The organism is Bradyrhizobium sp. STM 3557, assembly GCF_045571465.1.
Taxonomy (GTDB): domain Bacteria; phylum Pseudomonadota; class Alphaproteobacteria; order Rhizobiales; family Xanthobacteraceae; genus Bradyrhizobium.
Genome location: NZ_CP120697.1, coordinates 3,018,095 through 3,075,284, shown reverse-complemented (window position 1 = coordinate 3,075,284; position 57,190 = coordinate 3,018,095). Strand labels below are relative to the sequence as shown.

53 protein-coding genes (2 of these 53 cut by a window edge) are annotated in these 57,190 nt (G+C 64.2%); 27 read left to right on the top strand and 26 right to left on the bottom strand.

All coding sequences use genetic code 11. The features are described 5' to 3' along the window. The 6 genes from P6U24_RS13900 to P6U24_RS13875 form a co-directional block, all read right to left on the bottom strand. Positions 1 to 163 carry the beginning of an ABC transporter ATP-binding protein gene (locus P6U24_RS13900; RefSeq protein ID WP_407159657.1) on the bottom strand. The gene continues 542 nt to the left of window position 1, outside the view, so the window shows 163 of its 705 coding nt (coding positions 1-163); its start codon is at positions 161 to 163; its stop codon lies off the left edge, out of view. Further along, positions 147 to 878, bottom strand: a complete 732-nt coding sequence (locus P6U24_RS13895; protein ID WP_407159656.1) for an ABC transporter ATP-binding protein — start codon at positions 876 to 878, stop codon at positions 147 to 149. The genes P6U24_RS13900 and P6U24_RS13895 overlap by 17 nt, the downstream gene beginning before the upstream one ends. Beyond that, positions 875 to 1,879 carry a branched-chain amino acid ABC transporter permease gene (locus P6U24_RS13890; protein WP_407159655.1) on the bottom strand — a complete coding sequence of 335 codons (1,005 nt, stop codon included), beginning with the start codon at positions 1,877 to 1,879 and terminating at the stop codon, positions 875 to 877. The genes P6U24_RS13895 and P6U24_RS13890 overlap by 4 nt, the downstream gene beginning before the upstream one ends. Beyond that, the gene (locus tag P6U24_RS13885; RefSeq protein WP_407160455.1) at positions 1,879 to 2,712 is read right to left on the bottom strand and encodes a branched-chain amino acid ABC transporter permease; all 834 of its coding nucleotides are present in this window, start codon (positions 2,710 to 2,712) and stop codon (positions 1,879 to 1,881) included. The genes P6U24_RS13890 and P6U24_RS13885 overlap by 1 nt, the downstream gene beginning before the upstream one ends. 249 nt (positions 2,713 to 2,961) lie before the next feature. Beyond that, a complete protein-coding gene (locus tag P6U24_RS13880; protein ID WP_407159654.1) occupies positions 2,962 to 4,206 on the bottom strand; it encodes an ABC transporter substrate-binding protein in 1,245 nt (414 codons plus the stop codon). 89 nt (positions 4,207 to 4,295) lie between these two features. Then, positions 4,296 to 5,114, bottom strand: coding sequence for a putative hydro-lyase (locus P6U24_RS13875; RefSeq protein WP_407159653.1), 819 nt, complete (start codon positions 5,112 to 5,114; stop codon positions 4,296 to 4,298). A gap of 117 nt (positions 5,115 to 5,231) precedes the next feature. On the opposite strand from P6U24_RS13875, the gene P6U24_RS13870 reads away from it, so the two are divergent. From P6U24_RS13870 to P6U24_RS13860, 3 genes are all read left to right on the top strand, one after another. After that, entirely contained in the window at positions 5,232 to 6,191 is a 960-nt protein-coding gene (locus P6U24_RS13870; RefSeq protein ID WP_407159652.1) for a LysR family transcriptional regulator, read from the top strand. Beyond that, on the top strand, positions 6,188 to 7,438 hold the full coding sequence (locus tag P6U24_RS13865; protein WP_407159651.1) for a Zn-dependent hydrolase: 1,251 nt from the start codon (positions 6,188 to 6,190) through the stop codon (positions 7,436 to 7,438). The genes P6U24_RS13870 and P6U24_RS13865 overlap by 4 nt, the downstream gene beginning before the upstream one ends. Before the next feature lie 222 nt (positions 7,439 to 7,660). Then, the gene (locus P6U24_RS13860) at positions 7,661 to 8,572 is read left to right on the top strand and encodes an NAD(P)-dependent oxidoreductase (RefSeq protein WP_407159650.1); all 912 of its coding nucleotides are present in this window, start codon (positions 7,661 to 7,663) and stop codon (positions 8,570 to 8,572) included. Positions 8,573 to 8,859: 287 nt separating this feature from the next. Here P6U24_RS13860 and P6U24_RS13855 read toward each other — a convergent pair whose 3' ends face one another. Further along, entirely contained in the window at positions 8,860 to 9,936 is a 1,077-nt protein-coding gene (locus P6U24_RS13855) for a tartrate dehydrogenase (RefSeq protein ID WP_407159649.1), read from the bottom strand. Positions 9,937 to 10,100: 164 nt separating this feature from the next. On the opposite strand from P6U24_RS13855, the gene P6U24_RS13850 reads away from it, so the two are divergent. Together P6U24_RS13850 and P6U24_RS13845 are read left to right on the top strand one after the other, a co-directional pair. After that, positions 10,101 to 10,877: an SDR family oxidoreductase gene (locus P6U24_RS13850; protein ID WP_407159648.1), complete on the top strand. Its 777-nt coding sequence runs from the start codon at positions 10,101 to 10,103 to the stop codon at positions 10,875 to 10,877. Between the two features lie 103 nt (positions 10,878 to 10,980). Beyond that, a complete protein-coding gene (locus P6U24_RS13845; protein ID WP_407159647.1) occupies positions 10,981 to 12,402 on the top strand; it encodes an amidase in 1,422 nt (473 codons plus the stop codon). A 132-nt stretch (positions 12,403 to 12,534) separates the two neighbouring features. On the opposite strand, the gene P6U24_RS13840 is transcribed toward P6U24_RS13845, so the two are convergent. After that, positions 12,535 to 13,155, bottom strand: coding sequence for a TetR/AcrR family transcriptional regulator (locus P6U24_RS13840; protein ID WP_407159646.1), 621 nt, complete (start codon positions 13,153 to 13,155; stop codon positions 12,535 to 12,537). Between the two features lie 158 nt (positions 13,156 to 13,313). Between P6U24_RS13840 and P6U24_RS13835 the strand changes: the two genes are divergently transcribed. From P6U24_RS13835 to P6U24_RS13810, 6 genes are all read left to right on the top strand, one after another. Next, the gene (locus P6U24_RS13835; protein ID WP_407159645.1) at positions 13,314 to 13,520 is read left to right on the top strand and encodes a ferredoxin; all 207 of its coding nucleotides are present in this window, start codon (positions 13,314 to 13,316) and stop codon (positions 13,518 to 13,520) included. Positions 13,521 to 13,575: 55 nt separating this feature from the next. After that, positions 13,576 to 14,787 (top strand): cytochrome P450, encoded by a 1,212-nt coding sequence (locus P6U24_RS13830; protein ID WP_407159644.1) that lies wholly within the window; start codon positions 13,576 to 13,578, stop codon positions 14,785 to 14,787. Between the two features lie 65 nt (positions 14,788 to 14,852). Beyond that, positions 14,853 to 16,175 carry an MFS transporter gene (locus tag P6U24_RS13825; protein ID WP_407159643.1) on the top strand — a complete coding sequence of 441 codons (1,323 nt, stop codon included), beginning with the start codon at positions 14,853 to 14,855 and terminating at the stop codon, positions 16,173 to 16,175. Between the two features lie 12 nt (positions 16,176 to 16,187). Further along, positions 16,188 to 16,850: a sulfite oxidase-like oxidoreductase gene (locus P6U24_RS13820; protein ID WP_407159642.1), complete on the top strand. Its 663-nt coding sequence runs from the start codon at positions 16,188 to 16,190 to the stop codon at positions 16,848 to 16,850. After that, on the top strand, positions 16,847 to 17,233 hold the full coding sequence (locus P6U24_RS13815) for a hypothetical protein (RefSeq protein ID WP_407159641.1): 387 nt from the start codon (positions 16,847 to 16,849) through the stop codon (positions 17,231 to 17,233). The genes P6U24_RS13820 and P6U24_RS13815 overlap by 4 nt, the downstream gene beginning before the upstream one ends. 164 nt (positions 17,234 to 17,397) lie before the next feature. Then, entirely contained in the window at positions 17,398 to 18,618 is a 1,221-nt protein-coding gene (locus P6U24_RS13810) for an alpha/beta fold hydrolase (RefSeq protein ID WP_407159640.1), read from the top strand. Here the strand turns inward: P6U24_RS13810 and P6U24_RS13805 are convergent. Further along, positions 18,615 to 19,664: a YeeE/YedE family protein gene (locus tag P6U24_RS13805; protein ID WP_407160454.1), complete on the bottom strand. Its 1,050-nt coding sequence runs from the start codon at positions 19,662 to 19,664 to the stop codon at positions 18,615 to 18,617. The genes P6U24_RS13810 and P6U24_RS13805 overlap by 4 nt on opposite strands. 262 nt (positions 19,665 to 19,926) lie before the next feature. Between P6U24_RS13805 and paaI the strand changes: the two genes are divergently transcribed. The 3 genes from paaI to iaaH all read left to right on the top strand — a co-directional run bounded on the left by paaI (position 19,927) and on the right by iaaH (position 23,215). Then, positions 19,927 to 20,331: a hydroxyphenylacetyl-CoA thioesterase PaaI gene (paaI, locus tag P6U24_RS13800; protein WP_407160453.1), complete on the top strand. Its 405-nt coding sequence runs from the start codon at positions 19,927 to 19,929 to the stop codon at positions 20,329 to 20,331. 49 nt (positions 20,332 to 20,380) lie between these two features. Beyond that, the gene (gene paaK / locus P6U24_RS13795; protein WP_407159639.1) at positions 20,381 to 21,712 is read left to right on the top strand and encodes a phenylacetate--CoA ligase PaaK; all 1,332 of its coding nucleotides are present in this window, start codon (positions 20,381 to 20,383) and stop codon (positions 21,710 to 21,712) included. A gap of 72 nt (positions 21,713 to 21,784) precedes the next feature. Further along, positions 21,785 to 23,215 (top strand): indoleacetamide hydrolase, encoded by a 1,431-nt coding sequence (iaaH, locus tag P6U24_RS13790; RefSeq protein WP_407159638.1) that lies wholly within the window; start codon positions 21,785 to 21,787, stop codon positions 23,213 to 23,215. A gap of 126 nt (positions 23,216 to 23,341) precedes the next feature. On the opposite strand, the gene paaE is transcribed toward iaaH, so the two are convergent. The 9 genes from paaE to P6U24_RS13745 form a co-directional block, all read right to left on the bottom strand. After that, positions 23,342 to 24,424 (bottom strand): 1,2-phenylacetyl-CoA epoxidase subunit PaaE, encoded by a 1,083-nt coding sequence (gene paaE, locus P6U24_RS13785; protein ID WP_407159637.1) that lies wholly within the window; start codon positions 24,422 to 24,424, stop codon positions 23,342 to 23,344. Positions 24,425 to 24,535: 111 nt separating this feature from the next. Further along, positions 24,536 to 25,045: a 1,2-phenylacetyl-CoA epoxidase subunit PaaD gene (paaD, locus tag P6U24_RS13780; protein WP_407159636.1), complete on the bottom strand. Its 510-nt coding sequence runs from the start codon at positions 25,043 to 25,045 to the stop codon at positions 24,536 to 24,538. After that, entirely contained in the window at positions 25,039 to 25,815 is a 777-nt protein-coding gene (gene paaC, locus P6U24_RS13775; protein ID WP_407159635.1) for a 1,2-phenylacetyl-CoA epoxidase subunit PaaC, read from the bottom strand. The genes paaD and paaC overlap by 7 nt, the downstream gene beginning before the upstream one ends. 129 nt (positions 25,816 to 25,944) lie before the next feature. Continuing rightward, complete coding sequence (gene paaB / locus P6U24_RS13770; RefSeq protein ID WP_407159634.1) at positions 25,945 to 26,232, bottom strand: 1,2-phenylacetyl-CoA epoxidase subunit PaaB; 288 nt, start codon at positions 26,230 to 26,232, stop codon at positions 25,945 to 25,947. 14 nt (positions 26,233 to 26,246) lie between these two features. Next, positions 26,247 to 27,236 (bottom strand): 1,2-phenylacetyl-CoA epoxidase subunit PaaA, encoded by a 990-nt coding sequence (gene paaA / locus P6U24_RS13765; protein ID WP_407159633.1) that lies wholly within the window; start codon positions 27,234 to 27,236, stop codon positions 26,247 to 26,249. Between the two features lie 86 nt (positions 27,237 to 27,322). Continuing rightward, positions 27,323 to 28,189 carry a phenylacetic acid degradation operon negative regulatory protein PaaX gene (gene paaX, locus P6U24_RS13760; protein WP_407159632.1) on the bottom strand — a complete coding sequence of 289 codons (867 nt, stop codon included), beginning with the start codon at positions 28,187 to 28,189 and terminating at the stop codon, positions 27,323 to 27,325. 44 nt (positions 28,190 to 28,233) lie between these two features. After that, positions 28,234 to 29,526: a DUF445 domain-containing protein gene (locus P6U24_RS13755; RefSeq protein ID WP_407159631.1), complete on the bottom strand. Its 1,293-nt coding sequence runs from the start codon at positions 29,524 to 29,526 to the stop codon at positions 28,234 to 28,236. 232 nt (positions 29,527 to 29,758) lie between these two features. Further along, positions 29,759 to 30,229: a phasin family protein gene (locus tag P6U24_RS13750; RefSeq protein ID WP_407159630.1), complete on the bottom strand. Its 471-nt coding sequence runs from the start codon at positions 30,227 to 30,229 to the stop codon at positions 29,759 to 29,761. A 121-nt stretch (positions 30,230 to 30,350) separates the two neighbouring features. After that, entirely contained in the window at positions 30,351 to 30,893 is a 543-nt protein-coding gene (locus P6U24_RS13745) for a hypothetical protein (protein WP_407159629.1), read from the bottom strand. 151 nt (positions 30,894 to 31,044) lie between these two features. Here P6U24_RS13745 and P6U24_RS13740 point away from each other — a divergent pair, with 151 nt between their 5' ends. Further along, positions 31,045 to 31,965 carry an alpha/beta fold hydrolase gene (locus P6U24_RS13740; protein ID WP_407159628.1) on the top strand — a complete coding sequence of 307 codons (921 nt, stop codon included), beginning with the start codon at positions 31,045 to 31,047 and terminating at the stop codon, positions 31,963 to 31,965. 265 nt (positions 31,966 to 32,230) lie between these two features. On the opposite strand, the gene P6U24_RS13735 is transcribed toward P6U24_RS13740, so the two are convergent. Beyond that, positions 32,231 to 33,232: an alpha/beta fold hydrolase gene (locus tag P6U24_RS13735; protein WP_407159627.1), complete on the bottom strand. Its 1,002-nt coding sequence runs from the start codon at positions 33,230 to 33,232 to the stop codon at positions 32,231 to 32,233. A gap of 82 nt (positions 33,233 to 33,314) precedes the next feature. Continuing rightward, complete coding sequence (locus P6U24_RS13730; RefSeq protein ID WP_407159626.1) at positions 33,315 to 33,575, bottom strand: DUF6489 family protein; 261 nt, start codon at positions 33,573 to 33,575, stop codon at positions 33,315 to 33,317. A 498-nt stretch (positions 33,576 to 34,073) separates the two neighbouring features. Between P6U24_RS13730 and P6U24_RS13725 the strand changes: the two genes are divergently transcribed. The 10 genes from P6U24_RS13725 (at position 34,074) to P6U24_RS13680 (ending at position 46,019) form a co-directional block, all read left to right on the top strand. After that, entirely contained in the window at positions 34,074 to 35,672 is a 1,599-nt protein-coding gene (locus P6U24_RS13725; protein ID WP_407159625.1) for an ABC transporter substrate-binding protein, read from the top strand. A 109-nt stretch (positions 35,673 to 35,781) separates the two neighbouring features. Continuing rightward, positions 35,782 to 36,762 carry an ABC transporter permease gene (locus tag P6U24_RS13720; RefSeq protein ID WP_407159624.1) on the top strand — a complete coding sequence of 327 codons (981 nt, stop codon included), beginning with the start codon at positions 35,782 to 35,784 and terminating at the stop codon, positions 36,760 to 36,762. A gap of 5 nt (positions 36,763 to 36,767) precedes the next feature. Further along, positions 36,768 to 37,742, top strand: a complete 975-nt coding sequence (locus P6U24_RS13715) for an ABC transporter permease (RefSeq protein WP_407159623.1) — start codon at positions 36,768 to 36,770, stop codon at positions 37,740 to 37,742. A 12-nt stretch (positions 37,743 to 37,754) separates the two neighbouring features. Next, entirely contained in the window at positions 37,755 to 38,741 is a 987-nt protein-coding gene (locus P6U24_RS13710) for an ABC transporter ATP-binding protein (protein ID WP_407159622.1), read from the top strand. Continuing rightward, positions 38,738 to 39,733 carry an ABC transporter ATP-binding protein gene (locus P6U24_RS13705; protein WP_407159621.1) on the top strand — a complete coding sequence of 332 codons (996 nt, stop codon included), beginning with the start codon at positions 38,738 to 38,740 and terminating at the stop codon, positions 39,731 to 39,733. The genes P6U24_RS13710 and P6U24_RS13705 overlap by 4 nt, the downstream gene beginning before the upstream one ends. A gap of 87 nt (positions 39,734 to 39,820) precedes the next feature. After that, complete coding sequence (locus tag P6U24_RS13700) at positions 39,821 to 41,623, top strand: gamma-glutamyltransferase family protein (protein WP_407159620.1); 1,803 nt, start codon at positions 39,821 to 39,823, stop codon at positions 41,621 to 41,623. Positions 41,624 to 41,633: 10 nt separating this feature from the next. Then, entirely contained in the window at positions 41,634 to 42,344 is a 711-nt protein-coding gene (locus P6U24_RS13695; protein WP_407159619.1) for a DUF1028 domain-containing protein, read from the top strand. 161 nt (positions 42,345 to 42,505) lie between these two features. After that, positions 42,506 to 43,978: an ABC transporter substrate-binding protein gene (locus P6U24_RS13690; RefSeq protein ID WP_407159618.1), complete on the top strand. Its 1,473-nt coding sequence runs from the start codon at positions 42,506 to 42,508 to the stop codon at positions 43,976 to 43,978. A 204-nt stretch (positions 43,979 to 44,182) separates the two neighbouring features. Next, on the top strand, positions 44,183 to 45,124 hold the full coding sequence (locus P6U24_RS13685; protein WP_407159617.1) for an ABC transporter permease: 942 nt from the start codon (positions 44,183 to 44,185) through the stop codon (positions 45,122 to 45,124). Positions 45,125 to 45,188: 64 nt separating this feature from the next. Next, entirely contained in the window at positions 45,189 to 46,019 is an 831-nt protein-coding gene (locus P6U24_RS13680; RefSeq protein ID WP_407160452.1) for an ABC transporter permease, read from the top strand. Between the two features lie 1,206 nt (positions 46,020 to 47,225). Here the strand turns inward: P6U24_RS13680 and P6U24_RS13675 are convergent. From P6U24_RS13675 to P6U24_RS13665, 3 genes are all read right to left on the bottom strand, one after another. Beyond that, a complete protein-coding gene (locus tag P6U24_RS13675) occupies positions 47,226 to 50,324 on the bottom strand; it encodes a MexW/MexI family multidrug efflux RND transporter permease subunit (protein ID WP_407159616.1) in 3,099 nt (1,032 codons plus the stop codon). Between the two features lie 87 nt (positions 50,325 to 50,411). Beyond that, the gene (locus P6U24_RS13670; RefSeq protein ID WP_407159615.1) at positions 50,412 to 51,605 is read right to left on the bottom strand and encodes an efflux RND transporter periplasmic adaptor subunit; all 1,194 of its coding nucleotides are present in this window, start codon (positions 51,603 to 51,605) and stop codon (positions 50,412 to 50,414) included. Position 51,606: 1 nt separating this feature from the next. Further along, entirely contained in the window at positions 51,607 to 52,293 is a 687-nt protein-coding gene (locus tag P6U24_RS13665) for a TetR/AcrR family transcriptional regulator (protein WP_407160451.1), read from the bottom strand. 236 nt (positions 52,294 to 52,529) lie between these two features. On the opposite strand from P6U24_RS13665, the gene P6U24_RS13660 reads away from it, so the two are divergent. After that, entirely contained in the window at positions 52,530 to 53,750 is a 1,221-nt protein-coding gene (locus P6U24_RS13660) for a cytochrome P450 (RefSeq protein ID WP_407159614.1), read from the top strand. 110 nt (positions 53,751 to 53,860) lie between these two features. Here P6U24_RS13660 and P6U24_RS13655 read toward each other — a convergent pair whose 3' ends face one another. Continuing rightward, positions 53,861 to 54,706: a VOC family protein gene (locus P6U24_RS13655; RefSeq protein ID WP_407159613.1), complete on the bottom strand. Its 846-nt coding sequence runs from the start codon at positions 54,704 to 54,706 to the stop codon at positions 53,861 to 53,863. Further along, positions 54,703 to 55,962 (bottom strand): Glu/Leu/Phe/Val family dehydrogenase, encoded by a 1,260-nt coding sequence (locus P6U24_RS13650; protein WP_407159612.1) that lies wholly within the window; start codon positions 55,960 to 55,962, stop codon positions 54,703 to 54,705. The genes P6U24_RS13655 and P6U24_RS13650 overlap by 4 nt, the downstream gene beginning before the upstream one ends. 211 nt (positions 55,963 to 56,173) lie before the next feature. Between P6U24_RS13650 and P6U24_RS13645 the strand changes: the two genes are divergently transcribed. Next, positions 56,174 to 57,067: a sugar kinase gene (locus tag P6U24_RS13645; RefSeq protein WP_407159611.1), complete on the top strand. Its 894-nt coding sequence runs from the start codon at positions 56,174 to 56,176 to the stop codon at positions 57,065 to 57,067. Here the strand turns inward: P6U24_RS13645 and P6U24_RS13640 are convergent, their stop codons facing one another. Next, positions 57,068 to 57,190, bottom strand: partial view of an NAD(P)/FAD-dependent oxidoreductase gene (locus tag P6U24_RS13640; protein WP_407159610.1) — the 3' portion only. Its footprint extends 1,113 nt past the window's final position; 123 of the gene's 1,236 nt are visible here — the last part of the coding sequence; its start codon lies off the right edge, out of view; it ends in the stop codon at positions 57,068 to 57,070.

The following is a 57,190-nucleotide window of genomic DNA, read 5'->3' as shown; positions in this document are numbered from 1 at the left end:
CGCGCGGCCGCTCGGCACCGGCGATCGATTTCAGAAGCGTCGACTTGCCAGCGCCGTTGGCACCGGCGACGCAGACGATCTCGCCCTTCTCGACCTCGATCGAGACGTTCGAGATCGCGACCAGCCCCTGATAGGCTGTCGTGACGTCACGCACCGACAGCATGGCGATCCCCAAGATAGGCAGTGATGACTTTCGGATCGCGCACGACCTCGTTGGGCTTGCCTTCGAGCAGCACCTTGCCGAGATCGAGCACGATGGCGCGATCGACCAGCGGCATCACGATCTCCATGACGTGCTCGACCATCAGCACCGTGATGCCGGTGTCGCGCACGCGCCGCACCAGCTCGACGCCCTTTTGCGATTCGACCGGCGTGAGACCGGTGAGCACCTCGTCGAGCAGCAGCAGCTTCGGCTCGGTCGCGAGTGCGCGCGCCACTTCGAGACGGCGCTTCTCCGACGGCACGAGATCGCTGGCCCGCACATCGGCGCGCGCGTCGAGGCCGCAGAACGCCAGCACCTGATGCGCCTTGCGGCGGGCCTCGCGCATCACGGTGGTGCGCACCAGCGCGCCGACGATGACGTTTTCGATGACAGTCATGCTCTCGAAGCTTTTGACGACCTGGAAGGTACGGCCGATGCCGCGCTGGCAGCGCTCGGCGGCCGGCAGATCGGTGACGTCCTCGCCGTCGAAGATGAGGGTGCCTTCGGTTGGCCGGAACGCTCCGGCGATCAGGTTGAACAGCGTCGACTTGCCGGCGCCGTTGGGACCGATCAGGCCGACGATCTCGCCGCGCCCGACCGCGATCGACACGTTCGAATTGGCGGTCAGCCCAGCGAAGCGCTGCGTGATGTTACGGGTCTCCAGCAGGTTGGTCATGATGCCACCGCCTCCTTGACCACACCGGCGGCTGGCTTCGGCTTGCGCGCGAACAGGCTGACCAGGCCCTGCGGCCGCGCCAGCGAGATCGCAATGATCAGGCCGCCATAGACGATCAAGTCGACACCCCGGCCCGAGCCGCCGATATAGGAGCGCGTCAGCTCGGTCAGCGGGATCAGGATCACGGCGCCGAGCATCGGCCCCCACAGCGTACCGATGCCACCTAGCACCGCGGGCAAAGCCATCAGCAGCGAGAACTGGAAACCCATCACGCTTTCGGGATCGATGTAGGAGACGAACTGCGCGTAGAAGGCGCCGCCGATCGCGACCAGGAACGCCGACACGGCGGCGGCGCCCATCTTGGAATTAAACACGACCACGCCAAGGCTCTCGGCGGCGATCGGATTGTCCTTCACCGCGCGCCACCAATAGCCCCATTTCGAATCTTCCAGCCACCAGGTCACGAACCAGGCGATGCCGGCGAGCACCAGCGCGAAATAGAAGTAAGGCAGTTTGCTGCGCGTGAACTGGAAGGTGAGCCAGCTGTCGCGGCGCACCGGAATGTCGATGCCGAGCGCGGCGCCCGCCCAATCCCAGTTCTGGAACAGCACCAGCGCGATCTCGGCGATCACGATGGTCGCAATGACGAAATAGTGCCCGCCGAGCCGGAAGCAGGGATAGCCGAGCGCCATGGCGATGGCGGCCGATATCAATCCGCCGGCGAGCATGCCGAACCAGGGCAGCACGCCGAACTTGGTATAGAGCAGCGCGGTGGTGTAGGCGCCAAGCCCGAAATACAGCGCGTGGCCAAGCGAGATCTGGCCGCAATAGCCGGACAGGATGTTCCAGCTCTGCGACAGAGCGGCATACATCAGGGTGAGCACCATGATGTTCTGGACGTAGACATCCTTGACGAACAGCGGCACCAGCGCTGCGACCACAGTGATGCAGGCCGCGACGATCAGATCGCGGCGGCGACGAGATGCGAAAGCCTTGTCCATCAGATCGACCCGAACAGGCCGCGCGGCCGGATGAAGACGATAAGCAGATACACCCCGTAGATGCCGACCGTCTTCAACGAAGCCGGCAGCACCAGCGTGGTGACGGCTTCGACCAGGCCGACGATGATGCCGCCGGCGAAGGCGCCGAACACGCTGCCGAAGCCGCCCAGCGCCACCGTCACATAGGCGATGGTTGCAAACGACGCGCCGACGTCAGGGAAGACATAGAAGAAGATCGCCATCACGGCGCCGGCGAGCCCGACCAGCGCGGCACCGAGGCCCCAGCCGAGCGCGAACACCCGGTTCTTGTCGATGCCGACAAGCGCCACCGCACCGGCATCCTCGCGCGTCGCCTCCAGCGCCCGGCCGAAATCGGTGCGATTGATGAAGAAATAGAGGCCGCCAAAAGCTGCGATCGCGATCAGCGCGCCGACCAGTTGCGGCTCCGGCAGATAGATGCCGCCGACCGCGATGGTCTTGCCGCCGAGCCAGGAGGTGGTGATGCTGCGATAATCAGGCGTGAAGAAATATTGCGCGAGGCCCCGCATCAGCACGGCAAGTCCGAAGGTGGAGAAGATCTGCACCATGCCGGTGTTGGCCTTGGCCCTGACAGCGAAGCGCACGATGAACAAGTAGACCACGGCGCCAAATATGAACAACGCGGCGGCCACGATCGGAGCTGACAGCAGCGGGTCCAGCGCGAAATAGGCGAACAGGAAGAAGGTCGCGTACATCGCGATCATCAGGAACTCGCCGTGGGCGAAATTCACCACGTCCATCAGCCCGAAGATGAGCGCGAGCCCCGCGGCGATCAGGCCGTAGAGCAGACCCATCAACAGGCCGCTGGCGAGACTTTGGATGATGGTCTCGGCTGTCACTGGTGTCGCTCCACACTCGATGTCGTCCCGGTCAGGCGCGCATTGCGCGCCAAGAACGCCGCGACCCATAACCACGAATGTGTCGGTCGAGCAGGACAACAGCCAATCATCGCAAAAAATTCCTGCCTGTGTTTATGGGTCCCGGGTCGCGCTTCGCTTGCCCGGGACGACGTGGGAAGTTGCTTCAACAATCTGCCCGGCTGCCTACTTCATCGGCCAGCTGGCCTGGGCGACCGCGGCCTGCTCCGGGAAGATCGTGACGAACTTCTTGCCGACATATTGCAGCAGCACCGGGTCGGCATCGTTGTTCTGTCCGGTCTCGTCGAACTTCACGCGCTTCCAGGGCATGATGGTCTGCTCGCCCGGCATGTCGGTCGCAACGAGGGCATCGCGGATCTTCTCGCCGTCGGTCGACTTGGCGCGGTTGATGGCGTCGGCCATGACGATCAGGCCCATGAACTGGCGCGACGAGTAGTCGTTGAAGTCCTTGCCCGACTTCGCCTTGAACATGGCGTTGATCTTTTCGACCATCGGCCGTTTCTGGGCGAGGTCGAGCGAGAACGAGCCGCGCGAGATCACGCCTTCGAGCTTGTCGCCCACGGCATCATAGAGCGCCTGCTCGGAGAAGCCTGCGTCCTGCGCCACGATGGCGTTCGGCTTGTAACCGAGCTCGGCCATGGTCTTGACCAGGAGGATGCCGTCGGTGGTGTAGCTCGAGGGCATCAGCACATCGGCATTGGCCGCCTTGAGCTGCTGCACCTCGGCCGACAGCGATGGCGAATTGGCGCGATACTTGATGTCGGCGACCACCTTGTAGCCGCGCTCCTTGGCGAATTTGAGCTGCGCGTTGGCGGAATCGGTGCCAAAGATGGTGTCCTCGTGGAACAGCGCCAGGGTCTCGATCTTGGTGCCCTTCTTCTTCATCGCGTCGAAGAAGTCGAACATCGCCTGCGAGAACATGATGTCGTGCGGCGCGGCGCGGAAATAGAACTTCAGCCCCTTCTGGTTCAGGCTCGGGGACGAATTGTCTGCTGAGAGATACGGAACCTGGTAGCGCTCGCAGGTCTGGCTCGCAGTGACGGCCACCGCACTCTGATAGGAGCCGATCACGGCACAGACCTTCTCCTGCGTGATCAGGCGCTCGGTCTCGGCACGGCCCTTCTGCGGATCGGCCTGGTGGTCGGCGAAAATCAGCTTGACCTTGGCCCCGCCGAGTCCTGGCAGGCCCTCCTCGCGCGCGAGCGGCAGATCGAAATCATACTTGCCGTTGATGATCTCGGCCGCGACCTCGAAGGCGCGCTGGGCATCGACGCCGATCTGTGCGCTCGCACCCGAGAACGGATAGATTACCCCGATCTTCACCTCGGAGGTTTGCGCACGGGCCGCGATCGGCCCGAGCGCGGCGGCAGCGGTCGCTCCCAGCAAGACATTTCGGCGCGTGATGCTCATTGCAAGATCCTCTATCAAACGGCGGACATCGATGAAGCGGTTGATGTCGCGGGTAAAGCCTCAAGAAGCGGCAGAGGCTGCTCATAAAATCAGAGCACGGCAAGATCCTTGTTCTTCAGATCCGTCACCAGCATCAACCCCGGCGCGTGCGTGATCGCGAACGGCAACTTCGCCGCTGCAATCACCGCCTGCGGCGTGACGCCGCACGCCCAGAACACGGGGATCTCATCGTCCTCAACCGGGACAGGATCTCCGTAGTCCGGCTTGTTGATGTCCTTGATGCCGATCAGATGCGGATGGCCAAGATGCACCGGTGCACCGTGCACCGCCGGAAAGCGCGTCGTGATCTGCACCGCGCGGATCGCCTGCGCCGGCTTGAACGGGCGCATCGACACCACCATCGGTCCCGCAAATGGTCCCGACGGCTGGCAGGCGATATTGGTGCGATACATCGGCACGCGCACCTTGCGCTCGATGTGGCGGATCGGCAGGCCGTCGGCCATCAACGCCTCCTCGAACGAGAACGAGCAGCCAAGCACGAAGGTCACGAGATCGTCGCGCCAATGCGACAACAGGTGGGTCGGCTCCTCCATGATCTCGCCGTCGCGCCAGACGCGGTAACGCGGCACGTCGGTGCGGATGTCGAGGTCGGCGCCGAGCGCCGGGATATGGGGGCTGCCGGCGTCCGACATGCCGATGATCGGGCACGGCTTCGGATTGAGCTGGCAGAACCGGTGGAAAGCACCGGCATATTTCTCTGGCAGGATGGCGAGATTGCCCTGGACAAAACCGTTGGCCAGGCCGGCGGTGCTCCAACCCTTCCCGGCGCGATAGTCCAGGCGGGCCTGAAGACTTGGAAGAAGCCCGACATCGCTGCCGCTATGCTGCACTGCCGTCGAAACAGTCATTTGCCCCGTCTGCCCAATATCTCGACAAACCTACTCAAGCTCAGGCATGCTATAAAGTCTAATCTTCCTTTTTAATCGGGATCGATAAATCCGATTGATCAGATGGGAGAGGCAACATTGGATTTCAGATCGATCGAGACGTTCCTTTGGGTTGTGAAGCTCGGCAGCTTCCGCGGCGCGGCGCAGCGCCTCAACACCACCCAGCCCGCCATCTCCCAGCGCATCGCACAGCTCGAACGTGAGCTCGGCGTGAAGCTGCTCAATCGCGATCATCGCATGGCCTCGCCGACGCCGAGCGGGCGGCAAATGCTGGTCTATGCCGAGAAGCTGATCGGGCTGCGTACCGAGATGATGGCGGAGGTCGGCGATCGCTCGGCGATGCGAGGTGTGCTCCGGCTCGGGGTCGCCGAGACCATCGTGCACACCTGGCTGCCGCGGCTGATCAAGCGCGTCAACGACCTCTATCCCAATCTGTCGCTGGAGATCGAGGTCGACGTAACGCCGAACCTGCATGCGCGCCTGCTGGCGCAGGAGATCGAGCTCGCCTTCGCGCTCGGGCCGCCCTCGGCGTCCAGCGTGCGCAACCGCGTGCTGTGCGACTATCCGATCAGCTTCGTCGCCAGCCCCACGCTCGGGCTCGGCGGCGGGCCGGTGACCGTGGAGCAGATCGCGAGATTTCCGATCATCACTTTCCCGCGTAAGACTCAACCTTACGAGCGTGTGCGCGCGCTGTTCAACCGTCCCGATCTGCCGCCGATCCGGCTGCATGCCAGCGCTTCGCTCGCCACCGTGATCCACATGGCGATCGAGGGCCTGGGCGTTGCGGTCATTCCCGCCGCGATCGTCGAGAACGAGCTCGCGAGCGGCCGGTTGCAGGAATTGAAGACCAATCTGCCGATCCCGCCGCTGACCTTCAGCGCGAGTTGGCTGGCGTCTCCGGAGATGGTCGCAATCGAACGTGTCGCTGAGCTCGCAGCCAGAACCGCGCAGACATCCGGCCATTCCAGTGCGTCGGTTGACGCCGCGCCGCCGGCAAGCCATGCAGACGATGCCGGATACGAGGAAGTGAAAGCATGAGCCGAGCCATCTCCAATCTGCAGATCGATTCCGCCCGTCTCTGGGGCGCCATTCACGAGACCGCAAAATTCGGCGCAACGGCCAAGGGCGGCGTGCGGCGCTTGACCCTGAGCCAGGAAGACAAGCAGGTGCGCGACTGGTTTCGCCGGGCGTGCGAGGACGCCGGCCTCGAGGTGCATGTCGATGCGCTCGGCTCGATGTTCGGCTTGCGCAAGGGGCGCGACATGTCGAAGCTCCCGGTCGGGATCGGCTCGCATCTCGATACCCAGCCGACCGGCGGCAAGTATGACGGCATCCTGGGCACGCTCGGCGCGCTGGAGGTGATCCGCACGCTCAACGATGCAGGGATCGAGACCGATGCGCCGATCTGCATCGCCAACTGGACCAATGAGGAAGGCTCGCGCTTCGCGCCGGCGATGATGGCCTCGGCCGCTTACGTCGGCGACTTCACCGTCGAAGACATCCTGTCGCGCAAGGATGCCGATGGCGTCACCGTTGCCGAGGCCCTGGATTCGATCGGCTATCGCGGCGCGACCAAGGTCGGCACGCAGAAGTTTTCCAGCTTCATCGAGCTGCATATCGAACAGGGACCGATCCTGGAGGCCGAAGGCAAGACCATCGGCGTGGTCGATTCCGGCCAGGGCGTGCTGTGGTATGACGGCAAGATCATCGGTTTCGAGAGCCATGCCGGCTCGACACCGATGCCGCTGCGGCGCGACGCGCTGCTGACGCTGTCGGAGATCGCGCTCGCTTTGGAAAAGATCGCGCTCAAGCTCGGGCCGAACGCGGTGGCGACCATGGGCGAGGCCGTGATCAAGAATCCCTCCCGCAACGTCATCCCTGGCGAGATCGGCTTCACGATGGATTGCCGCAGCTCGGACGCTGCAATCATGGACGCGATCGATCGCGAGCTGCGCGCCGCCGCGGCCGAGATCGCCGCCAAGCGCAAGGTCGAGGTCACGCTGGATCTGGTCTGGCGCAAGCCGCCGACGCATTTCGATCCGAAGCTGGTCGATGCGGTCGAGAACGCGGCGTCGGCGCTGGGCTATTCGCATCGCCGCATCACCTCCGGCGCCGGCCATGATGCCTGCAATCTCAACACCATCATGCCCGCCGCCATGGTGTTCGTGCCGTGCAAGGACGGCATCAGCCACAACGAGCTGGAGGACGCGACGCAGGTCGACTGCGCCGCGGGCGCCAACGTGTTGATGCACACCGTGCTGGCGCTCGCCGGCGTCGCGTCTTGATCTACGGCTCGCTCTAACTCGACCATGTCATCAGAGATCAATCACCAGTATGGATAGCGCGGGCACGCTCTGCTCCCCTCCCCCTTTGCGGGGAGGGTCGGGGGTGGGGGTCCACAATGACGGTCTCGCTTGGAGTCCCCCCAACCCTCCCCCGCAAGGGGGGAGGGAGCGCACCGTCGTTGCTGTCGCCGCTTAATATTAATCACAATAGGAGAACGCCCAGTGCGCGGAGTATTCATCGACGCCAACGAGTCGCTGGCCGAGATTTTCGAGCGGCAGCGCAAGGCCGACGACATTGCGGTCAAGGTCAACCTCGACCCCAACATCAGGCCGCAGGACTGGCCGGCGATTCTGGGCGGCGCTGAGATCGGCATCGTCGATCACACCGCGCTGCCGACGGATGTCGCGCGGCAATGCAAGGGGCTGAAGCATGTGGTGTTCCTCGGCACCGGCGCGCGCAGCTACATGAACCCCGAAGAACTCGCCGAGCTCGGCATTTCGGTGCACCTGATCAAGGGCTATGGCGACACTGCAGTCGCGGAAGCCGCCATCGCGCTGATGTGGGCGGCTGCGCGCGCCCTCGCGCAGATGGACCGCGAGATGCGCGTCGGCAATTGGCTGCGCGAGGACGGCATGCAGCTCACCGGCAAGACGCTCGGCCTGATCGGCTTCGGCGGCATCGCCGCGGAAGTGGCGCGCATCGCCTCGGGCAGCGGCATGAAGGTGATCGCCTGGAACCGGTCGCCGAAATCGCATCCGGGCGTGGAGTTCGTCGACCTCGATACGCTGCTAGCGCAGAGCCACGTCGTCTCGCTGCATCTTCTGCTCAACGACGAGACCCGCGGCTTCATCGGCCGCGAGCGCATCGCGCAGATGCGACCGGGCGTGATCTTCGTCAACACCGCGCGCGCCGCCATCGTCGACGAGGAGGCGATGATCGAGGCCCTGAAGAGCGGCCACATCCGCCATGCTGGGCTCGACGTCTTCAACACGGAGCCGCTACCCAGAGATCATGTGCTGACGACAATTCCGAACGTGACCCTGTCGGCGCACTCGGCGTTTCGCACCCCGGAGGCGAGCGAGAATTTGATCTTCGCGGCCTGGGAGCATTGCCGCCGCGTGGCGCGGAGCTAATTGACTCACTCGTTCGTCATTGCAAGCGAAGCGAAGCAATCCAGAGCTACGCAAGGTCTCTGGATTGCTTCGTCGCTGCGCTCCTCGCAATGACGAGGCCAGAGTTCTCGGATAGCGTAGGGTAGCTTGCTCTCTCCTGTCGTCCCGGACAAGCGAAGCGCAGATCCGGGACCCATACCGCGTGATCTATCGATCGCGCGATCTGGCAGCCACCTTCCGCAACAATAAGACCCTGTGGTTATGGGCCCCTGCGTTCGCAGGGGCGACACCGCACGAGTAGCGACCGCTCACTCCACCATCTCTGCCACCGCCTTGCCGCAAGCCGTCGTGTCCGCATTGCCGCCGAGATCGCGGGTGCGCAAAGTGCGCTCGGCCAGCGTGCGCTCGATCGCGCCGACGATCGCCTGCGCCGCAGTCTTCTCGCCAAGATGCTCCAGCATCATCGCGCCCGACCAGATCATGCCGATCGGGTTCGCGATGCCCTGCCCTGCGATGTCGGGCGCCGAGCCGTGCACCGGCTCGAACACCGAAGGGAAATTGCGTTCCGGATTGATATTGCCTGACGGCGCGATGCCGATGGTGCCGGTGCAGGCCGGGCCAAGATCGGACAGGATGTCGCCGAACAGGTTCGAGCCGACTACGACGTCGAACCAGTCCGGATGCAACACGAAATTCGCAGTGAGAATGTCGATGTGGTACTTGTCCCACGTCACGCCGGGATAGTTCTTCGCCATCGCCTCGACGCGCTCGTCCCAATAGGGCATCGTGATCGAGATGCCGTTGGACTTGGTCGCCGAGGTCAGGTGCTTCTTCGGCCTGGACTGCGCCAGCTCAAAAGCAAACTTGAGGATACGGTCGACGCCGGTGCGCGTCATCACCGTCTGCTGGGTGACGAATTCGCGATCCGTGCCCGGGAACATGCGGCCGCCCACCGACGAATATTCGCCCTCGGTATTCTCGCGCACCACCCAGAAATCGATATCGCCGGGCTTGCGGTTCGCCAGCGGCGACGGCACACCGGGCATCAGGCGAACGGGACGCAGATTGACATACTGATCGAACTCGCGGCGGAATTTGATCAACGAGCCCCACAGCGAGACGTGATCCGGAATCCTGGCCGGCCAGCCGACCGCGCCGAAATAGATCGCATCGTGCTTGCCGATCTGCTCCTTCCAATCGTCCGGCATCATCTGGCCGTGCTTCTCGTAATAGTCGTAAGACGAGAAGTCGAAATGATCGAACTGCACCGCGACGCCATGCTTCTTGGCGGCTGTCTCGATGACGCGCAAACCTTCCGGCATGACCTCTTTGCCAATGCCGTCGCCGGGAATGACTGCGATCCGATAGGTTTTTTTTGCGCTCATCGACAGGGTCCTTGGTCGTTGGGCCGGATCTCGCGCCGGCCGTCATTGATCGCTCTGCAATGGACCAAACCAGCCGCGAGCGCAACGCTGCAATGCGGTGTTGACCGGCCGCATGGCAGCCTTAACTATTTGCGGCCCTCCCTCTTCTTCATGTGAGCATTCCCATGGATCTGCATCTCTCCGGCAAACGCGTCCTCATCACCGGCGCCTCGAAGGGCATCGGCGCAGCCGCGGCCGAAGCCTTCGCCGAGGAAGGCTGCCATCTTCTGCTGGCCGCGCGCAGCGGCGAGGCGCTGACAGCGCTGGCCGAGCGGCTGCGCACGCAGCACCAGATCGACGCGACCGCGCATGTGGTCGATCTGCGCAAGGCCGACGATGTCGCGCGGCTGGCAAAGGATGCCACCGAGATCGACATTCTCGTCAACAATGCGGGCGACATTCCCGGCGGCTCGATCGACAAGATCGACGAGGCCACATGGCGGCACGCCTGGGAGCTGAAGGTGTTCGGCTACATCAACCTCACGCGCCTGGTCTATGCGCAAATGAAGGCGCGCGGCCACGGCGTCATCATCAACGACATCGGCGCTGCTGGCGAGAAGTTGGACGCCAATTACATCTGCGGCAGCGCCGGCAACGCGGCGCTGATGGCCTTCACCCGCGCGCTCGGCGGCAAGAGCCTCGCCGACAACATCCGCGTGGTCGGGATCAATCCGGGCCCGGTCGGCACCGATCGACACGTCACGCTGCTCAAGACCCGTGCCAGGCATCAGTTCGGCGACGAAGGCCGCTACATGGAGTTTCAGAAAAGCCTGCCACTCGGCCGTCCCGCGCATCCGCGCGAGATCGGCGACCTCATGGCGTTCCTCGCCTCCGACCGCGCCGGCTATACCTCCGGCGTCATCTACACGGTCGATGGCGGCATCAGCGCGGGATGGGGTTGATGCGCAGATTTGGCAACGCGGTCATCCGATCCCGGCGCTTTCCAGCGCCGCCGCAAAATGGTCTACAAGGCCGCAAAGCAATCTGGATCGGGAGACGAGTATCTTGGCTGACCTTGGACTGGTGCGTGAAACCGCCTGCGCTGTTGTCGACAAGCTGAAATCAGGCGAGGTCACGCCGCTCGATCTCCTCGATGCGCTGGAAGCACGCATCGAGGCGGTGGACGACGAGGTCAACGCGCTGCCGACCCTATGCTTCGAGCGCGCCCGGGACCACGCCAAGGCGCTGATGCAAAAGCCGGCCAGCGAGCGCGGCCTGCTTGCCGGCCTGCCCGTCCCGATCAAGGATCTCACTGATGTGGCCGGCGTCCTCACGACCCAGGGCTCGCCGATCTACAAGGACCGGGTTCCCGACAAGTCCGATCTTCTGGTGACGCATCTTGAGGCCAATGGCGGCGTGATCTACGCCAAATCCAACACGCCGGAATTCGGCGCCGGCGCCAATACCTTTAACGAAGTGTTCGGTGCCACCCGCAACCCCTATGACACGTCGCGCTCGGCAGCTGGCTCCTCGGGCGGCGCGGCCGTGGCGCTTGCGACCGGCACCGCCTGGCTTGCTCATGGCTCGGACCTCGGCGGCTCCTTGCGCAATCCGGCGAGTTTCTGCGGCATCGTCGGTCTGCGTCCCAGCGTCGGCCGTGTCGCGGCCACGCCGAAATTTGCCGTCGATAACACCACCAGCGTGCAGGGCCCGATGGCGCGCAATGTCGCCGACCTTGCGCTGCTGCTGGATGCGATGAGTGGCGACTACGCTGCCGATCCGCGCTCGCTGCCGGCGCCCGCCACCTCGTTCCTGTCGGCAGCCCGCTCGGGCGCCGGGCCGAAGCGAGTAGCCTACTCGCCCGATTTCGGCATCACGCCGGTCGATCCTGAAATAGCCGCGATCACGCGCAAGGCGGCGCAGCGCTTTGAGGAAGCCGGGGCCATCGTCGAGGAGGCGCATCCGGACCTCAGCGAGGCCCATGAATGCTTCCACGTGCTGCGCGCGCTGTCCTTCGCCATGTCGAAGACCGAGTTGTTGCGCACCAGGCGCGACCTGCTCAAGCCCGAAGTGATCTGGAACATCGAGGAAGGCCTGAAGCTCTCCGTCGACCAGATTGCCCGAGCGCAGGCACAGCGGCTCGCCATGACCGAGCGCATGCTGCAGTTCTTCAAGACCTACGACCTGCTGCTGTCGCCAGCGACAATCGTGGCGCCGTTCCCGGTCGAGAACAGATATGTCGCCGAATGCAACGGCAAGACCTTCGGCAACTACATCGAGTGGCTGGCGATCGCCTATGCGACCACGCTGACCTGTACGCCGGCACTGTCGCTGCCCTGCGGCTTCACGGCATCGGGCCTGCCGGTCGGCCTGCAGATCGTGGCGCCGCCGCGCGCCGAAGCGCGGTTACTGGCGGGCGCCAAGGTCCTGGAGGAGATCCTCGGCGTGCCGACCGGACCGATCGAACCGCGGCCACCGAGGGGGTGACTTCGGCACCCGCCGTACGCAATACCGTCATTGCGAGCGAAGCGAAGCAATCTAGTTCTTCGCAGTCCAACGAGAAGGACTGGATTGCTTCGTCGCCTTCGGCTCCTCGCAATGACGAGGCGGACGTGCACATTATAACCTCGCGTCCTTCGCGTTCTGCAAGCTCAGCAGCGTCTGCGCGACCATATCCTCGACCAGCTCTTCGCGGGTGACATTGATGCTCTTGCCCGTGAGCAGGCCCTGCTGGGCCAGCATGACGACGCCGTGCAGCGAGGCCCAGATCTGCAGCGCATGCCGTTCGCGCAAGAGGTCGCGCGGCCCCTCCAGCGCATCGAGCACCAGCGCAAACGTCTCCTGCGCCGCAACATGCAGCTCGCTGTCCTTATCCGCGCAGGCCATGGTCTGGGAAGCAAACATCAGCCGATAGATGCCGCTGCGCTCCAGCCCGAACACCAGCGCCGCCTGCGCCAGCCGCGACAGCTTCGATCGCTTAGACGGCTTGGCCAGCGCCTCTCGCAAGATCGTGTTGAACTGCCGGAACGCTTCCGCCGTGACTGCGACGAGCAGCCCCTCGCGGTCGGCGAAATGCCGATAAGGCGCAGGCTGCGACACGCCGAGCGTCTTCGCCAGGGCCTTGATGCTGATCGCCTCCGGGCCGCCCTGCTCAGCCTCGGCGAGCGCGGCCTGGATCAACGCGTCGCGAAGATCACCATGATGATAGGAACGACGTGGCTTGCGGGCTGGGTGCGACATGTGATCCGAGGTGTGATCTTTCCGGCTTGACAATACCAGTTACGCGCAATGTAATATCATATAACTTACAGCCGGCACGCCGCGCTGCAACGAGTTGATTTTTGGGAAACGCGATCCAGGCGCCTGCCGTTCGGCTGGCCGTGAGGGATTTTTGATCCATGCCGCAGCTCAAGATCCACGTCGATCCCGACAAATGCCAGGGGCACGCCCGCTGCAAGGCATTGGCGAGCGAGCTGTTCGAGCTCGATGCCTATGGCAATGCGCATGAGAGCGGCGAAGGTGTGGTGCCGCCCGGCCTCGAGGACAAGGCCTATCTGGCACGCGCCAACTGCCCGGAATTCGCAATCGAAGTCACCGAGGAATAGCGCGACCGTTCGCCATCGGTTGAGCCCACGCGACACCAGTTCGAGGAAGCCGCCAATGTCCGAAGACGCCAGCCCCCTGCCCCAGCATCCGCCGGTCACCGACTGGATCAACGATTTCGACCACACCGATCCGAAATGGACGGCAAATCCGTTCCCGATCTGGGACGAGATGCGCAAGGCGAGCCCGGTGGTCCACACCAATCGCTTCCTCGGCTGCTACATGCCGACAACTTATGAGGCCGTGCGCGCGATCGCCAACGATACCGAGCACTTCTCCTCGCGCCGTGTGCTGGTTCGCGACGAGCGGCCGGAAATCAAGAACAACGCCGCCCCGCCGATCACCTCCGATCCGCCCGTGCACAAGCCGGCCAAGCAACTGTTGCTGCCACCGTTCACGCCGGATGCGGTCGCCAAGCTCGAGCCGCGCATGCGCGCCATCTGCAACGAGCTGATCGACGAATTCATCGATGAGGGACGATGCGATGCGGCCGCGCGCTATACCAAGCACGTCCCGGTGCGCACCATCGCGCATATGCTGGGCATTCCCGAGAAGGACGGCGATCTCTTTATCAAATGGATCCATGCCATTCTCGAGCTCGGCATCAAGAACGAAAACGCCCTGCTGCAGGCTGTCGAGGAGATGACGGATTACTTCTCCGCAGAGATCGAGAAACGCAAGACCGAACCGACCGACGACCTGATCTCCTATCTGATGAACGCGAAGCTGCCGAACGGCGCGCCATTGGAGGATTCGCACGTCACGGGCTCGCTCCGGCTGCTGCTGATTGCCGGCATCGACACCACCTGGAGCGCGATCGGCGCCTCGCTCTGGCACCTGGCGACAACACCTGACGATCGCAGGCGCCTGGTCGCCGAGCCCGGCTTGATGCCGATCGCGATCGAGGAGCTGCTAAGGGCCTATTCGCCGGTGACGATGGCGCGCGAGGTGGTGAAAGAGACAATGGTCAGCGGCTGCCCGGTCAAGCCGGGCAACATGGTGCTGCTGTCGTTCCCGACGGCCAACCGCGATCCGGCAGTATTCCCGGATGCCCACAAGGTCGTGCTCGACCGCAAGGAAAACCGCCACGCGGCATTCGGACTCGGCATCCATCGTTGCGTCGGCTCGAATCTCGCGCGGATGGAGATGACGGTCGCGATCGAGGAATGGCTGAAGCGAATTCCCGAGTTCCGGCTCGATCCGGAGGGTGAGGTAACCTGGTCACAGGGAACGGTGCGCGGACCGCGGCAACTGCCGATGCTGTTCTGAGGTTTTGACAATTCGGTCTCCTGCCGTAGAAGGGAATTTGGAAACGTCCCTTTCGGAGACCAGACATGACCGACCAGGCGCTGAGGCCTGCTGAATCTGCTACGACCTTTGTCGACGTCGAGCGCCGCATCAAGGCCATCCTGATCGGCTCCGCCGGCAACCTGGTCGAGTGGTACGACTTCTACGCCTACACGGCCTTCGCGCTGTATTTCGCGCCTGCGTTCTTCCCGGCCTCCGATCCGGTCGTGCAGCAGCTCAACGCCGCCGTGCTGTTCGCGGCCACCTTCCTGATGCGCCCCTTGGGCGGCTGGCTGTTCGGCTACCTCGCCGACCATTTCGGCCGCAAGCTGTCGCTGACGGTCTCGGTGCTATGCATGTGCTTCGGCTCGCTGATCATTGCGGTGACGCCGACCTATGCCACGATCGGGTTTGCGGCGCCCGCGATCCTGGCACTGGCCCGCGTGATCGAAGGCCTCAGCCTTGGCGGCGAATATGGCGCCAGCGCCACCTATCTCAGCGAGGTCGCCGATGCCAAGCACCGCGGCTTCTATTCCAGCTTCCAATATGTCACGCTGATCGGCGGCCAGCTCACCGCGATCATCGTACTGCTGCTGCTGCAGAAGGTGTTCCTGACGCCGGAGGAACTGAAGGCCTGGGGCTGGCGCATCCCGTTCGTGATCGGCGCGCTGCTTGCGATCTTCACCGCCGTCATGCGGCGCGGCCTGCACGAGACCGAAGCGTTCGAGGAAGCCAAGAAGGTCGTCAAGCCGACCGGCTCGATCCTCGAGCTCCTGAAATATCCGCGCGAGCTTTTGCTCGTGATCGGCCTGACCGCCGGCGGCACCGCGGCGTTCTATACCTTCACCACCTACATGCAGACCTTCGTCAACCAGTCGGTCGGCCTGACCGCGGACCAGACCACCACGGTGATCTTCGGCTCGCTGGTGTTCGCGACCATCCTGCAGCCGCTCTACGGCGCGCTGTCCGACCGGATCGGCCGCAAGCCGCTGCTGATCTTCTTCGGGGTGGCCGGCACGCTGGCGACGATTCCGATCCTGACGCTGCTCAAGGACACCAAGTCGCCCTTCATTGCCTTCCTGCTGATCTGCGCGGCCTGGATCTTCGTCGCCGGCTACACCTCCATCAACGCGGTGGTGAAGGCAGAGCTGTTCCCGACCAACGTCCGTGCGCTCGGCGTCGGCGTGCCCTATGCGCTGACGGTCTCGATCTTCGGCGGCACGGCGCCGGCGATCGCCCTATACTTCAAGACGATGGGCCACGAGAGCTGGTTCTATTACTATCTGTCGGGCATGATTTTCCTGTCGCTGCTGATCTACGCGACCATGCGCGATACCAAGCACGCATCGGCGATGCATCGCCACCAGTGATGGAGACCTGATATGGCCGGTGAGGACCAGCCGCCCCCTGAGAGCAAGCTGACGCGCAGCAAGGCGCGTTGGGCACGCGAGGGCAAGTTCCTCACTGGCAAGGCCGTGCGGCCCGAAGAGCAGCGCCTGCCCCCGGGCCAGCACCTGACGAAGGAGTGGCCGGTGCTCGATCTCGGGCTGACGCCGGAGATCTCGCGCGAGCGCTGGCGGCTCGACGTCTATGGCGCGGTGGAAAATCCGCTGTACTGGGACTTCAAGACATACCTCGCGCAGGAGCAGCGCCAGTTCGTCTCCGACATCCATTGCGTGACCACCTGGTCGCGCTACGACAACCAATGGGAGGGGCTTGCGACGCGCGACCTGCTTGCCGCCTGCCGTCCGCGCGACGAAGCCGATTTTGTCGTGTTGCATTCCTATGATGGCTACACCACCAACCTTGCGCTGGAAGATTTCGCAGCAGCCGACGCGCTGCTCGCCCATAGCTGGTCCGGCCAGCCGCTGACGCAGGAGCATGGCGGCCCGGTGCGGCTCGTGGTGCCGCATCTCTACTTCTGGAAGAGCGCGAAATGGCTCAAGGGAATCGAGTTTCTCGATACCGACAAGCCCGGCTATTGGGAGGTGCGCGGCTATCATAATCGCGGTGATCCCTTCGCCGAGCAGCGCTATTCGGATTGAGCGCGCCGGAGACACCGATGGAATTCACCTCGGAGACGGGCAAGATACCGAAAGGCTACGGCTATCTTCTCAAGCCATCCGTGATCCTCACTGCACTGACCGCGGCAAGTCTCGGGGGCATTCACATCCATCTCGTTCGCAGCCACGGCAGGCGTCTGTTCGATGCGCGGTATTGGCCGCCAAACGGCGAGGTGCCTTACGAACGTCTCCACATCAAGGTGGGAACGGCGCACGAACGGGACCTGCCCGAGCTGCGTCGGCGAGCGAAATCCGAAGGCCTGCCGGCTCTAGTTCAATGGATTTCCGATATTGTCGCCCAGGACCTGCGATCGGTGATCCGGCGCGGTGACCAGGAGATCCAGCTTTTGCCTCCTCGAGACTGACGATTACTTTGTCGGGAGCGCGAACGTTCGCAAAGCTCCCGGCCGTGCACGCCGCGAGGCCATCATATCTGCGTGTATGCCATATCTGCTGATCACAACGTGAAACGATGCCGTGTCATCATCCCGAATGGCGGTAGAAGACGCAACAATTGGGGGAGCCGCGAATGCCGACCGAACGTTTCCAGTTTGAATCCGCAGGTGCCCACCAGCTCGCCGCCGCGCTCGACCTGCCCGATGGTGCGCCGCGCGCCTATGCACTGTTTGCGCATTGCTTCTCCTGCGGCAAGGACGTTCATGCCTCGCGGCGCATCGCCATGGCATTGGCCGCGCAGGGCATCGCGGTGCTGCGCTTCGACTTCACCGGCCTTGGCTCCAGCGAAGGCGATTTCGCCAACACCACCTTCTCCTCCAACGTCGCCGATCTCGTGCGCGCCGCTGCGCACTTGCGCAAGACGCGCGCCGCGCCGGCGCTGCTGATCGGCCACAGTCTCGGCGGTGCCGCCGTGCTCGCCGCGGCTGCCGAGATCCCCGAGGCCAAGGCGGTGGTCACCATTGCCGCTCCATCCGATCCGTCTCACATCACCGGCCAGTTCAGCGACCGGATCGCGGATATCCGCGCCAACGGCACGGCCGCGGTCTCACTCGCCGGCCGTCCGTTCCGGATCAGCAGCGCCCTGCTCGACGACGTCGCCGAAGTCAGGCTGATGGACAAGATCACCCACCTGCATAAGGCGCTGCTGATCATGCATTCGCCTGTCGACGACACCGTCGGGATCGACAACGCCACCCGCATCTTTGTCGCCGCCAGGCATCCCAAGAGCTTCGTCTCGCTCGATCATGCCGACCATCTGGTGACCGACAGGAAGGACGCCGGCTACGTCGCAGGCGTGATCGCAGCCTGGGCCAGCCGCTATGTCGATGCCGCCGCGCCGCAGCCGGCCGCGTCGAACGCCGCGCCGCGCGAGGTCGTGGTGCGCGAGACCCGCGCCGGCAAATTCCAGCAGACGGTGGCGATCGAACCGCATCATCTGATCGCTGACGAACCGCTCGCGGCCGGCGGCGACGACACCGGCCCCGGGCCTTACGATTTCCTGCTCGCCGGCTTAGGGGCCTGCACGTCAATGACGATGCGGCTCTATGCCGACCGCAAGGCGCTGCCGCTCGATCGGGTCACCGTGACGCTCCGCCACAGGAAGATCCATGCGGAAGACTGCGCCGAATGCGAGACCAAGGTCGGCATGATCGACCAGATGGAACGGGTGATCGCGATGGAAGGCACGCTCGACGAGGGTCAGCGCGCCAAGCTGATGGAGATTGCGGACAAATGTCCGGTGCACCGGACCCTAACGTCTGAAATCCGCATCGTGACGCGACGGGCGGACTAAACAGGACGGGCTGGCTCGGCCACCAGCGGCTGAACCCGCAGCGCACCGCCGCGCAGGCCAAGTGCGGTGCCGGCCAGGATACCTGCAACGGCGACGAACGACGTCAGCGCCAGCGTCGACATGCCGGTCAGCCCCTGCCCGATCGAGCAGCCGAACGCCATCACGCCGCCGGCGCCCATTAGCGCCGCGCCGGCCGCCGAACGCAGCATGTGGCGGGGCGAGCGGAAGCCTTCCAGCTTGAAGCGGCCGGTCGCAAGCGCCATCACGAGGCTGCCCACGAATATACCGGCCACGGTGGCAATACCGAAATTGAGGGTGAGTCCGGTCGACAGCATCGCATATTGCAGCGTGTCGGCGATCGGCGCGATGAAGGTCAGCGAGGTCACCGCGACAGGATTGAAATCATCATTGCCGAGATAGCCGGTCGCGAACCAGCCGGCTGCGACCAGCAGCCCCATCACAAGGCCGGCCGCGATCTGGCCGGGCGCACGGCGGAACGGCTGGTGTGCGAAGGCAAAGCCGACCAGCGCGCCGCCGACCACAATCGCAGGCAACAAGCGAGCGGGCGTTCCATGCAGCCCGCCGCTCGACAGGAGCGCGGGCAGCGAGGTCGCGGTCGCGCTGGTCTGCGATGTCTGAACCAGCGCGATACGCAGCGGCGCGATCAGCCCCTTCAGCGTCATCTCGGCGACAATGCCGAGCACGATGACGACAACGAAGGAGCGCAGATTGCCACGGCCGAGCAGCACCAGCGCGCGCGAGCCGCAGCCATTCGAGAGCACCTGACCGTAACCGAATAGCGCTCCGCCCAGGAACATCACCGGCACCGAGAACGTGGCCTGCAGGTAGATCGACTTGCCGAGATCGACCGCCCCCTGTGCGGCCAGCAATTGCGTTGCAACAATGGCCGTGCCGATCGCCAGAGCGTAGCTGCGCACCAGCCGGCTGTCGCCTTCGGCCCACCAGCCGCGCAGCGAACTCATCATGCAGAAGCCGCTCAGCAGCCCGACCGCGCCATAGACGAGGCCGATCAGGAGTCCGGCCAGAATGGCGAGCGTGGCGGCTTCAGGCACAGCAAAATCCTTTCCGGTCGGCTGATGCAAAGATCGGGCTGGTGCGCGCCGTCATCGCTTTCGCTTGACGGGCGCGGAATCTTTGCCACGATGTCCAGCTAACTAGTTCAGAATGCTTGTTCCAACAAGCAGCATCGTCGGGAGAGAACGCCGTGGCTTCACAACCGGGAACGGCGCGGTGAGCGCCGGGACCCATCTCGCGCCGGACGCGCTGGCGCGTGCCTGTGCCGAGGCGATGTGGCAGGAGGACCGCGCCAGCCAGGGGCTCGGCATGGAGATCGTCGCGATCGGCCCGGGCCACGCGCGGCTTGCGATGACCATCCAGCCGCACATGGTCAACGGCCATGGCATCGCTCATGGCGGCTTCATCTTCACGCTCGCCGATTCAGCCTTCGCCTTCGCCTGCAACTCGCACAACGAGCGCACCGTCGCGGCGCAGGGCAACATCACCTTCATCCGTCCTGGCAAGCTCGGCGACCGGCTGGTCGCCGATGCCCGTGAGGTCTCCCGCAGCGGCCGCTCCGGCATCTACGACGTGCGCGTCAGCGCAGGCGACAGCGTGATCGCCGAGTTTCGCGGCCATTCGCGCAGCATCGGCGGCACCCTGGTGCCGCCGGAAGACATCGACGACTCGACGTAAGCGAGGCCGATCGCGATGAGGCCGAGCGAACCGCAGGAGGACACACGCCATGGCTCTGACCAAGCTGCAATCCGGGTCCGATCTCTATCGGCCCGAGATGGACGATGTCGAGCGGGCCTCGCGCGATGAGATCGTGGCGCTGCAAACCAAGCGGCTCGCCTGGTCACTCAAGCATGCCTATGACAACGTCGCGCACTATCACCGCGCGTTCGACGCGCACGGCGTGCATCCCTCCGAATTCCGCGAGCTCTCCGACCTCGCCCGGTTTCCGTTCACCTCGAAGACTGATCTGCGCGAGCACTACCCCTTTGGCATGTTCGCCGTGCCCCGCGAGCAGCTGGTGCGCGTTCATGCCTCCTCGGGCACCACCGGCAAGCCGATCGTGGTCGGCTACACCCGCGCCGACATCGCGACCTGGTCGCAGGTGATGGCGCGCTCGATCCGTGCTGCCGGCGGCCGCAGCGGCATGATCATCCACAATGCCTATGGCTATGGCCTGTTCACTGGAGGTCTCGGCGTGCATTACGGCGCCGAGGAGCTCGGCTGCACCGTGGTGCCGATCTCCGGCGGCATGACCGAACGGCAGGTGCAGCTGATCAACGATTTCCGGCCCGACATCATCACGGTGACGCCGAGCTACATGCTGGCGATCCTCGACGAGTTCAAGCGGCAGAAGCTCGATCCCCGGCAAAGCTCGCTCAAGCTCGGCATCTTCGGCGCCGAGCCCTGGACCAACGCAATGCGCGCCGAGATCGAAGACGCCTTCGACATGGATGCGACCGACATCTATGGCCTCTCCGAGGTGATCGGCCCCGGCGTCGCGCAGGAATGCCTGGAAACCAAGGACGGGCTGCACATCTGGGAGGATCATTTCTATCCGGAGGTGATCGATCCCGACACCGGTGCGGTGCTGCCCGACGGTGAGATCGGTGAGCTCGTCTTCACATCGCTGACCAAGGAAGCCTTTCCGGTCGTGCGCTATCGCACTCGCGACCTGACGCGGCTGCTGCCCGGCACCGCGCGACCAGGCATGCGGCGGATGGAGAAAGTGACGGGCCGCTCCGACGACATGATCATCCTGCGCGGGGTCAATTTGTTTCCGACCCAGATCGAGGAGATCCTGCTCGCGACCGAGTGGTGCGGCGGCCATTTCATACTTGAGCTGACCCGCGAGGGCCGCATGGACGAGCTGACGATCTTCGCCGAGGCGCGGCCGGAGAGCTGGGACGGCAGCGGGCTTGCCGATCACGCTGATCGCATCTCGACCCATATCAAGAACACCATCGGCATTACCGCCAAGGTGCAGGTGGTCGCGCCGGATACACTGGAGCGCTCGCTCGGCAAAGCCAAGCGCCTACGCGACAAGCGCTCGAAGGATTGAAGACGGGGCGCTCCTCAAGACACCGTCGGCTGCATAGGATCGGCTGATCAGTCCGTCTTACCGGAGATAGTTATGGTCGACTTCACTTCCGCCTCTGCCGCCGAGATCGTTGCAGCCATCCGAGACAAGAAGATCACCGCCGTCAGCGCCGCACGCGCGGCCCTGGACCGCGCGGAGCAATTGAAGGAGCTCAACGCGCTTGTTATCATCGACCATGAGGGCGCGCTCACCACCGCGGCCAAGGTCGATGCCGGCGAGATCACCGGGCCGCTGGCCGGCCTGCCCGTCGTCATCAAGGACAACATCAACACCGCCGATCTGCCGACCTCGGCCGGCACGCCCGCCCTGCGGCACGCGCGTCCGAAACGCAACGCGCCCTCGCTGCAGAAGCTGCTCGATGCCGGCGTGGTCATGATCGGGAAGGCCAACATGCACGAGCTGGCCTTCGGCATCACCAGCACAAATCTTGCGCCCTTCGCCGGCCCAGTGCGCAATCCCTACGATCCGAGCCGCATTCCCGGCGGCTCCTCGGGCGGCACATCGGCCGCGATCGCGGCGCGCATCGTCACCTGCGGGCTCGGGTCCGACACCGGCGGCTCGACCCGGATACCGGCCGCCCTGACCGGCACGGTGGGCCTGCGGCCTTCGGTCGGCAATGGCGGCACGGAACGCCGATACGACGACGAGGGCCAGGTGGTTCCGATCAGCCGCACCCGCGACACCGTGGGACCGATGGGGCGCACCGTAGCCGATGTCGCCCTGCTCGACTACGTCATCACGGGAAGCGCCATGGCGCAGCCGGAGACGCTGCGCGGCAAGCGTCTCGGCGTCCCGGCATCATTCTGGAGCGGCCTCGACCGCGAGGTCGAAACGGTCATGCATACCGCATGCGACAAGCTCAGGAATGCCGGCGTCGAGTTGGTCGAGGCCGATATTCCTGATGTGTTTGAGCAGAACAAGAAGGTCTCATTCGTGGTCGCGCTGCACGAGCCGATCGAGGACATTCCCGCCTATCTCGCCGCCTCGGGCATCGAGGGCATCACGCTGGCCGAGATCGCAGCGATGATCGCGAGCCCCGATGTCGCTGGCCTATTCGGCGCGATCATGACGGACGCTTTCGGCGCCGCCTATCCCGACGTGATGCGCGTGCAGCGACCGGCGCTGCAGAAGCTATACGCGGACTATTTCCACGAGCACCGCCTTGACGGCATTCTGTTTCCGACCACGATCGCGCCTGCCCCGCTGATCGATCTGGAGAAGGGCTCGGGCGAGATGTCGATCGACGGCGGCGCGCCGGTGCCTGTCTTCGACACCATCATCCGCAACACCGATCCTGGCAGCAATGCAGGGCTTCCGGGCCTGTCGCTCTATGCTGGGATGACGGCAAGCGGATTGCCGGTGGGCTTGGAGATCGACGGCCCGGTCGGCAGCGACACGAAGTTATTAGGCCTCGGGCTTGCGATCGAGGCGATCCTGGGAACGGCGCCGGCACCGAAGCTGTGATGGCGCGCCAACCGTGCTTCCCCTGATGCTGAGGGGCGCCGCAGGCGCGTCTCGAACCATGGGGCCACAGTCCGGGCCTCATCCGTCGAGACGCCGCTGCGCGGCTCCTCAGGATGAGGGGATAGCTCACATCTGATCGTAATCGACCACGACTCTCGCAGTCGTCGGCTTCGCTTGGCACGTCAGCACGAAGCCCGCCTTCAACTCCCACGGCTCCAGCGAATAGTTCAGCTCCATCTCGGCTGCGCCTTCGACCAGCTTCGCGCGGCAAGTCGAGCACATGCCGCCCTTGCAGGCAAAGGGCAGATCGATGCCGGCGCGCAGGGCGGCATCCAGGATCGCCTCGCCGTCGGCGACCGGCACCTCGCGCCGCTTGCCGTCGATGATCAACGCCGCGGTTGCCTTGGGCGGCGCCGATGCGGGTACGATCGCCTTCGGCCGCGGCCTGCCGCCGAACTCCGACACAAAGCGCTCGACATGGATGCGATCGGCGGCAATGCCGAGTTCACGGCAGGTGGCTTCGACATCCTCGCTCATCCCTGCGGGTCCGCAGATGAAGACGTGATCGACCGCTGAGGCCGGCACCAGCGAGCGCAGCAGCACCCTCACCTTCTCGCCATCCAGCCGGCCGTGCAGGATCGGAATGTCCTGTTCCTCGCCGGAGATGACGTGGAAGACCGACAGGCGCTCGATGAAGCGGTCCTTCAGCTCTTCGAGTTCGCTTCGGAACAGCATGCCCTCGGCGGTGCGATTGCCGTAAAACAGGAAGAAGCGGCTCATCGGCTCGCGCGCCAGCACGTTTTTCACGATCGACAGGATTGGCGTGATGCCGGAGCCGGCGGCAAATCCGGCATGGATGCGAGCTTGGTCGGGCACCGGGGCAATCCCGAACCGTCCCGTCGGCGTCATCACGTCGAGTTCGTCACCGCGCTTCAATTCGTCCGTGACGAAGCTGGAAAACGCACCGCCGTCGACGCGCTTCACCGCGATGCGGATCTCGTCATCGTCGGGCCCAGAGCAGATCGAATAGGAGCGCCGCACCTCCTCGCCGCCGAGTGTGGTGCGCAGGGTCAGATATTGCCCAGGCACGAAGCGGTAGTCGTCGGCGAGCTCCTCGGGAATCGTAAAGGTTATCGACACCGCATCCGCGGCTTCGCGCCTGATATTGTTCACGGCGAGACGGTGGAAGCGTGGCGTCGACGAGGACATTGGTCTATCCGCTCGTCATTGCGCGCGAAGCGAAGCAATCCAGATCTAGTCCGCAGAGAGATTCTGGATTGCTTCGTCGCTTCGCTTCTCGCAATGACCGATGCATATGAGCTAGTGGCACTTGAAGTAATCGAACGGCTCGCGACAGGCCTTGCAGCGCCACAGCGCCTTGCAGGAAGTCGAGCCGAATTCAGCGAGCTGCTCGGTATCAGCGGAGCCGCATTGCGGGCAATTGACCTGCTCGATGCCGAACAGCGCGCGGCGCGAACCTGCCGCCTGCGGCGGCGCGATGCCATACTCCCTGAGCTTCCGGCGGCCCGTTTCGCTCATCCAGTCGGTCGTCCAGGCCGGCGACAGCACGGTGCGGACGGTCGCATTCGGAAAGCCGGCGTGCTCCAGCGCCACCACCACGTTAACCGCGATCATGTCCATGGCCGGACAGCCGGAATAAGTCGGCGTGATCGCGACATCGACGCAGCCGTCATCGCGCAGCACCACCTCACGCAGCACGCCGAGATCGTCGATGGTCAGCACCGGAATCTCCGGATCGGTCACGCTTGCGGCGGCATCCCACGCGCGCTGCCAGAGGTCGCGATTCCCACTGAGCGCAGCCGCTACCATGATGCACCCGGAAAGCTGCGCTGCATGTATTGCAGTTCGCTCAGGAGGTGGCCGAGATGCTCGCTGTGGCGGCCATCGCGGCCGCCCTGCTGCATCCAGTCATTCTCAGGCAAGGTGAGCGTCGCCTCGCGCAGCACGTCCGTGAGCGTGACCAGCCATTCCGGCATCAGCAGCAGCGGATCGACGGCGATGCCGGCGTCGATCAAGTCGCGCTCGCTCTCATCGACCGCGAACATCTCGCCGGTGAAGGCCCAGAGATCATCGATCGCGGCTTGCGCGCGTGCGTGGCTCTCCTTGGTGCCGTCACCGAGCCGGATGATCCATTCGCTGGCATGACGCAGATGATAGGCGCTTTCCTTCTCCGACTTGGCCGCGATCGCGGCCAACGTCGCGTCGCGCGAGCTCATCATGCCGCGCCAGTAGAGATCGGCAAAGGCCGAGTAGAACAGCTGCCGCACCATGGTCTGCGCGAAGTCGCCATTGGGCCGCTCGACCAGCAGCAGATTGCGGTACTGCCTGACGTCGCGCAGATAAGCGAGCTTGTCCTCGTCGTTGCCCCCGCCTTCCACCTCGGCGGCGTAGGTGTAGAGCGCGCGCGCCTGCCCGATCAGGTCAAGCGCGATATTGGACAGCGCCATGTCCTCTTCCAGCATGGGCGCATGGCCACACCATTCCGACAGCCGATGCCCGAGGATCAGCGCATCATCGGCCCGGCGCAAGGTGTAGAGCACCAGCGGAGTTTCGGTGACGGTGATCGAGGGTGTGGCCATGTTCGTTCATACCTGACAAGGAAGGCTATTTCTTCCGTCATTGCGAGCGAAGCGAAGCAATCCAGACTGCCTCACGGAAACGATTCTGGATTGCTTCGTTGCCTACGGCTCCTCGCAATGACGAGGGAACTACATATGCCCGACTTCGTCGGGCACCTCGTAGAACGTCGGATGCCGGTAGATCTTCGACTCCGCCGGCTCGAACAGCATGCCCTTGTCAGCGGGATCGGATGCGGTGATCGCGCTCGACGGCACCACCCAGATCGACAAGCCCTCGCCGCGGCGGGTGTAGACGTCGCGCGCCGCCTGCAAGGCCATGGTGGCATCCGCCGCGTGCAGCGAGCCGCAATGCTTGTGCGCGAGCCCGTTGCGGCTGCGGATGAAGACCTCCCAGAGCGGCGTGTTGGGCGTGGCCATGGCGACCTCCCCTCTTATTCGGCTGCCTGCGCCATCTGGCGCGACTTGCGTTTCGCGGCGAAGGCGGCCGCGGCCTCGCGCACCCAGGCGCCATCGGCATGCGCCTTGCGGCGCGCCGCCAGCCGGTCGCGATTGCATGGGCCGTTGCCGGCCAGCACCTGCTTGAACTCGCTCCAGTCGATCGGGCCATGGATCCAATGGCCATCCGGATCCTGCCTCATCGCGGGATCGGGAATGGTCAGCCCGAGATACTGCGCCTGCGGCACCGTGGCATCGATGAATTTCTGCCGCAGCTCATCATTGGAGAAACGCTTGATCTTCCACTTCGTCGAGGTGTCGCTGTGCTGGCTCGCACTGTCCGGCGGACCGAACATCATCAGCACCGGCCACCACCAGCGGTTCAACGCATCCTGTGCCATCGCCTTCTGCTCAGCCGTGCCGCGCGACAGCGTCAGCATGATCTCGTAGCCCTGGCGCTGGTGGAAGGATTCCTCCTTGCACACGCGGATCATGGCGCGCGCATAGGGCCCATAGGAGCAGCGGCACAGCGGGATCTGGTTCATGATCGCGGCGCCGTCGACCAGCCAGCCGATCACGCCGATGTCGGCCCAGGTCAGGGTCGGGTAGTTGAAGATCGACGAGTACTTGGCCTTGCCGGCCAGCATCGCATCGACGAGCTCCTCGCGCGAGGCGCCGAGCGTCTCCGCGGCGGCGTAGAGATAGAGCCCATGGCCGCACTCGTCCTGCACCTTGGCGAGCAGCGCCGCCTTGCGGCGTAGGCTCGGCGCGCGGGTGATCCAATTGCCCTCGGGCAACATGCCGACGATCTCGGAATGGGCGTGCTGAGAGATCTGCCGGACCAGCGTCTTGCGATAGGCTGATGGCATCCAGTCGTTGGGCTCGATGCGCTCCTCGGCATCGATGCGCGCCTGGAAATGCCCGGCGCGACCAGCGTCCTCAACGAGAGTGCCCTCCTCGGGCGCATTCAGCGCCTGCGTGTACATGCGGCGTCCTCCCCGGACTTGATTGCCGCCAATATATAACAGAATGGAGCTACCGCAATATATTCTTGTAATATATCACGGGGCGGTCAGGTTCCAAAACGGCGCGCCAGCGCCTCTCCGGCCGGCGGCAGCGAGCCGTTCTCGCCCCTCGCGTGCGCGTCCAGCCAGCGTTCCGAGGCCGGCAGCAGCGTCCGGTAGATCGTCCCGCACAGCGCCCGCGCCTCCCGGCCGGGCCAATCCTTCGGCAGCAGTTCGGCCGGCAGCAGCGGATCGCGCAGCACGATGCGGCGGTAGTGATGGATCAGCAGGATGCGCGCGGTGAACGCATCGGCGTCGGACAGCGCCGCGTTCCGGCTGAGCCAGGCCTGCAGCGGCGCAAACGACGCTGTGAACTTCAGATAGGCCTCCGCGGTGCGGTCCAGCGTCCAGCTTTCGGCCAGCAGGCGGCGCGCCATCTCAGGCGCGGCCGAGACGTCGAGCCGGATCGCCCCCGCTGCTTCAACCGGCACCGGCAGGCCGACCGGCGCCACGAACACGCCGGGCAACGGGCTGCCGAAGCCAGCGTTCTTCAGCGCCTCGCGTGCGGCCTCGCGGGCCTCGACGCCGCCGATCAGCAGCAGGTCGAACCGCCCGTTCCACTCCGACGGCGGCGGATCGTAGATGTGGCGGGTGGCGGCAGCGAAGGTCTGCTCGCCCTTCGGCACCAGACGATAGAAGCTGTTGCGGCCGACCTTGCTGCGTGCGAACCAGCCCTCGGCGGTCAGCCGCGAGATCGCCGTGCGCACCACATTGCCGGCGATGTCGAGACCGGCGAAGAACGCCAGCAAGGTGCCAAGCCACACCACGCCACCGCGCGGCACGATGGCATCGCCGAACACGGTGATGATGATCGAGCCGGTGCGCGACGGCTCGTGCTTGAGCTGTTCGATGATGCGGGACAGAGGCTGCGGCATGGCTGACGCATAACCTGTTTTGCCGATTTCGAGAAATCGGCCGTTCAGAGGAGCCGCAGCAGCACTTCGGCGCTGTAGAGCGCGAGACCGGCGAGCCCGCCGATCAGCGTGCCATTGAAGCGGATATATTGCAGGTCGCGGCCGATATTGAGCTCGATCAGCCAGATCAGCTGCGACATGTTCCAAGACTTGACCTGGTCGGAGATGAAGGTGGAGACGCCGCTCTTCTGCTCGGCGACGATGCGGCTCAGCACGGTGACCATGCCGGCATTGATCTCGCCGCGCAGCTCGGCATCAGAGGCAAGCAGCTCGCCCGCTCTGGTCAGCATTCCCGCAAGGCGATTGCGCAGCACCTGGCTTTCGCCGGAGGCGCTGCGTGCGATGAAGCCCTGCACATTCGCCCAGATGTTGTTGAGGAGCCTGCCGAGCTCAGGCCGCGCGAGCAAGTCACGCTTCAGCCCGGCGATCCAGCCGGCCGTCGCAGGATCGCTGCCCAGCCGGTCAACAAGAGTCAGCAGCATGCGATCGAACTCGCCGCGGTAGGGATGCTTGGGATCGCTGCGCACCTCCTCGAAGAAGGCACCGGCGGAGGCGACGATGCGATTCAGCACGAACTTCTCGGCGCGGTAGAGCCTGAGCAAGGTCGGCAGCTCGGCACGGATGCGCTCGCGCAGGATCGCCAGCGTCTCAGGCTCGGTCAGCGTCCGGTGCACGATGCGCAGGAGATCGTCGAGCAGGCCCTTGTGCCGGCCCTGAGCGACGAAGGCATGCAGCGTCGAGGCGGCCAGCGGCGCGAGGTCGACCGCCTGCAGCTGCCCCATGACGCGGCGGCTGATAAAGGCAGCGAGCCCGGAGCTCTCGGTCGCCGACACCGCCTCCGGCAACAGCCGCAGTGCAAAGCTGGCCAGGTCGCCGCTGCGTTTGCGGTCACGCAGCCAGTCGGCCATGAACGAGCCGAAATCGATCTTGCGCAGCTTGGCCTCGACGGGAGCGGCCTCGAGAAAATGCAGCTCGATGAATTCGCCGAGCTTGTCGGCAATGCGCTGCTGGTTGCTCGGGATGATCGCGGTGTGCGGGATCGGCAGGCCCAGCGGATGCCGAAACAGCGCCACCACGGCGTACCAGTCGGCAAGACCGCCGATCGTCGCGGCTTCCGCGAAGGCGGCGACAAAGCCGAACGCCGGATGCTGATGCGACAGCAGCCTTGCGACGACGAATAGCGAGAGCGTGCCTAATAGCACGAGCGTCGCCTGCAGCTTGACACGGCGCAGATCGGCCGCGCGGCTGGCATCGCCGGGCATCTGGAAGGTTGCCTTCGGCAAAGTGGGATCTCGCATGGCCCGGGCATTCGCTCCGTCATTGCGAGGAGCGAAAGCGACGAAGCAATCCAGACTTCCTTGGTGACTCTGGATTGCTTCCGCCTTCGCCTATCGGCTTCGGCGGACACGTCGCTTCGCTCGCAATGACGAAGTCTCAAAGAACAGCTCCACGCTGATCTATTGACTGCAACCTAAAAAGAAAGGCCCGCGAGATGCGGGCCTTGAAGCAAGTCGTCAGCAGGAAACGCGATCAAACGGCCGTGCTGGTCGCCTTGGCGAAATTGTCCTGCACCGTCTTCGCGCCGTCGGCCACGAGCTTGCCGACATATTCGGAAGCCGACTTCGCCCGCGAGATCAGCGCTTCACCACGCGCCCGCGCCAGCTCGCCTTGGATCTGCACGGCCTCGCTGAACGAGGTGGCAGCAGCAAGCCGGCCGATGCCGTCGAAGAACGCCTCGGTGTCCTCGTGGATCGCCTGGCTGATGTTGCGGCCGAGCTTGGCAGCCTCGCTGACGCCGCCGACGACAGCGGTCTCGACGGCGGCGGTGACTTTCTCGGACTCCGCAAAGGCGGTCGCGGTGCGCTCCCTTGCGGTCGAGACGGTCTGCTTGACGAACTCCCGCGCGCTTTCCGGCACATTCGCGGCCTGCAGGCTCTTCAGCGCCTCGGCAACCGGTGCGAAGGCCTGTTTCACGTTGTCGAATAAGGTTTCGGTGGTCATGGGTCTCTCCATCCTCAATTGACTGAGCTATGGGCTCACCCCGTCCGCATTCGGCCCGGGGCTCAACACCTATGCCACGATGAATGATGCAATGCAACATAAATATTGCATCGCAATATAGTCATTTTGGCTTGTCGGCATCCTTGGGAACCGCCGAAGTTCCCTTTCCGGCCGGAACCGGCTGGGACTTGGCCTGCGGAGGACGTTTCGAACGTGACCCGGGCGGCCGCAGGGCCTGCGGCTGGGGCGCCTCCTGCGGCGGCTGGGGCAGCGCCGCTGCCTGCGCCGGTTCGGGCGCCTCCTGGGGCGGCTGTGGTGTCTCCTGAGCCGGCTGGTGTGCCTCCTGGCGGGGCTGGGCCGTCCCGAGCGCCGGCTTCGAATTCGTCACTGCCTCCTGAAGAAGCGCCTTGATGTCGGTCAGCTTGCTCTCGATCGCCTCCAGCCGGTCGGAGATCCCGTTGAGCTGCGCCCGGCTCGGCAGGTTCATCCCCTCAAAGTAGCTTTCCATGAGAGCGGCCAAGCGCTTCTGCACACTGTCGGAGCCGGCTGGGGTCCGGTCAGAAGATCCGCCGGAGAGCTGGCTGCCGAAGGTGCGAAATCCCTTCTGCATCTCCCCGACCATCTGCTGCCACAATGCGATCGCGTCGTCAGCCTTATCCGCCATCGGCATTCTCCCTCGCCGATACCATTCACGAAGACTCACGTCCCGATGATATCACGCAGTCGGCTGGTTTCGGCAGATGCTGTCGATATCATTTCTCGTTGGAAACCATGCGACAGAGGTGCAATCGGCCATGCAAGACCGACCGTTGAATGTGACCGCATCTGCTCATCAGCCGCCGCAACTCGCGCGCGCCAACGGCATCGATATCTGTTACGAGATATTCGGCGATCCCGCGGCCGAGCCGCTGCTCCTGATCATGGGCCTCGGCGCGCAGATGGTGATCTGGGACGATGCGTTCTGCCAGCAGCTGGCGGCGCGCGGCTTCCGCGTCATCCGATTCGATAATCGCGACATCGGCCAGTCCAGCAAGATGCACGGCGGCAAGCGGCTGACGCCGTTCGAGCTGATCAAGCTGCGCTTCTTCCATATCCCGGTAGCCGCGCCCTACCGGCTGATCGACATGGCCAAGGATACGGTCGGGCTGATGGATGCACTCGGCATCCAATCGGCGCATCTGGTCGGCGCCTCCATGGGCGGCATGATCGCCCAGGAGGTCGCGCTTTCATTCCCGCACCGCGTGCGCTCGCTGACCTCGATCATGTCGACCACAGGCAATCCGCGCATTCCGCCGCCGACCCGCGAGATGGCGGCTCTTCTGATGGCGCCGCCGCCGAGGACGAAAGAGGAATATCTCGCGCGGTTCGCGCGGACCTGGAAGATGCTGCGCGCTGGCTCCTTCCCCGAAGACGAGGCGCGCGATCTGGAGCTGGCCGAGCGCTGCTTCGCCCGCGGCATCAATGCCGCAGGCGTGGGGCGGCAGTTGCGTGCAATCCTCGCCTCCGGCAGCCGCAAGGCGCGGCTGCACGCCGTCAAAGCTCCGACGCTGGTCATTCACGGCACCAAAGATCCGCTGGTGCATCCTGCCGGCGGGAAGGATACGGCGGCCTCGATCCCGAATGCCAAACTGCTGATGATCGACGGCATGGGACACGCATTGCCGATCCGAACGTGGCCAGAGATCATCGGCGCGATCGCAGCCCACGCCCATGGCGCCAGCGCGCAGGCGGCTTAGGGGCAATGCGGCTCAAACAAACAAGATGCGTCTACAAATAAGTGGTATCTGTGCACAGAAGGTGCCTCTGCAAAGAAGGTGTCGTCCCGGCCAAGCGAAGCGCGAGCCGGGACCCATAACCACCGATGTTGCTTGTTAGAACAAGCTGGAGCTACAGCGCGTCGCAACCAGAATGTCCTGTGATTATGGGTCCCGGCGTTCGCCGGGACGACACTGAGTCCTGGCTGCGACTTTCGCCTACAAGCTATTCGACCGATAGCGCGCCTCACCCGAACCGGCGCCGTCGCCATTCGATCAGCTTGGCGCTCACCTCTTCCGGCTGTTCCTGCTGGGTCCAGTGGCCGCTGTTGCGCACGAGATATTTCTCGAGATCGGGAACGAGCTTCTCCATGCCATCAGCGGCCGAGGGCGGCAGCACGGCATCGTTCTCCGCCATGATCATCAGCGACGGCACGTGCACGGTATGATCGAGGCCTTCCGAGCGCCGCCAGTTGCGCGTCATGTTGCGATACCAGTTGATGCCGCCGGTGAAGCCCGTTCGCCTGAAGGCGTCGACGAACACCTGCTTCTCCTCCTCCGTCAGGATCGGCGTGCGCGCGTCGCGCCTGCCATCATAGGCCTCGACCATCTGCGGAAATGCCAGATTGAGCTTCGGCGCAGCGCCGATGCCCGCAATCGGCTGCTCAGCCGCTGACGCAGCCGCCGCGGCCCGCGGCAGCGGCTTGCGCATGAAGGCATCGAAGGTGGCTTCGACATGGCTGTTGAAGATCCGGTCCGGCTCGCGGGCGGGATCCTGGAATTGAACGATATACATCATGTCACCGAAGCGCTCACGGAAGATCGCGATCGGATCGATCGGCGCGCGGTCCCTGTGCGGCGTATTGATGCCGACCACGCCGGCGACGCGGCCGGGATGGCGCAGCGGCATCTGCCACACGACGAAGCCGCCCCAGTCGTGACCGACGAAGATCGCCTGGTCGATCTTGAGATGATCCAGCAGGCCGACCAGATCGGCCGTCAACTGCTCGATGGCGTAGGCCTCGACCGGCTCAGGACGCTCGGTGGCGCCATAGCCGCGCTGGTCCGGCGCGATCACCCGGATGCCCGCCTCGCTCAGCGCCTTGATCTGATGCCGCCAGGAGAACGCCAATTCCGGCCAACCATGGCACAGCACCATCGGCGGCCGATCGGAGATCGGTCCTGCCTCGTAGTAGCCCGTCCGGATGCCATTGGTCTGTGCGAACTGCAGCGGCGGCATCTCGATCATGTTCTGCTCCTCCAGCGCGGACACGCGTCACCGCGCAGGCGATGCGCACCGCAGATCTCTGCGTCATGCGTCGCGGCCAAACTCAAGCCGACTTCTTGTCACCGGAGCGGGGGCTACCCAGTCCCGTCATGGTGACGAACAGATCCTGAAACCGCTCGGCCAGCTTGGGGTCGAAGCTGAACCAGCTCTGCAGCAGCGCTTCCGGATTCATCTTGTCGATGTTGCTCGTCATTTGCTGCTGCAGCTTGTCCATGACCGCCATCTGCATCGGGCCGACGTCGGGCAATCCAAAGAATTGTCGCGCCTCCTGCGGCGTGCAATCGATCTCGATATTGACTTTCATGTCCACTCCGCGCCGTTGGTCAAAGCGAGTATGAGCGCGCGAGCCCATCTCGAGCAAGCGAGCCTGATGCGAAAGCGTGCGATTCCTCCGACATGGTCAACCGTCGACAGCTGGCGTACCGAGCCCGGCCAGTTCGGCCAAGGGCATTATAGCGAACAATCGACTACCTAAAGTAGACGAATTCGCGTGCACTGCGAAGTAACAACGGGAGCTAACCATATCGATCCGCCTGGGCACGGCGGGCTTGTCCGCAAGCGGCAATTTCTGGCAACATGCCGTAGTCGGGTGTCCGACAGCCTGCACCACCCGCACCACGCGCGCCCAGACCGGACCGCCTGGCCGGAAACGGCACCAGACTTGCAGCGTGCGCGCGGCATCTGTTGCCGCCTTGGTGCCGGCAGCGGGCACAGCGACATCCACGAACGCCTGACAGGACGCGGCGCACGCTTCGTCCCTATTGCCAAAAATACAAGCGGCCCAAGCGGAGAATTTAATCATATGCGGCCACGCCTGACCTCTCTCATAGCGACCGCCGTCGCGATCCTTGCCTTGGCGGCGACGCCGGCATCGAGCCAGACCCTGCGCTATGCCAATCAGGGGACACTGAAGTCGCTCGATCCCTATACGTTCAAGGAGAGCACGACCATCGCGCATCATGCGCACGTCTACGAAGGCCTGACGGCCCGCGACAAGGATCTCAAGATCATCCCCGCGCTCGCCGAAAGCTGGGAGACTCCCGAGCCGACGCGCTGGCGCTTTCATCTTCGCAAGGGCGTCAAGTTCCACAACGGCGATCCCTTCACCGCCGACGACGTGATCTTCTCCGCCGAGCGCGTGCGAGCCAACGGCTCCAACTTTCTTTCCAACGTTCCGGCAGACGCAAAGTTCATCAAGGTCGACGACTATACGGTCGACGTGAAGCTGGACGCGCCCAATCCCATTCTGATCTCGCAATGGGATACCTGGTTCATCATGGACAAGAAGTGGTGCGAGGAGAACAACTCGGTAGCGCCGACCCCGGTGTCGGCTACCACGCCGAGCTTTGCTGCCTTGCACGAGAACGGCACCGGCCCCTTCACCATCGAAAGCCACCAGCCCGGCGTGAAGACGGTGTTCAAGGTCAACCCGAACTGGTGGCGCAAGCCGGAGCATAACTTAAAGGAAATCGTGTTCACCACCATCGCCTCCGATGCCACCCGCGTTGCGGCGCTGCTCTCGGGCGAGGTCGACGTGATCGAGCCGGTGCCGGTGCAGGATATCGCCCGCATCGATGCCAGCCCGAACGCGCAGGTGCTGAAAGGGCCGGAGCTGCGCACCATCTTCCTCGGCATGGACATGACGCGCGATGAGCTCCTGTACTCCAACGTCAAGGGCAAGAATCCGTTCAAGGACGAGCGCGTCCGCGAGGCGTTCTACAAGGCGATCGACATCGAGCTGATCAAGACCCGCGTCATGCGCGGACTATCGACGCCATCAGCGCTGATGATCGCACCGCAGCTCTATCCGCTGTCGAAGGACTTCACCCGGCCGAAATACGATCCGGACACCGCCAAGAAGCTGTTGACGGAAGCCGGCTACCCTGACGGCTTCGAGGTGACGATGGACTGCCCGAACGATCGCTACGTCAACGACGCCGCGATCTGCCAGGCGGTGGTCGGCATGCTCGCCCGCATCGGCGTCAAGGTGAACCTGCTGGCGCAGCCCAAGGCGCAGTTCTTCGCCAAGGTGCTGAAGCCCGGCGGCTACCAGACCTCGTTCTTCATGCTGGGCTGGACGCCCTCCTCGATGGACTCGCACAACGTGATGCACGACATCATGGGCTGCCGTGACGACGCCAAGGACCCCAGCCGGGGCGAGGCCAATCTCGGCAATTACTGCAACAAGGAGTTCGACGCGATCACCGACAAGGTCCTGGTCGAGACCGATACCGCCAAGCGCGATCAGCTGATCAAGCAGGCCTACGAGATCGCCATCAAGGACTACGGCTACATCCCCCTGCATCAGCAGGCGCTGGCCTGGGGCGTTTCGAAAAAGGTGAAAATCCCGCTGCGTGCGGACAACGCCGTGCTGCTGTTCTGGGCCAATAAGTCCGAATAGCCGATCAAGCAGGAAAGCCCCGAGAGAGCAAGATTGCTTTTCGGGGCTTTTCATTTCAACGACGCGGTGCTACCCGCCGCGCTTCGATGAGGAAGTAAAAAAGGACCAGATGCTCGCCTTCACGCTTCGCCGGGCACTCCAAGCCGTTGGTGTCATGATCGCGGTGGGGATCATCTCCTTCGCCATGTTCCGCTTCGCCGGCGACCCGGTCAGCCAGATCGTCTCGATCGATACATCGGCCGCGGAACGGGCCAATATCCGCAAATCGCTCGGCCTCGACGATCCCGTGATCGTGCAGTTCGGCCGCTATCTCTTTGATGCAGCGCAATTCAAGTTCGGTGTCTCCTACCAGTTCCGCCAGCCGGTCGCCGATCTCTTGAAGGAACGGATGCCCGCAACGCTTGAGCTTGCGGTCGTCGCCACCATCCTGGCCATGGTGTTCGGCATCCTGATGGGGGTCTATTCCGCACTGCGGCGCGATTCGGTTTTCGCCAAGCTGCTGCAGGCCGTGTCGCTGATTGGCATCTCGCTGCCGACCTTCCTGATCGGCATTCTGCTGATCTATCTGTTCTCGGTCACCCTGGGCTGGCTGCCGTCATTCGGCCGCGGCGAGACGATCAAGATCGGCTGGTGGAGCACCGGCCTGTTCACCGCCTCCGGTTTGAAAGCGCTGATCATGCCGGCTATTACGCTCGGCCTGTTCCAGATGACGTTGATCATGCGCCTCGTGCGGGCCGAAATGCTGGAAGTGCTGCGCACCGACTACATCCGCTTCGCACGCGCGAGAGGACTGACCACGCGCGCCATCCATTTCGGTCACGCGCTGCGCAATACGCTGGTCCCTGTCATCACCGTCGCCGGCCTACAGTTTGGCTCGGTAATTGCGTTCGCGATCATCACCGAAACCGTTTTCCAATGGCCCGGCATGGGCCTGTTGTTCGTGCAGGCGGTCCAGAATGTCGATATCCCGATCATGGCGGCCTATCTGCTGATGGTCTCGCTGATCTTCGTCACCATCAATCTCGTGGTTGATATCCTCTACACCGTGGTCGATCCGCGCCTGCGCTCGACCATCAGCCGTCCGGCCTGATCATCATGAGCGACGCCGTCGTCGACCATCCCACCGAAACGGCCGCATCGCCCGGCGAGGCGAAGGGCCGGAGCCTAATGAAGCGCGCGCTGGATAGCGACCTGTTCTATTCGTTCCGACGCTCCAAACTGACCATGGTCGCAACCGCGATCACCATTCTTTTCTTCCTGCTCGCGATCCTTGCTCCGCTGATCGCTCCGCAGAATCCGTTCGACCCGGCGCAACTGCAACTGATGAACTCGCGCATCCCGCCGCTCTGGTATGCGGACGGACAGAGCCCGTTCCTGCTCGGCACCGACGAGCAGGGCCGCGATGTTCTCTCGGCGATTCTCTACGGCCTGCGCATCTCGCTGATGGTTGGCGTGCTCGGCGTGGTCTTCTCCGGCATCCTGGGCATCGCCCTCGGCCTCACGGCCGGCTATTTCGGCGGCGTGGTCGATACCGCCATCATGCGCGTCGCCGACGTGCAGCTTACTTTCCCCGCCATCCTGATCGCTTTGCTCGTCAACGGTGTCGCAAAATCGGCGTTCGGCAATCATCTGGATCCGACGAGCATGCTGGGCGTGCTGGTGTTCGCCATCGGCCTCAGCTTCTGGGTACAATATGCGCGCACGGTGCGCGGCTCCGTACTGGTCGAGAAGAACAAGGACTATGTCGCGGCAGCGCAATTGATCGGCCTGTCCGCGCCAGTCATCATGCTGCGCCACGTTCTGCCAAACACCACGGGCCCGGTGATGGTGATCGCGACTATCAATCTGGCGCTCGCCATCATCACCGAGGCGACGCTGTCGTTCCTGGGCTCGGGCATGCCCCAGACGATGCCCTCGCTGGGCACGCTGATTCAAATCGGCAACAACTATCTGTTCTCCGGCGAATGGTGGATCATCGCCTTCCCAGGATTCGCGCTGGCGGCGCTGATCCTCTCGATCAACCTGCTCGGCGACTGGCTGCGCGACGCGCTCAATCCGAAGCTGCGATGATGGCGTGATGTGATGACTGTACCCGTTCTGTCCGTGCGCAATCTGCAGGTCGAGTTCGCGACAAGGCGCGGCGTCTTGCGCGCCATCGACGGCGTCTCCTTCGACATCGCCAAGGGCGAGGTGTTAGGGGTGGTCGGCGAATCCGGCGCCGGCAAATCCGTGACCGGTCTTGCCGTGATCGGGCTGATCGACCGGCCCGGCCGCATCTCGGGCGGCGAGATCCTGCTCTCCGGCCTGCGCATCGACAATCTGCTGCCGGAAGAGATGCGCAAGCTGCGTGGCAAGCGCATCGGAATGATCTTCCAGGATCCGCTGACCTCGCTCAACCCGCTCTATCGCGTCGGTGACCAGATCGTCGAGACCATCAAGACCCATACCAGCCTCAGCGATCAGCGGGCGCGCAAGCGCGCGATCGATCTGCTCGCCGAAGTCGGCATCCCCGCTCCCGAGAAGCGCATCGACGGCTATCCGCACGAATTCTCCGGCGGCATGCGCCAGCGCGTCGTCATCGCGCTCGCGCTCTGTGCCGAGCCGGAGCTGATCATCGCTGACGAACCGACCACCGCGCTCGACGTCTCCGTGCAGGCGCAAATCATTTCGCTGATCAAGCGGCTCGGCCGCGATCACGGCACGGCTGTCATGCTGGTGACCCACGACATGGGCGTGATCGCCGAAACCTGCGACCGCGTTGCCGTGATGTATGCCGGCCGCGTCGCCGAGATCGGCCCGGTGCAGGAGGTGATCCGCAATCCGCTGCACCCTTATGCCAAGGGCCTGATGGGCGCGATCCCAACGCTCGCAGGCGAGGACAAGCGGCTGGTGCAGATTCCAGGCTCCATGCCGCGACTGTCGGCGATCCCGCCCGGCTGCTCGTTCAATCCGCGCTGCAGCTTTGTCTTCGATCGCTGCAAGATCGAACGACCTGAGCCACTGCGTCAGGGCACGCAGGCGGTCGCCTGCCATCTCTATGACCCTGCGCCTGCGGAGAGCGCGGCATGAGCAATTTCGTCGAAGTGAATAGCCTGCGCCGCGTGTTCGATGTCTCGAAACCCTGGCTCAACCGCGTGCTTGAAGGCGGTCATCTGGAATTTTTGAAAGCCGTCGACGGCGTGAGCTTCGACATCAAGCGCGGCGAGACCTTCGCGCTGGTCGGCGAATCCGGCTCCGGCAAGACCACTGTGGCCCGCATGGTGGTTGGCCTGTTGCCTCCGACCTCGGGCGACGTCGTCATCGACGGCGTGTCGATGACCGATCCGCGCCAGGCCATCGCGCGCCGCAAGCTGCGGCGTCGCATCCAGATGGTGTTCCAGGATCCCTACGCCAGCCTCAATCCGCGCTTCCGCGTCGATGCCATCATCGCCGAGCCGATCCGCGCCTTCCGCCTGATCGATGGCGACCGCCATATCAAGGATCGCGTCGGCGAGCTGCTTACTCTGGTCGGCCTGCATCCCGACGACGGCCAGAAATTTCCACACGAGTTCTCCGGCGGCCAGCGCCAGCGCATCGCCATCGCGCGCGCGCTCGCCTCCGAGGCCGAGTTCATCGTCTGTGACGAGCCGACCTCCGCGCTCGACGTCTCCGTGCAGGCGCAGATCCTCAATTTGATGCGCGACCTGCAGGACCGGCTGGGCCTGACTTATCTCTTCATCAGCCACAATCTCGCTGTCGTCCGCCACATGGCGAGCCGGATCGGCGTGATGTATCTCGGCCGCATCGTCGAGATCGCGGAAGGCCGCCAGCTCTTCAACGATCCACGCATGCCCTACACCAAGATGCTGCTGGGCGCGGTGCCGGACCTCTCGATGTCCGGACGCCAGCGCATCCCGGTCAAGGGCGAGATTCCCAATCCGATCGATCCGCCGCCGGGTTGCAGCTTCAACCCGCGCTGCCCGCTGGCCTTCGATCGCTGCCGCCGCCAGGTGCCGCCTCTGATTGGCGGCGTTGCCTGCCATGCGGTGAACCAGCCTGCGGCTGCAACCGAACTGGCGTAGAATTCGCGCCGATAGCGGCATACCAAATATTGGCATGCCAATTGCGTCATCATCGGCATGCGCAGGCCTGCGCAGAACGGACCGTCCATGAGCTTCGTCAATCCTGATCCCTTCACCACCCGGCCCGAGATCGAAGGCACGTTCGGCGTCGTCACGTCGACGCACTGGATCGCGACCGCGGTCGGCATGTCCATCCTGGAAAAAGGCGGCAATGCCTTCGACGCCGGCGTCGCGACCGCCTTCGTGCTGCAGGTCGTCGAGCCGCATCTCAATGGTCCCGGCGGCGACGTGCCGGTCATCCTGCATGACGTGAGGCGCGGCCGCACGGAGGTGATCTGCGGCCAGGGCGTGGCGCCGGCCCGCGCCACCATCGCGCACTACCGGAGCGAGGGCCTCGACATGGTGCCCGGCACCGGGCTGCTTGCGGCGGTGGTGCCCGGTGCTTTCGAATCCTGGATGCTGCTGCTGCGCGACTACGGCACGCTGCGCCTGCGCGACGTGCTGGAGCCCGCCATCGCCTACGCCCGCGACGGCTATCCGCTGGTCGAGCGCGTCTCGGCCACGATCCAGACCGTGGAGAACCTGTTCCGCACGCATTGGCCGACGTCGGCCGCGCTCTATCTGCCCAATAACGAGGTGCCGAAGCCCGGCACGCTGTTCACCAATCCCAAGCTCGCCGAAACCTACACGCGCATCCTCGACGAGGCCGAGAGCGCCGGGGCGAATCGCGACGCGCAGATCGAGCGCGCGCGCAAGGCCTGGTCGCATGGCTTCGTCGCCGAGGCCATCGACCGCTTCTGCCGCACGCAGGAGGTGATGGACGTCTCGGGTAGGCCGCATCGCGGCGTGCTCACGGCCGACGATATCGCGCGCTGGCAGCCGACGGTGGAGGCGCCGCTCACTTACGACTACGGCCGCTACACGGTCTGCAAAGCCGGCGTCTGGAGCCAGGGCCCGGTGATGCTGCAGCAGCTCGCTCTGCTCAAGGGCTTTACGCTCGACGGCCTCGATCCCACAGGGCCGGATTTCATCCATCTGCAGATCGAATGCGCCAAGCTCGCCTTTGCCGACCGCGAGGCGTTCTATGGCGATCCCGACTTCACCGAGGTGCCGATCCAGACGCTGCTCTCGGATGACTACAACGCGGCGCGCCGCCGGCTGGTCACCGACAAGGCTTCGCTGGAGTTACGTCCCGGCACGATCGAAGGCCTTGGCGCTGCGGTGAAGGTGCGGCGTGCCGACGGCATGCGCGAGGCGGTCGGCGCGATGGGATCGGGCGAGCCGACGGTCGGCCGGTTCGGCGAGACCCGCGGCGACACCGTGCATTTCGACATCATCGATCGCGACGGCAACATGATCTCGTCGACGCCCTCGGGCGGCTGGCTGCAGTCCTCGCCTGTCATTCCCGAGCTCGGCTTCTGCCTCGGCACCCGCGCGCAGATGTTCTGGCTGGAGGAAGGCCATCCGGGCGCGCTTAAGCCCGGCAAGCGGCCGCGCACCACGCTGTCGCCCACCATGGCGCTGCGCGACGGCGAGCCGTATTTGTCGTGGGGCTCGCCGGGCGGCGACCAGCAGGACCAGTGGATCACGCAGTTCTTCCTGCGCCACGTGCATGCGAAGATGAACCTGCAGGAAGCGATCGACGCGCCGGCCTGGCACTCCGAGCATTTCCCGATCTCGTTCTGGCCGCGCACCGCGCGCCCTGGCGTGCTGGTGGTCGAGAATCGCGTGCCGCAGGCGACCGTCGAGGAGCTCCGCCGCCGCGGCCATCTCGTCGAGGTCGGTCCCGACTGGTCGGAGGGCCGGCTCACCGCAGCCTCCAAGGTCGGCCGCCGCCGCCGCGCCGCCGCCAATCCGCGCGGCATGCAAGGCTATGCCGCCGGACGTTGAGAGCGCTCAGATGACTTGGTCGATTATCGCGAAGGACGAAGCCACCGGCCAGATCGGCATTGCGGTAGCGACGCGCTTCTTCGCGGTCGGCGCGCGCGTGCCGTACATCGCGGCCGGCTTCGGCGGCATTGCGACCCAGGCGCTGGTCAATCCCTATTACGGCATCGACGGCCTGGCGCTGCTGCGCGAGGGCAAATCACCGCAGGAGATCGTCGAGACGCTCACGGCGGCCGATCCTGGACGCGAAAGCCGGCAGCTCCACATTCTCGACGCCAGCGGCCGGATATCAGCGCATACCGGCCGCGATTGCATCCCCTGGTGCGGACACGTCGCGGGCAGCGGCTTCTCGATCGCCGGCAACATGCTGTCGGGTGCGCAGGTGCTGGACGAGACCGCAAAGGCCTACGTCGCCAACGCCGCCCTGCCCTTCGCTCAGCGCCTGATTGCAGCGCTCAAGGCCGGCGAGGCGGCCGGCGGCGACAAGCGCGGCAAGCAGTCGGCAGCCCTCCTGATCCACGGCGATGAGGAATGGGCCGCGCTCGATCTGCGCGTCGACGACCATGCCGATCCGCTTGCCGAGCTCGAACGGCTGGAGCGCGTCAGCCGGCTGCATTGGACGACGTTTCGCGCGTTCATGCCGACCCGCGCCAATCCGGCCGGCGTCACCGATCGCGCCATCATCGATGCCGGCATCGCCGCCGCGCTTGCGAGACAGGCGTAGTGCCATTGCGCCAGACCACCGAGATCAGAATGCCCAGCCGCGCGCGGAAGGACCGCCCCATCTCGGGGTTGGTATAATCAATGCATGGGTGCAGGCTGTATTCGCGTGAGGACAATTGGATGATGAGGAATTGGCGCATCGCCGCATGTGCGGCCGCTTTCATGACAGCATTCGGCGCAGCGGCGCAAGGCGCGACCACGCTTCGCATCGGCCTCGCCGAAGACCCCGATGTGCTCGATCCCTCGTTCAGCCGCACCTATGTCGGCCGCATCGTATTCTCGGCCTTCTGTGACAAGCTGTTCGACATCGACGAGAAGCTCAACATCGTGCCGCAGCTCGCGCTGTCCTACGAGACAGCGCCCGACGGCAAGGCGATGACCATCAAGCTCAGGCCGAACGTCAAATTCCACGATGGCGAGCCGCTGGACGCAGAAGCCGCGAAATTCTCGATCGAGCGCCATATGAACGTCACAGGATCGTTCCGCAAATCGGAACTGTCCAGCGTGGATCATGTCGAGGTGGTCGATCCCCTCACCATCAAGCTGGTGCTGAAGACGCCGTTTGCACCGCTGATCGCTCAGCTCACCGATCGCGCCGGCATGATGCTTTCGCCAAAGGCGGTGAAGGAAGCAGGCGACAAGTTCGGCCTGCATCCGGTCTGCGCCGGTCCCTACAAATTCGTCGAGCGCGTGCAGCAGGACCGCATGGTGTTCGAGAAGTTCGCCGACTACTGGAACAAGGATAACGTCTTCATCGACAAGATCATCTACCAGCCGATCATCGATCCGACCGTCCGGCTCGCCAATCTGAAGTCCGGCGGCCTCGACCTCGCCGAGCGCATTCTCGCCACCGACATCAAGGACGTCCGCGCCGACAAGAACCTCGTGCTGTCGACGGTGCCCGAGCTCGGCTATTTCGGCCTCACCATCAACATCAAGAACGACAAGGCCAAGGGTCCGCTCAGCCAGTCCGAGAAGGTGCGACAGGCGCTCGATCTGTCGATCGACCGCGAGGCGCTGAACGAGGTCGTGTTCAACGGCGAGTTCACCGCCGGCAACCAATGGGTCAGCCCAACACATCCCTACTATCAGAAGAGCTTCCCGATCCAGCCGCGCAACGTCGAAAAGGCCAAGGCGCTGTTGAAGGAAGCCGGTGTCGCCCTGCCAGTCAGCGTCGACTACATGGTGCCGAAAGGCACGGAATACGAAGCGGTCGCCCAGGTCGTGCAGTCGATGGCTGCAGAAGCCGGCTTCGATATCAAGATCCGGGTCGTCGAGTTCGCCACCACGTTCAAGGAGGCCCAGGCTGGCAACTTCCAGATCTTCCAGATCAACTGGAGCGGCCGCATCGATCCCGACGCCAACTCCTATGTCTTCCTGCACACCGGCGCGCCACAGAATGATGGCGGCTATTCCAATCCGGACGCCGACAAGCTGATGGAAGAGGCGCGAGCGATCTCCGATCCGGCGCAGCGCAAAGCGATCTACGAGAAGCTGACCAGAATCGTGCTCAACGACGAGCCGATCATCTATATTTTCCACCGCAAGCTGCTGTTCGGGCAGACCAGGAAGCTCGAAGGCTACAAGCCGATGCCCGATGGCCTGGTGCGCGTGGTCGGCTTGAAGCTGAACTGAGCATGACATTGGTCTTGGACTCGGGCTTGAGGCACCCTGCTAGGGCTCCCTCCCCCCTTGTGGGGGAGGGTTGGGGTGGGGGTGCTACGAACGCAGAGTCCAGTGGGGTTACCCCCCTCCCTGTCCCTCCCCCACAAAGGGGGAGGGAACGATGGAAGATGCACCGTCCATCAAATCTAGCACCCGTCGAATAGTGCGCTCACCATGATGACCTTTCTCGCCCGCCGCATCGCGCAGATCGTGCCGACGCTGATTTTCGTATCGCTCCTGATTTTTTCGCTGCAGCATCTTTTGCCCGGCGATCCGGCACTGGTGATGGCCGGCGAGGAACGCGATCCGGCCGCTATCGAGCAGATCAGGAAGCAGTATCGGCTCGACCAGCCGATCCCGGTGCAATACGCCTATTGGGTCAAGGGCGTGCTGTCGGGCGACCTCGGCGAGTCGCTGCGCTCGAAGATGCCGGTGCGGGCGCTGATTGCCGAGAAGCTCCCGGTGACGCTGCAGCTCGCATCCATGGCGATCCTGATCGCCTTCCTGATCGGCATTCCCGCCGGCATCATCTCCGCAGTGAAGCAGGATACGCCCTGGGACTATGGCGCCAACCTGTTCGCGCTGTGGGGCATCTCGACGCCGAACTTCTGGCTCGGCATCATGCTGATCTTCCTGTTCTCCATCCAGCTCGGCTGGCTGCCGGCGTCCGGCTATGTGCCGCTGACCGAGAACTGGCGCGCCAGCTTTGCTGCCACCATCATGCCCGCCTTCGTGCTCGGCAACGCCATCGCCGCCATCCTGATGCGTCATACGAGAAGCGCGATGCTGCAGGTGCTGCACAGCGACTACATCCGCACCGCGCGCGCCAAGGGCATCTCCGAACGTCAGGTCATTCTCCGTCATGGCTTACGCAACGCGCTGACGCCGGTGATCACTCTGGGCGCACTCGAGCTCGGCACCTTGCTGTCGGGCGCGGTGCTGACCGAACAAGTGTTCTCGATTCCCGGCTTCGGCAAGCTCATCGTCGATGCCGTCTTCAACCGCGATTACGCCGTGGTGCAAGGTGTCGTGCTGGTGACCGCGACCGTCTACATCGCGCTGAACCTGATCGCCGATATCGCCTATATCCTCGTCAATCCGCGCTTGAGGAGCTGATATGGCGGAGACCACGATGACAGCCGCCACGGCCTCGCGCAGCCTCGCTCCGCTCGAGCGCCCGATGCAGCGCGCGCTGCGCCGGGTCGTCAAGCGCAAGGGCGCGATGATCGGGCTCGGCCTGATCACCGCCTTCATCCTGCTCGCCGTCTTTGCGCCCATGGTGGCGCCCTACGATCCCATCGGCACGAGCTGGGCACTGGTGCGCAAGCCGCCGTCGATGGCGCATTGGTTCGGCACTGACGATCTCGGCCGCGACGTGCTGAGCCGCGTCATCTACGGCGGGCGGGCGTCACTCTTGGCCGGCGCGATCTCGGTCGGCATCGCACTGTCGATCGGCGTCCCCGTCGGCATGCTCTCCGGCTATCGCGGCGGCTTCATCGATGCGCTGATCAGCCGGATCACCGATGCGATGCTGGCCTGCCCGTTCCTGATCTTGGCCATCGCGCTCGCCGCGTTCTTGGGGCCGAGCCTCGGGAATGCCATGATCGCGATCGGCATATCGGCGACGCCGATCTTCGTGCGGCTGACCCGCGGCGAGGTCATGAACGTCAAGATCGAGGAATATATCGATGCCGCACGCAGCGTCGGCGATTCGAACTTGCGGATCGCGCTCGTGCATATCCTGCCGAACATCATGCCGGCGCTGCTGGTGCAGGCGACGCTATCGGTGGCGGCCGCGATCATCGCCGAGGCGTCGCTCTCGTTCCTCGGGCTAGGACAGCAGCCTCCCTACCCGTCCTGGGGCAGCATGCTCAACGCCGCACAGCGCTTTCTCACCAATGCGCCCTGGATGGCGATCTGGCCGGGCCTTACGATCTTCCTGGTCGTGCTGTCGCTCAACCTGCTCGGCGACGGCCTGCGCGACGCACTCGATCCGCAGAACGATCGGTGAGCTCCTGAATTACAAACTCTCCGTCATTCCCCGCGAAGGCGGGGAATCCAGTACGCCGCGACCTCTCGGTGACGCGTTGCCGCGTCCGGAATACTGGATCGCCTGCGTTCGCAGCGATGACAGCGGCGTGTAGAATGCCGGCGTCATTGCGACGAAGCAATCTAGAGTCCTTGTTTGGCGCTGGATTGCTTCGCTACGCTCGCAATGACGCGGATCGAGCTGAGCCCAGCGTGCGCATCCGCCATTCCTGTGGAGGCGTCGCCCTCATCGTGACATTCGCCAGCTCGGCCCGACGGGCAATTAGCACATGGACGCTATGCGAAAATTGCCCGTCGTGTTAGTTTGTCGCAGGCGCGCAGCCTTGCCTCGTCGGGCAAATCAGCTCCAGATTTCCGCACGTCCCGCCTCATGCAGAGGGGCGTATCGCGATCGTCACGGACGTGGAGCGCGGGATGCGATGGACGCAGCGTGCCGCAGCGCTTATCAGCGCGGACGAACGGCATGAGGCGGACGGCGAAATCGTGTGGTCCTGACCTCCCGGTGCTGAGGTCAAGTCGGCGATGTTCATGACGAGCATTGCGAGCGACGGGGGCAACAAAGCCGGTCCCCGGGGAGATCACGTATAAGCCCGTAAACCATCGCGCAGGGAAGGCCGGATGTTCGGCTCGTACCTGTGGTTCTGCCGCGTGCTTCTTGTTGCACGCGGACCATGGGTGCGGTCGGCACCCGGCCTTCCCTGCGCCCTCTATCTTTCTGAGGGCGATGCTTGGCAGCAGCTCGGGCGCGATGTGTGCCGCGAGGATGGCGGAGTATTGTCTGTGAGAAGAGGCATCCGCGTCGCTACTATTAAGGTGTCATCGCCCGCGAAGGCGGGCGATCCAGTATTCCAGAGACGTCAGAGATGCACGGAGAGGCCGCGGCGTACTGGATCGCCCGGTCAAGCGGACGGCGGAGTGTGGAACGCTGACGTCATTGCCAGGAGCCGAAGGCGACGACTTGTCCGCCATCGCCCGAAGGGCGACGGCGGAAGCAACCCAGACTTTCTTCTGGGCCCTGGATTGCTTCGCGGAGCCTGCCATCGGGCCGCGCATTCACGCGGACCCGTTGGCTCGCAATGACGGAGGTCTCACACTCCCGATTTTCCTCCAAACAAAAACGGCGGCTGCATCGCAGCCGCCGTCAATGTGAACAACGATGATCGATCCTTCAGGTCGCCTTCAGCGCGTGCGACGGCGCGGCATCAAACTCCTTGATCTCCTGGGCGCGCTTGGAATTCGCGGCCGCCTGGTGATCGGTGGCGATGACCGTGTAGACCATCGGCAGCACGAACAGGGTGAACAGCGTGCCGATCGACATGCCCGCGACGACGACGAGGCCGATCGAGAAGCGGCTCGCCGCGCCCGCGCCGCTCGCGGTCAGCAGCGGGATCAGGCCGGTGACCATCGCAGCCGTGGTCATCAGGATCGGCCGCAGCCGGATGCGCGCCGCCATCTCGATGGCGGAGCGGCGGTCGAGTCCTTCGTTGAGCTGCAGCTCGTTGGCGAACTCTACCATCAGGATGCCGTGCTTGGTGATCAGCCCGACCAGGGTCAGCAGCCCGACCTGGGTGTAGATGTTCATGGTGGCCGCACCGAAGAACAGCGGGATCAGCGCGCCGACGATCGCCATCGGCACCGAGATCATGATCACGAACGGATCGCGCAAGCTCTCGAACTGCGCCGCCAGCACGAGGAAGATGATGATCAGCGCAAACCCGAAGGTGATGGCGAGCTGGTTGCCTTCCTGCACATATTGGCGGGAATCGGCGAGATAGTCGTGGCTGAAGCCGGACGGCAGCTTCTTGGCCTCGCCCTCGAGGAACTCGACGGCCTTCCCGACCGTGACGCCCGGCATCGGCACCGCCGAGAACGTCGCCGAGTTGAGCTGATTGTAGTGCGTCAGCGCGTTCGGATCCGTTCCGGTCTCGATCTTGACCACGGTCGACAACGGCACCTGCTGGCCGCTGCCGGTGGCGACATAGTAGTTGCCGAGCGATTCCGGCGACAGCCGTTTTTCACGCGGCACCTGAGGAATGACCTGGTAGGAGCGCCCCTCCAGGTTGAAGCGGTTGATGTAGTTGCCGCCGAGCAGCACCGCGAGCGTGTTGCCGAGCGACTGCATGGTGATGCCGAGATCGCTCGCCTTGGTGCGGTCGATCCAGACCCGGACCACCGGCTGGTTGAATTCGAGATCGCTGTCAGAGACGATGAACAGCCCGCTCTTGCGCGCGGCATCCTTCAGCTTGGTCATCTGTTCATAGACCTGCTGGAAGCCGTTGGTCGAGTTGATCACCATCTGGATCGGCAGGCCGCCCGGACCGCCCGGCAGCGCCGGCAGGTTGAAGGCGAAGGCGTTGACGCCCTCGATCTTGGACAATTCCGCCTGCACGAGCGGCTTCAGCGCCATCGCCGAGCGCTTGCGCTCCTCCCATGGCTTCAGCAGCATGCCGGCAATACCGCCCTGCGGGCCGTTGATTCCGTTCAGGACGAAAGTCAGGTCGGTCTCCGGAAATTGCTTGAACGCCTTGTCGAGCTTGTCGCCGTAGAAGTCGACATAGTTGATGTTGGCGTATTTCGGCGCCTTGGTGATCGAGAACACGATGCCCTGATCTTCTTCCGGAGCCAGTTCGCTGGAGACGTGCAGGTAGAGAAATCCGACCAGGCCAAGGATCGTGATGGCGAACAAGGCCGTCACCGGGCGATAGTCCAGCGAACGGTCGAGCTTGCGGCCATACCAGCGGGTCATTGCGCCGAACACGCGGTTGACCAGCCTGGCGAAGCGGCCTTCGTCGGCGCTCTTCAGCAGCACCGAGCACATCATCGGCGACAGCGTCAGCGCGATGACGCCGGACACGATCACCGATCCGGCCAGCGTGAAGGCGAATTCGCGGAACAGCGACCCGGTCACGCCGCCGAGAAGGCCGATCGGCGCATACACCGCCGCCAGCGTGATGGTCATCGAGATGACCGGGCCGACGATCTCGCGCGCGCCCTGCAAGGCAGCCTGGACGGGTGGTTTGCCCTCCTCCAGATGGCGATGGATGTTCTCCACCACCACGATGGCGTCGTCGACCACGAGGCCGATGGCGAGCACCATCGCGAGCAGCGTCAGCAGATTGATGCTGAAGCCCATTGCCAGCATCAGGCTGCAGACGCCGACCAGCGACAGCGGAATGGTCACGACGGGGATGATGACCGAGCGCAGCGAGGCCAGGAACAGGAAGATCACGACGATGACGATGATGACGGCTTCGCCGAGCGTACGTTCCACCTCGTCGATCGACGACTGAATGAACTTGGTGGAATCATAGGCCACCTTCATCTTCATCGAGGGCGGCAGGTTGCGCTCGATCTCCGGGAACAGCGCGCGCACGCCCTTGACGATGTTGAGCGGGTTGCCCTGCGGAGTGGCCTGCACACCGATGAAGATCGCGCGTTCGCCGCTGAAGGCCACGCTCGCATCCGTGCTTTGCGCCGCCAGCTCGACCGTGGCGATATCCTCCATCCGGACAAAGCCGCCGTCCTTGGACTTCACGATCATCCGTTTGAACTGGCTTACGTTCTGCAGATCGGTGTTGGTCGTGACGTTGGAGACGATGAAATAGCCCTTGGCCTGCCCGGCGGCGGCCTGGAAGTTGTTCGCCGCGATCGCAGCCGCGACGTCGCTCGGCGACACGCCGCGGCCGGCCATCTTGACGGGATCGAGCCACAGCCGCATCGCGAAGGTCTGGCCGCCAAGGATGTCCGCGGAGGCGACGCCGTCGACGGTGGACAGCACCGGCTGCACCACGCGCGTCAGGTAGTCAGAGATGGCCGAGCCCGACAGCTCCTCGCTGGAGAAGCCGATATACATCACGGCCGTGGTCTGGCCGGTGGTCTTGGTAACGATCGGGTCGTTGGATTCCTTCGGGATCAGGTATTTGACCGAATTGACCTTGGCCAGCACCTCGGTGAGCGCCTGGTTCGGATCGAAATTCAGCTTGATGTAGACCTGGATGGTCGAGGTGCCGAGCACCGAGGACGAGGTGATGTAGTCGACGCCCTCGGCCGAGGCCACCGCCTGCTCGATCGGCGTGGTGATGAAGCCCTGGATCATGTCGGCGGACGCGCCGGGATACACGGTCGTCACGTTGACGACGGTGTTCGACAGCTTCGGATATTGCCGGATCGGCAGCACGGTCGCCGCGCGCAGGCCGATCAGGAGGATCAGCAGGCTGACGACGACCGAGAGCACCGGGCGCTTGACGAAGATATCGGTGAATCTCATCGCGGCGATCTTTCGAATGGAACGGGACTTCGTTCGGTGAGGCCGCCCGCAGCTTGCGTCGGCGGCCTCCCCTGTCTTACGCGCAGGTCAATAGCGCGGCGGCTTGGCCGGAATCTGAGGCGCCGGATCGGTCGAGATCGCGACCGCGGCGCCCGACTGCATCTTGATCTGGCCGAGCGCCACCACGCGATCACCATCCTTGAGACCCTTGAGGATGATGGCGCGGCCGTTGATGCGATCGCCGGTCTGCACATAGGTGCGGTCGGCGGTCAGGGTGGTCTTGCCGTCGTCGCCCTTCTTCTCGTTGATGACGAACACGGCATCGCCATACAGCGTGTAATCGACCGCGGTCTCCGGCACGGTGATAACCGGCGGCTTGTCCGGCAGCACCACGGTGGTGGTCGCGAACATGCCGGGCTTGAGGATATTATCCGGGTTCGGGATCGTGGCCTGCACCCGGATGTTGCGGGTGTCGGTCGAGATCTGCGGCTCGATCGTGGTGATCTTGCCTTCGAAGGTGCGGCCCGGATAGGCATCGACATTGATGCGAACGGTCTGCCCGACCTGCAGGCTGCCGCTGTCCTTTTCGGTCACGGTGAAGTTGGCATAGAGCTCCGACAGATCGGTCAACGAGACGATCTGCGTGCCGGCGGTGAGATATTGGCCGACTTCCACCTTGCGGACGCCGAGCTCGCCGTCGAAGGGCGCGCGGACCAGCTTCTGCGCGATCAGCGCCTCCGTCTTGGCGATCATCGCATTGGCCTGGTCGAACGTTGCCTGCGCCTGGTCGACGGTTGCCTGAGGTCCGAATTGGCGCGAGGCCAGCTGCTTGGCGCGGTCCAGCGAAAGCTCCGCAACCGTCGCCTGCGCCTTGTAATTGGCGAGATCGCCCTGGTCCGGGGCGTCATAGAGTTGCACCAATGGCGTGCCCTGCTTCACATGAGCACCGGCTGTGAACATGATGTCGGTGATGCGCCCGCTGACGTCGGAGGTGACGTTGACCTGATGCACGGCGGCGAGATCGCCGACCGCGCTGAGCAGGTTCGGCACGGTCTCGGACTTGGCGACCGCGGCGGTGACGCTGATCGGAGGCGGCTTCATGTTCGCGAAGAACTGCGCGATCATCTTGTCGCGGAACATGTTGAACCAGACGAGACCGCCGACCAGCAGCGCCAGCAGGCAGCCGACGATGAGGAACCAGAGCACCGGCCGCGTTGGCCGCTTGCGCGGCTTCTCTTCGATCGGCTTGCCAGTGAGCTTGGGTTCGGTCGCGATGTTCATGTCATGCACTCTCTGTCGTGACCGGTTCAACCGGGCGTTGCGACAATTCGCGGTCGAGATGGTTGGCGATGGCGGCATCGGTGAGTCCGATGCCGCGCAGGATGAACTGGCAGAGCTGCCGGTCCAGGTTTGCGCCATCGCCATAGGACAGACAGCGCGTCGCCGGAAACCGCGTCAGCGCCGCCATCAGCACGGTATGATGGGCAAACCAGAACAGGTCGAGCGGTGCGTCCGCGGTCCACACCGCATCGCCAGCGGCCATCGCCTGCTGAAGCGAGGCAATGAACTTGTCGCCAATCAGCTCCGCGATTTTGACGTAAAGCAGGCGCGCGAACTCACCGTCATCGAGATGGCTTGTGACCATCAGCCGCAGGCGCTGCTCCTCTTCCTCGTTCGGCCCGTCGGCGATCTGCAGGAAGTGACGGACCATGCCCACGATCAGCTTGACCAGCGTCGCTGTCGACGGCGCCTGACCGAGCAGGAATTCCAGCTCGCGGTCCGCCTCGCACTCCTCCGCCAGGATCTCGGCATAGAGCGCGGCCTTGGACGGGAAATGCTTGAACAACAGCGCCTCGGAAATGGCAGCAGCGGCCGCCACGCTCTTGGTCGTGGTGCCGGCATAGCCGTGGCGGGCAAAGCAACGTTTGGCTGCGCCAAGGATGAGTTGCCGCCTGAGATCGCTGGTCATGCGCAGGGTGGACATTCGGTCGTGAGTAAACACTCACTTGATCTATGTCAAGGTAATATACTGCGCCGCAGCGGCGGCTGCAGGCCTCCGGGCGTAGGAAACACGCAGTCCCGGGCTGCCCGGCTGTCCGCGCATCGGGCTGCTAAGTCGCTGGAAAGACACGCCCTATCGTGCAAGATGCCGAAAACGTCGCGTTGCGCATCAAGACGCGACCGGCAGGGAGGGAGCTTCACGTCATGACGTCGGATGCGCGCGAGCTTGCGGACAATTTCGATCTCGAAAGCCTGACGCCGGAGTTCTATGCCGATCCCTACCCGACCTATCGGGCTCTGCGGCAATACGCGCCGGTGAAGCGGCTGCGCAGCGGCGCCTATTTTCTCACCCGCTATGACGACCTCGTCGCCGCCTACAAGAACACCCGCGCCTTCTCGTCCGACAAGAAGAAGGAGTACGCGCCGAAATATGGCGACACGCCGCTCTACGAGCACCACACCACGAGCCTCGTGTTCAACGATCAGCCGGCGCATACGCGGGTGCGCCGGTTGATCATGGGGGCGCTGTCGCCGCGCGCGATCGCCGAGATGGAGCCGGCGCTGATCGTGCTGGTCGACAAGCTGCTCGATCGCATTGCCGAAAAGGGACGATTCGAACTGATCGGCGACTTCGCCTCGGCGATTCCGGTCGAAGTGATCGGCAATCTGCTCGGCGTGCCGCATGATGAGCGCGGGCCGCTGCGCGACTGGTCGCTGGCCATCCTTGGTGCGCTGGAGCCGGTGCTGACGCAGGACGCGGCGGCGCGCGGCAATCGCGCGGTGAGCGAGTTCCTTGCCTATCTCGAAGGTCTCGTCGCCCGGCGCCGCGCCAAGCCCGGCAATCCCGAACGGGACGTGCTGACGCGGCTGATCCAGGGCGAGGCCAATGGCGAGCGGCTGAGTGAGAAGGAGCTGCTGCACAATTGCATCTTCCTGCTCAATGCCGGGCATGAGACCACCACCAATCTCATCGGCAACGGCCTCGTTGCGCTGCATGAGCATCCGGCTGAGAAGCACAAGCTGATCCAGGCGCCGGAGCTGATCCGTACGGCGGTCGAGGAGATCCTGCGCTATGAGAGCTCCAACCAGCTCGGCAACCGCATGACGACCGAGCCTGCCTCGTTCGGCGACGTGACGCTTGCGCCGGGCACGCCGGTGACCCTGTGCATCGGTGCGGCCAACCGCGATCCTGCCCAGTTCGAAGACCCCGAAAGATTCGACATCGCGCGAACCACAAACCGGCATCTCGCCTTCGGCACCGGCGTGCATCAATGCGCCGGCATGGCGCTGGCGCGGCTGGAAGGCGCGGTCGCGATCTCGCGTTTCCTGGCGCGCTTTCCGAACTACACGCTCTCAGGCGCGCCGGTCCGCGGCGGCCGGGTGCGATTCCGCGGTTTCTTGAGCGTGCCGTGCGTGGTGGAATGATGACGTGCCACCGCCAAACTCACCGTCATTGCGAGCGAAGCGAAGCAATCCAGAGCTTCAAAGCAAATCTGGATTGCTTCGTCCACTTCGCTCCTCGCAATGACGGCACCCTACGTCCCCTTCGGCGCGCGCTCGAGGATCAGCGTGTGAATGCCGCAGGTGCCGCTGTAGAGGCTCATCACCCGCGTGCCGGGTTTGCGGCCGGCGCGTGCCTCGGACACCTGCAGTCCCGCGGCGAGCAGGCGCGTTCGCGTTGCCTCGATGTCGGCGACGCGCCAGGACAGGCCCCAGAGCCTGTCATGCGCCAGGTCGCCGCCCGCCACCGGCCGCTTCACGACCTCGACAATGAGATCGCCGCAGCGGAAGAACATCAATTGCCCCCAGTCCTGATGGCTGCGATCCAGCGCCATGTCGAGCCCGAGCCGGGCGCCGTAAAGCGCCGCGGCCCGTTCGGGATCCTCGGTCGAGATCACGACGTGGTCGAGGCCGAGAACGGCAGAGTCGGCGGTAGGGGCCGAGCGTGGCCGCTCGCCCTGGAGCTCCAGGAAGAACATGCGCACGCCGCGGGTGAGCTCGGTGCTCGCGCGCGTGCGCTTCCAATGCAGCGTCGCGCCCGACACATCGTCGCTGTTGTCGACCTCGACGATCGGGTCCGGCTTCAGCGCGACACGCTCGAGCCTGCGGTGCATCCTGCCGATATCGGAGGTCGCAAAGCAGATGCTGGCGAGCCCCTCGCCGCTCAGCTTGATGACATCGCGGATCCGATCCGCCTGGGGGCTGAAGCCGTTCGGCGCCATCAACTCGAGCGTCATGTTGTCGAGCGTAAACAGCACGCGATCGGCGCTCTCGCCCGAATGTGTCCAGGCGGGCTTGCGCGCCAGCAGCGTCTCATAGGCGGCAACGCCCGCCTTGAGATCCTCCAGCAGGACGACGACGTGATCGAGCCCGTTGATCACGGGAATAGCCCTCGCGTGTTCTTGGCTGCACGCACCTTCTCGACGCCCACTGCCATCGCTGCGGTCCGGTGCGAAATGTTGTCGGCCTTCACCCGCGCCAGCATGGTGTGGAAGGCGCGATCGAGGATTTGATATTCGCGCCGCATCACCTCTTCCTCCTCCCAGAACAATTGCTGCAAATCCTGCACCCATTCGAAGTAGCTGACGACGACGCCGCCGGAATTGCAGAGAATGTCGGGGATCAGGAAGATCTCATCGCGCCGGCGCTCGAGCACGAGGTCGGCCTCCGGCGTGGTCGGGCCGTTGGCGGCCTCCGCCAACACCCGGCATTTCAGCTTCTCGGCCGTAGGCCCGTCGATCACGCGCTCGATCGCCGCCGGCACCAGCACGTCGCAGGCGAACGTCAGGATCTGCTTGGGATCGAATTGCAGCTCGGTCGAGAAGCCGGCGATGCTGCCGTGCTTGGTTGCATGCGTCATCAGCGCGGGAATGTCGAGGCCGCGCGGATCGTGCAGCGCGCCGGTGTGGTCGCTGACCGCGATTACCTTGAGGCCCATCTGATGCAGGCCAAGCGCAGCGTAGGAACCGACATTGCCGAAGCCCTGGATCACTGCGGTCGCCTTGCCGGGATCGATCGACAGCACGTCCATCACGCGACGTGCAAGATGGGCGACGCCGCGCCCCGTCGCCTCACGCCGCCCCAGCGTGCCGCCGGAAAACACCGGCTTGCCGGTGACGATCTCGGTCACGGTCTGGCCCTGGTACATCGAATAGGTGTCCATGAACCAGGCCATCACCTGCTCGTTGGTCCCCATGTCGGGCGCCATAACGTCCGTATGTGGACCGACGAACGGAATCATCTCCTGCATGTAGCGGCGCGACAGCGACTCGAGTTCGCGTGGCGACAGCTTCGAGAGATCGACAGTCACGCCGCCCTTGGCGCCGCCATAGGGCAGGCCCACCAGCGCGCATTTCCAGCTCATCCAGATCGCGAGCGCCGCGACCTCGCCGATGTCGACGGAGGGCGCAAATCGTGTTCCGCCCTTGGTCGGCCCCATCGTCAGCAGATGCTGCACGCGGTAGCCTTCGAACACCGCAATTGTACCGTCATCCCGGTGAATTGGGCACGACACCGTGATTGCCCGCTTTGGCATCAGCAGCCGTTCGCGCTCATCTCCGGGGATGCCGAGATGATCGGCGATCACATTGAATTGCTTCGCAGCCATGTCAAAAACCGGCCCTGAATAGACGGTCATCACTTGCTCCTGGCACGAATCAGAGGTTACCCGGAGCGCAAGAATAGCGCGCCCGCCCCCGGGAATGCACGGGTGGTAGTCGCGCCCTTAAGCGATCTCAAGCGCTTATGGTGACAAATCTGCGAATAATTTCAGCGTTGATCCCCTTTCGGCGGTTGCTAAGGTGCGCCACCCGGGGCCGGACCACCCCTTCACGGACGAAGAAATGCCCATGCAGGCTCTCTTTATTGGACAGACCTATATCGATGTCACCTTCATCACCGACCATCTTCCGACCGGAGATGAGAAGCACGTCGCATCGGCCTACGCCGTGTCGTTCGGCGGCAATGCGGTGACGGCGGCGTTCTGCTGCGCCAAGCTCGGGATCGTGCCTGACCTGATTGCGACCGTCGCCAATGATTGGCTGGGGCGCATGTTCCAGGACATGTGTGCGAAATACGGCATCTCGATTCACGCGCGGAAGGTGAACGCATCCTCGCTCTCCTTCATCATGCCGAAGGATGGCAAGCGCGCCATCGTCCGTTGCCGCGATGATCATCACATCCATCCGTTTCCGCTGCTCAATCTCGGCAATTGCCGCGCGCTGCATGTCGACGGCCATCAGCCGGATGCCGCAATCCACTACGCCAAGCAGTGCCGAGAGGCCGGCATCCTGACCTCGCTCGATGGCGGCGGCCTCCGCACCAACACCCACGAGTTACTGGAATTCATCGATGTCGCAATCGTCGCCGAGCGGCTGTGCGAGCAGATGGATCTGACGCCCGAGCAGATGCTCACCTATCTCAAAGGCCGCGGCTGCAAGATCGGCGGCGTCACCATGGGTGAAAAGGGATTGCTCTGGTACGACGAGAGCGGCACGGTGCAATCGCTGCCGGCCTATCTCATCCCGGGCGAGCGTGTGATCGACACCAACGGCGCCGGCGACGTCTTTCACGGCGCCTACGTCTATTCCTATCTCGCCAATCCCGACGCGCGCTGGCGCGAGCATTTCGAGTTCGCGCGTGCCGCTTCCACCTTTAAGATCCAGCGCCTCGGCAATGAGGCCGGGCTGCCGACGCTCGCCGATATCGATGCGGTGAAGCAGGAGTTCGAGGTGCGGGTCTAATTAGCTCAAGGCGCTCTTGAGATCGAAGCTCAAGTCCGCCGCCTTGTCCGGCGCGACCGTGCCACCGGCCGCGAGCAAGCGCCGGCCGAACATGTGGTCGCCGGCGCGATTGACCGACTCGAT

Coding starts and splice junctions, on each gene's coding strand:
- P6U24_RS13675 (WP_407159616.1), bottom strand. CDS start 50,324: ATGAGATTCACCGATATCTTCGTCAAGCGCCCGGTGCTCTCGGTCGTC.
- P6U24_RS13890 (WP_407159655.1), bottom strand. CDS start 1,879: ATGGACAAGGCTTTCGCATCTCGTCGCCGCCGCGATCTGATCGTCGCG.
- paaE (WP_407159637.1), bottom strand. CDS start 24,424: ATGTCCTCGTCGACGCCACGCTTCCACCGTCTCGCCGTGAACAATATC.
- P6U24_RS13735 (WP_407159627.1), bottom strand. CDS start 33,232: ATGATCGAGATGCCGCCGCTGCAGTTCGCACAGACCAATGGCATCCGG.
- P6U24_RS13855 (WP_407159649.1), bottom strand. CDS start 9,936: ATGAGCGCAAAAAAAACCTATCGGATCGCAGTCATTCCCGGCGACGGC.
- P6U24_RS13670 (WP_407159615.1), bottom strand. CDS start 51,605: ATGAACATCGCGACCGAACCCAAGCTCACTGGCAAGCCGATCGAAGAG.
- P6U24_RS13750 (WP_407159630.1), bottom strand. CDS start 30,229: ATGACCACCGAAACCTTATTCGACAACGTGAAACAGGCCTTCGCACCG.
- P6U24_RS13830 (WP_407159644.1), top strand. CDS start 13,576: ATGTCCGAAGACGCCAGCCCCCTGCCCCAGCATCCGCCGGTCACCGAC.
- P6U24_RS13710 (WP_407159622.1), top strand. CDS start 37,755: ATGACTGTACCCGTTCTGTCCGTGCGCAATCTGCAGGTCGAGTTCGCG.
- P6U24_RS13880 (WP_407159654.1), bottom strand. CDS start 4,206: ATGAGCATCACGCGCCGAAATGTCTTGCTGGGAGCGACCGCTGCCGCC.
- P6U24_RS13725 (WP_407159625.1), top strand. CDS start 34,074: ATGCGGCCACGCCTGACCTCTCTCATAGCGACCGCCGTCGCGATCCTT.
- P6U24_RS13840 (WP_407159646.1), bottom strand. CDS start 13,155: ATGTCGCACCCAGCCCGCAAGCCACGTCGTTCCTATCATCATGGTGAT.
- P6U24_RS13745 (WP_407159629.1), bottom strand. CDS start 30,893: ATGGCGGATAAGGCTGACGACGCGATCGCATTGTGGCAGCAGATGGTC.
- paaX (WP_407159632.1), bottom strand. CDS start 28,189: ATGCCGCAGCCTCTGTCCCGCATCATCGAACAGCTCAAGCACGAGCCG.
- P6U24_RS13865 (WP_407159651.1), top strand. CDS start 6,188: ATGAGCCGAGCCATCTCCAATCTGCAGATCGATTCCGCCCGTCTCTGG.
- P6U24_RS13820 (WP_407159642.1), top strand. CDS start 16,188: ATGGCCGGTGAGGACCAGCCGCCCCCTGAGAGCAAGCTGACGCGCAGC.
- paaI (WP_407160453.1), top strand. CDS start 19,927: ATGTGGCAGGAGGACCGCGCCAGCCAGGGGCTCGGCATGGAGATCGTC.
- P6U24_RS13685 (WP_407159617.1), top strand. CDS start 44,183: ATGATGACCTTTCTCGCCCGCCGCATCGCGCAGATCGTGCCGACGCTG.
- P6U24_RS13810 (WP_407159640.1), top strand. CDS start 17,398: ATGCCGACCGAACGTTTCCAGTTTGAATCCGCAGGTGCCCACCAGCTC.
- P6U24_RS13700 (WP_407159620.1), top strand. CDS start 39,821: ATGAGCTTCGTCAATCCTGATCCCTTCACCACCCGGCCCGAGATCGAA.
- P6U24_RS13680 (WP_407160452.1), top strand. CDS start 45,189: ATGCAGCGCGCGCTGCGCCGGGTCGTCAAGCGCAAGGGCGCGATGATC.
- P6U24_RS13835 (WP_407159645.1), top strand. CDS start 13,314: ATGCCGCAGCTCAAGATCCACGTCGATCCCGACAAATGCCAGGGGCAC.
- P6U24_RS13650 (WP_407159612.1), bottom strand. CDS start 55,962: ATGACCGTCTATTCAGGGCCGGTTTTTGACATGGCTGCGAAGCAATTC.
- P6U24_RS13895 (WP_407159656.1), bottom strand. CDS start 878: ATGACCAACCTGCTGGAGACCCGTAACATCACGCAGCGCTTCGCTGGG.
- paaB (WP_407159634.1), bottom strand. CDS start 26,232: ATGGCCACGCCCAACACGCCGCTCTGGGAGGTCTTCATCCGCAGCCGC.
- P6U24_RS13730 (WP_407159626.1), bottom strand. CDS start 33,575: ATGAAAGTCAATATCGAGATCGATTGCACGCCGCAGGAGGCGCGACAA.
- paaD (WP_407159636.1), bottom strand. CDS start 25,045: ATGGTAGCGGCTGCGCTCAGTGGGAATCGCGACCTCTGGCAGCGCGCG.
- P6U24_RS13715 (WP_407159623.1), top strand. CDS start 36,768: ATGAGCGACGCCGTCGTCGACCATCCCACCGAAACGGCCGCATCGCCC.
- P6U24_RS13755 (WP_407159631.1), bottom strand. CDS start 29,526: ATGCGAGATCCCACTTTGCCGAAGGCAACCTTCCAGATGCCCGGCGAT.
- P6U24_RS13825 (WP_407159643.1), top strand. CDS start 14,853: ATGACCGACCAGGCGCTGAGGCCTGCTGAATCTGCTACGACCTTTGTC.
- P6U24_RS13705 (WP_407159621.1), top strand. CDS start 38,738: ATGAGCAATTTCGTCGAAGTGAATAGCCTGCGCCGCGTGTTCGATGTC.
- P6U24_RS13695 (WP_407159619.1), top strand. CDS start 41,634: ATGACTTGGTCGATTATCGCGAAGGACGAAGCCACCGGCCAGATCGGC.
- P6U24_RS13690 (WP_407159618.1), top strand. CDS start 42,506: ATGACAGCATTCGGCGCAGCGGCGCAAGGCGCGACCACGCTTCGCATC.
- P6U24_RS13885 (WP_407160455.1), bottom strand. CDS start 2,712: ATGGGTCTGCTCTACGGCCTGATCGCCGCGGGGCTCGCGCTCATCTTC.
- iaaH (WP_407159638.1), top strand. CDS start 21,785: ATGGTCGACTTCACTTCCGCCTCTGCCGCCGAGATCGTTGCAGCCATC.
- paaC (WP_407159635.1), bottom strand. CDS start 25,815: ATGGCCACACCCTCGATCACCGTCACCGAAACTCCGCTGGTGCTCTAC.
- P6U24_RS13850 (WP_407159648.1), top strand. CDS start 10,101: ATGGATCTGCATCTCTCCGGCAAACGCGTCCTCATCACCGGCGCCTCG.
- paaA (WP_407159633.1), bottom strand. CDS start 27,236: ATGTACACGCAGGCGCTGAATGCGCCCGAGGAGGGCACTCTCGTTGAG.
- P6U24_RS13665 (WP_407160451.1), bottom strand. CDS start 52,293: ATGACCAGCGATCTCAGGCGGCAACTCATCCTTGGCGCAGCCAAACGT.
- P6U24_RS13875 (WP_407159653.1), bottom strand. CDS start 5,114: ATGACTGTTTCGACGGCAGTGCAGCATAGCGGCAGCGATGTCGGGCTT.
- P6U24_RS13720 (WP_407159624.1), top strand. CDS start 35,782: ATGCTCGCCTTCACGCTTCGCCGGGCACTCCAAGCCGTTGGTGTCATG.
- P6U24_RS13660 (WP_407159614.1), top strand. CDS start 52,530: ATGACGTCGGATGCGCGCGAGCTTGCGGACAATTTCGATCTCGAAAGC.
- P6U24_RS13645 (WP_407159611.1), top strand. CDS start 56,174: ATGCAGGCTCTCTTTATTGGACAGACCTATATCGATGTCACCTTCATC.
- paaK (WP_407159639.1), top strand. CDS start 20,381: ATGGCTCTGACCAAGCTGCAATCCGGGTCCGATCTCTATCGGCCCGAG.